At 61.3% G+C, this 54639-nt stretch carries 56 protein-coding genes and 2 pseudogenes (2 of these 58 running past the window's edge); 26 read left to right on the top strand and 32 right to left on the bottom strand.

Annotation, left to right across the window (positions count from 1 at the left end; all coding sequences use genetic code 11):
• On the top strand, nt 1-1274 hold the 3' portion of the coding sequence (locus MHK09_RS03820) for an NAD(P)H-quinone dehydrogenase (protein ID WP_200435830.1). The gene continues 154 nt to the left of window position 1, outside the view; 1274 of the gene's 1428 nt are visible here — the last part of the coding sequence; its start codon lies beyond the left edge, outside the window; it ends in the stop codon at nt 1272-1274.
• A gap of 115 nt (nt 1275-1389) precedes the next feature.
• Here MHK09_RS03820 and MHK09_RS03815 read toward each other — a convergent pair whose 3' ends face one another.
• The 3 genes from MHK09_RS03815 to MHK09_RS03805 are packed head-to-tail and all read right to left on the bottom strand — an operon-like array spanning nt 1390 to nt 3285.
• Nucleotides 1390-2073 (bottom strand): hypothetical protein, encoded by a 684-nt coding sequence (locus tag MHK09_RS03815; RefSeq protein ID WP_005326756.1) that lies wholly within the window; start codon nt 2071-2073, stop codon nt 1390-1392.
• Nucleotides 2074-2075: 2 nt separating this feature from the next.
• The gene (locus tag MHK09_RS03810; RefSeq protein WP_250408809.1) at nt 2076-2930 is read right to left on the bottom strand and encodes an ATP-binding cassette domain-containing protein; all 855 of its coding nucleotides are present in this window, start codon (nt 2928-2930) and stop codon (nt 2076-2078) included.
• Nucleotides 2917-3285 carry a GntR family transcriptional regulator gene (locus MHK09_RS03805; protein WP_005326752.1) on the bottom strand — a complete coding sequence of 123 codons (369 nt, stop codon included), beginning with the start codon at nt 3283-3285 and terminating at the stop codon, nt 2917-2919. Before MHK09_RS03805 ends, MHK09_RS03810 begins: the two co-directional genes overlap by 14 nt.
• A 360-nt stretch (nt 3286-3645) precedes the next feature.
• Here MHK09_RS03805 and MHK09_RS03800 point away from each other — a divergent pair, with 360 nt between their 5' ends.
• Nucleotides 3646-7077 carry a pyruvate carboxylase gene (locus tag MHK09_RS03800; RefSeq protein WP_250408810.1) on the top strand — a complete coding sequence of 1144 codons (3432 nt, stop codon included), beginning with the start codon at nt 3646-3648 and terminating at the stop codon, nt 7075-7077.
• 165 nt (nt 7078-7242) lie between these two features.
• Here the strand turns inward: MHK09_RS03800 and MHK09_RS03795 are convergent, their stop codons facing one another.
• The 7 genes from MHK09_RS03795 to MHK09_RS03765 all read right to left on the bottom strand — a co-directional run bounded on the left by MHK09_RS03795 (nt 7243) and on the right by MHK09_RS03765 (nt 13776).
• Nucleotides 7243-8316: a DUF5808 domain-containing protein gene (locus MHK09_RS03795; protein ID WP_250412697.1), complete on the bottom strand. Its 1074-nt coding sequence runs from the start codon at nt 8314-8316 to the stop codon at nt 7243-7245.
• Between the two features lie 47 nt (nt 8317-8363).
• On the bottom strand, nt 8364-8741 hold the full coding sequence (locus MHK09_RS03790) for a GntR family transcriptional regulator (RefSeq protein WP_179387448.1): 378 nt from the start codon (nt 8739-8741) through the stop codon (nt 8364-8366).
• Nucleotides 8742-8882: 141 nt separating this feature from the next.
• Nucleotides 8883-9905, bottom strand: a complete 1023-nt coding sequence (locus tag MHK09_RS03785) for an ABC transporter permease (RefSeq protein WP_250411319.1) — start codon at nt 9903-9905, stop codon at nt 8883-8885.
• Nucleotides 9902-10483, bottom strand: coding sequence for an ABC transporter ATP-binding protein (locus MHK09_RS03780; protein ID WP_250411323.1), 582 nt, complete (start codon nt 10481-10483; stop codon nt 9902-9904). The genes MHK09_RS03785 and MHK09_RS03780 overlap by 4 nt, the downstream gene beginning before the upstream one ends.
• Before the next feature lie 42 nt (nt 10484-10525).
• The gene (locus MHK09_RS03775) at nt 10526-10969 is read right to left on the bottom strand and encodes a hypothetical protein (protein ID WP_179387451.1); all 444 of its coding nucleotides are present in this window, start codon (nt 10967-10969) and stop codon (nt 10526-10528) included.
• Nucleotides 10970-10992: 23 nt separating this feature from the next.
• The gene (locus MHK09_RS03770; protein ID WP_250412696.1) at nt 10993-12756 is read right to left on the bottom strand and encodes an acetyl/propionyl/methylcrotonyl-CoA carboxylase subunit alpha; all 1764 of its coding nucleotides are present in this window, start codon (nt 12754-12756) and stop codon (nt 10993-10995) included.
• A gap of 156 nt (nt 12757-12912) precedes the next feature.
• Nucleotides 12913-13776, bottom strand: coding sequence for a sulfurtransferase (locus MHK09_RS03765; protein WP_150850515.1), 864 nt, complete (start codon nt 13774-13776; stop codon nt 12913-12915).
• 247 nt (nt 13777-14023) lie between these two features.
• On the opposite strand from MHK09_RS03765, the gene MHK09_RS03760 reads away from it, so the two are divergent.
• Both MHK09_RS03760 and MHK09_RS03755 read left to right on the top strand, forming a co-directional pair.
• Nucleotides 14024-15085, top strand: a complete 1062-nt coding sequence (locus MHK09_RS03760) for a Cj0069 family protein (RefSeq protein ID WP_250411331.1) — start codon at nt 14024-14026, stop codon at nt 15083-15085.
• 87 nt (nt 15086-15172) lie between these two features.
• Complete coding sequence (locus MHK09_RS03755; protein ID WP_250412695.1) at nt 15173-16066, top strand: DUF4282 domain-containing protein; 894 nt, start codon at nt 15173-15175, stop codon at nt 16064-16066.
• 111 nt (nt 16067-16177) lie between these two features.
• On the opposite strand, the gene MHK09_RS03750 is transcribed toward MHK09_RS03755, so the two are convergent.
• From MHK09_RS03750 to MHK09_RS03730, 5 genes are read right to left on the bottom strand one after another with little or no spacing between them, the layout of a single operon-like run.
• A complete protein-coding gene (locus MHK09_RS03750) occupies nt 16178-16918 on the bottom strand; it encodes a hypothetical protein (RefSeq protein WP_250412694.1) in 741 nt (246 codons plus the stop codon).
• A gap of 15 nt (nt 16919-16933) precedes the next feature.
• Nucleotides 16934-17350 carry a DUF3151 domain-containing protein gene (locus MHK09_RS03745; protein WP_250412693.1) on the bottom strand — a complete coding sequence of 139 codons (417 nt, stop codon included), beginning with the start codon at nt 17348-17350 and terminating at the stop codon, nt 16934-16936.
• A gap of 31 nt (nt 17351-17381) precedes the next feature.
• Entirely contained in the window at nt 17382-17969 is a 588-nt protein-coding gene (locus MHK09_RS03740; protein WP_250412692.1) for a Maf family protein, read from the bottom strand.
• Nucleotides 17969-18178, bottom strand: coding sequence for an acyl-CoA carboxylase subunit epsilon (locus tag MHK09_RS03735; protein ID WP_198492599.1), 210 nt, complete (start codon nt 18176-18178; stop codon nt 17969-17971). Before MHK09_RS03735 ends, MHK09_RS03740 begins: the two co-directional genes overlap by 1 nt.
• An 8-nt stretch (nt 18179-18186) precedes the next feature.
• Nucleotides 18187-19647, bottom strand: coding sequence for an acyl-CoA carboxylase subunit beta (locus tag MHK09_RS03730; RefSeq protein WP_250412691.1), 1461 nt, complete (start codon nt 19645-19647; stop codon nt 18187-18189).
• A gap of 349 nt (nt 19648-19996) precedes the next feature.
• Here MHK09_RS03730 and MHK09_RS03725 point away from each other — a divergent pair, with 349 nt between their 5' ends.
• From MHK09_RS03725 to MHK09_RS03715, 3 genes are read left to right on the top strand one after another with little or no spacing between them, the layout of a single operon-like run.
• Complete coding sequence (locus tag MHK09_RS03725) at nt 19997-21265, top strand: hypothetical protein (RefSeq protein WP_250412690.1); 1269 nt, start codon at nt 19997-19999, stop codon at nt 21263-21265.
• Between the two features lie 32 nt (nt 21266-21297).
• Complete coding sequence (locus tag MHK09_RS03720; RefSeq protein ID WP_005322542.1) at nt 21298-21870, top strand: hypothetical protein; 573 nt, start codon at nt 21298-21300, stop codon at nt 21868-21870.
• A 2-nt stretch (nt 21871-21872) separates the two neighbouring features.
• Nucleotides 21873-22451 carry a hypothetical protein gene (locus MHK09_RS03715; protein ID WP_005326721.1) on the top strand — a complete coding sequence of 193 codons (579 nt, stop codon included), beginning with the start codon at nt 21873-21875 and terminating at the stop codon, nt 22449-22451.
• Between the two features lie 112 nt (nt 22452-22563).
• Here the strand turns inward: MHK09_RS03715 and MHK09_RS03710 are convergent, their stop codons facing one another.
• The 5 genes from MHK09_RS03710 to MHK09_RS03690 all read right to left on the bottom strand — a co-directional run bounded on the left by MHK09_RS03710 (nt 22564) and on the right by MHK09_RS03690 (nt 27434).
• The gene (locus tag MHK09_RS03710; RefSeq protein ID WP_005326719.1) at nt 22564-24054 is read right to left on the bottom strand and encodes an alpha-amylase family protein; all 1491 of its coding nucleotides are present in this window, start codon (nt 24052-24054) and stop codon (nt 22564-22566) included.
• Nucleotides 24051-24236, bottom strand: a complete 186-nt coding sequence (locus MHK09_RS03705) for a hypothetical protein (protein ID WP_198492605.1) — start codon at nt 24234-24236, stop codon at nt 24051-24053. The genes MHK09_RS03710 and MHK09_RS03705 overlap by 4 nt, the downstream gene beginning before the upstream one ends.
• A complete protein-coding gene (locus tag MHK09_RS03700) occupies nt 24236-25057 on the bottom strand; it encodes a carbohydrate ABC transporter permease (protein ID WP_005322533.1) in 822 nt (273 codons plus the stop codon). Before MHK09_RS03700 ends, MHK09_RS03705 begins: the two co-directional genes overlap by 1 nt.
• Complete coding sequence (locus MHK09_RS03695; RefSeq protein ID WP_436232068.1) at nt 25057-26061, bottom strand: carbohydrate ABC transporter permease; 1005 nt, start codon at nt 26059-26061, stop codon at nt 25057-25059. The genes MHK09_RS03700 and MHK09_RS03695 overlap by 1 nt, the downstream gene beginning before the upstream one ends.
• A 122-nt stretch (nt 26062-26183) precedes the next feature.
• Nucleotides 26184-27434 carry an ABC transporter substrate-binding protein gene (locus MHK09_RS03690; RefSeq protein ID WP_250412689.1) on the bottom strand — a complete coding sequence of 417 codons (1251 nt, stop codon included), beginning with the start codon at nt 27432-27434 and terminating at the stop codon, nt 26184-26186.
• Between the two features lie 401 nt (nt 27435-27835).
• Between MHK09_RS03690 and MHK09_RS03685 the strand changes: the two genes are divergently transcribed.
• The 4 genes and pseudogenes from MHK09_RS03685 to MHK09_RS11860 form a co-directional block, all read left to right on the top strand.
• Nucleotides 27836-29488 carry an ATP-binding cassette domain-containing protein gene (locus tag MHK09_RS03685; RefSeq protein ID WP_250412688.1) on the top strand — a complete coding sequence of 551 codons (1653 nt, stop codon included), beginning with the start codon at nt 27836-27838 and terminating at the stop codon, nt 29486-29488.
• Nucleotides 29485-30729: an MFS transporter gene (locus tag MHK09_RS03680; RefSeq protein ID WP_250412687.1), complete on the top strand. Its 1245-nt coding sequence runs from the start codon at nt 29485-29487 to the stop codon at nt 30727-30729. The genes MHK09_RS03685 and MHK09_RS03680 overlap by 4 nt, the downstream gene beginning before the upstream one ends.
• A pseudogene (locus MHK09_RS11865) lies at nt 30729-30848 on the top strand (IS481 family transposase); the annotation flags it as partial. The gene MHK09_RS03680 and the pseudogene MHK09_RS11865, both read left to right, overlap by 1 nt.
• Nucleotides 30849-31108: 260 nt before the next feature.
• Nucleotides 31109-31195: pseudogene (locus MHK09_RS11860) on the top strand (hypothetical protein); the annotation flags it as partial.
• Between the two features lie 5 nt (nt 31196-31200).
• Here the strand turns inward: MHK09_RS11860 and MHK09_RS03670 are convergent.
• Nucleotides 31201-32193: an ABC transporter ATP-binding protein gene (locus MHK09_RS03670; RefSeq protein ID WP_250412686.1), complete on the bottom strand. Its 993-nt coding sequence runs from the start codon at nt 32191-32193 to the stop codon at nt 31201-31203.
• A gap of 44 nt (nt 32194-32237) precedes the next feature.
• On the opposite strand from MHK09_RS03670, the gene MHK09_RS03665 reads away from it, so the two are divergent.
• Together MHK09_RS03665 and MHK09_RS03660 are read left to right on the top strand one after the other, a co-directional pair.
• The gene (locus MHK09_RS03665; protein WP_179387464.1) at nt 32238-33092 is read left to right on the top strand and encodes a biotin--[acetyl-CoA-carboxylase] ligase; all 855 of its coding nucleotides are present in this window, start codon (nt 32238-32240) and stop codon (nt 33090-33092) included.
• A gap of 37 nt (nt 33093-33129) precedes the next feature.
• Nucleotides 33130-33570, top strand: a complete 441-nt coding sequence (locus MHK09_RS03660; protein WP_005326709.1) for a hypothetical protein — start codon at nt 33130-33132, stop codon at nt 33568-33570.
• On the opposite strand, the gene budA is transcribed toward MHK09_RS03660, so the two are convergent.
• A complete protein-coding gene (budA, locus tag MHK09_RS03655; protein WP_204610019.1) occupies nt 33548-34279 on the bottom strand; it encodes an acetolactate decarboxylase in 732 nt (243 codons plus the stop codon). The two genes, MHK09_RS03660 and budA, sit on opposite strands and share 23 nt — an antisense overlap.
• A 79-nt stretch (nt 34280-34358) precedes the next feature.
• On the opposite strand from budA, the gene MHK09_RS03650 reads away from it, so the two are divergent.
• The 3 genes from MHK09_RS03650 (at nt 34359) to MHK09_RS03640 (ending at nt 36539) form a co-directional block, all read left to right on the top strand.
• Nucleotides 34359-35474, top strand: a complete 1116-nt coding sequence (locus tag MHK09_RS03650) for a 5-(carboxyamino)imidazole ribonucleotide synthase (protein WP_250412705.1) — start codon at nt 34359-34361, stop codon at nt 35472-35474.
• 24 nt (nt 35475-35498) lie between these two features.
• Nucleotides 35499-35999, top strand: coding sequence for a 5-(carboxyamino)imidazole ribonucleotide mutase (gene purE, locus MHK09_RS03645; protein WP_005322524.1), 501 nt, complete (start codon nt 35499-35501; stop codon nt 35997-35999).
• A 258-nt stretch (nt 36000-36257) separates the two neighbouring features.
• Entirely contained in the window at nt 36258-36539 is a 282-nt protein-coding gene (locus MHK09_RS03640; RefSeq protein WP_156794294.1) for a type IV toxin-antitoxin system AbiEi family antitoxin domain-containing protein, read from the top strand.
• Here MHK09_RS03640 and MHK09_RS03635 read toward each other — a convergent pair.
• Nucleotides 36536-36787 carry a type II toxin-antitoxin system Phd/YefM family antitoxin gene (locus MHK09_RS03635; protein ID WP_040424847.1) on the bottom strand — a complete coding sequence of 84 codons (252 nt, stop codon included), beginning with the start codon at nt 36785-36787 and terminating at the stop codon, nt 36536-36538. The genes MHK09_RS03640 and MHK09_RS03635 overlap by 4 nt on opposite strands.
• A 69-nt stretch (nt 36788-36856) precedes the next feature.
• Between MHK09_RS03635 and MHK09_RS03630 the strand changes: the two genes are divergently transcribed.
• Nucleotides 36857-37123 carry a type II toxin-antitoxin system RelE family toxin gene (locus MHK09_RS03630; RefSeq protein ID WP_005322520.1) on the top strand — a complete coding sequence of 89 codons (267 nt, stop codon included), beginning with the start codon at nt 36857-36859 and terminating at the stop codon, nt 37121-37123.
• Here MHK09_RS03630 and rbsD read toward each other — a convergent pair.
• The 6 genes from rbsD to MHK09_RS03600 are packed head-to-tail and all read right to left on the bottom strand — an operon-like array spanning nt 37120 to nt 42787.
• Nucleotides 37120-37494, bottom strand: a complete 375-nt coding sequence (gene rbsD / locus MHK09_RS03625; protein ID WP_200435806.1) for a D-ribose pyranase — start codon at nt 37492-37494, stop codon at nt 37120-37122. The genes MHK09_RS03630 and rbsD overlap by 4 nt on opposite strands.
• On the bottom strand, nt 37487-38395 hold the full coding sequence (locus MHK09_RS03620; RefSeq protein WP_250412685.1) for a ribokinase: 909 nt from the start codon (nt 38393-38395) through the stop codon (nt 37487-37489). Before MHK09_RS03620 ends, rbsD begins: the two co-directional genes overlap by 8 nt.
• Complete coding sequence (locus tag MHK09_RS03615) at nt 38392-39306, bottom strand: substrate-binding domain-containing protein (RefSeq protein ID WP_005326696.1); 915 nt, start codon at nt 39304-39306, stop codon at nt 38392-38394. The genes MHK09_RS03620 and MHK09_RS03615 overlap by 4 nt, the downstream gene beginning before the upstream one ends.
• A gap of 12 nt (nt 39307-39318) precedes the next feature.
• On the bottom strand, nt 39319-40260 hold the full coding sequence (locus MHK09_RS03610) for an ABC transporter permease (protein ID WP_005322514.1): 942 nt from the start codon (nt 40258-40260) through the stop codon (nt 39319-39321).
• Complete coding sequence (locus MHK09_RS03605; protein ID WP_005322513.1) at nt 40257-41801, bottom strand: sugar ABC transporter ATP-binding protein; 1545 nt, start codon at nt 41799-41801, stop codon at nt 40257-40259. Before MHK09_RS03605 ends, MHK09_RS03610 begins: the two co-directional genes overlap by 4 nt.
• Nucleotides 41798-42787 carry a LacI family DNA-binding transcriptional regulator gene (locus tag MHK09_RS03600; protein ID WP_250412684.1) on the bottom strand — a complete coding sequence of 330 codons (990 nt, stop codon included), beginning with the start codon at nt 42785-42787 and terminating at the stop codon, nt 41798-41800. Before MHK09_RS03600 ends, MHK09_RS03605 begins: the two co-directional genes overlap by 4 nt.
• Before the next feature lie 130 nt (nt 42788-42917).
• Here MHK09_RS03600 and MHK09_RS03595 point away from each other — a divergent pair, with 130 nt between their 5' ends.
• The 6 genes from MHK09_RS03595 (at nt 42918) to galK (ending at nt 48657) form a co-directional block, all read left to right on the top strand.
• Nucleotides 42918-43361 (top strand): YdcF family protein, encoded by a 444-nt coding sequence (locus MHK09_RS03595; RefSeq protein ID WP_005322511.1) that lies wholly within the window; start codon nt 42918-42920, stop codon nt 43359-43361.
• Nucleotides 43362-43557: 196 nt separating this feature from the next.
• On the top strand, nt 43558-44457 hold the full coding sequence (locus tag MHK09_RS03590; protein ID WP_005322510.1) for an aldose epimerase family protein: 900 nt from the start codon (nt 43558-43560) through the stop codon (nt 44455-44457).
• An 11-nt stretch (nt 44458-44468) separates the two neighbouring features.
• A complete protein-coding gene (locus tag MHK09_RS03585; RefSeq protein ID WP_250412683.1) occupies nt 44469-46118 on the top strand; it encodes a sodium:solute symporter family protein in 1650 nt (549 codons plus the stop codon).
• Between the two features lie 10 nt (nt 46119-46128).
• Nucleotides 46129-46371 carry a cell wall anchor protein gene (locus MHK09_RS03580; RefSeq protein ID WP_250408862.1) on the top strand — a complete coding sequence of 81 codons (243 nt, stop codon included), beginning with the start codon at nt 46129-46131 and terminating at the stop codon, nt 46369-46371.
• Nucleotides 46371-47465, top strand: a complete 1095-nt coding sequence (gene galT / locus MHK09_RS03575; protein WP_005326682.1) for a galactose-1-phosphate uridylyltransferase — start codon at nt 46371-46373, stop codon at nt 47463-47465. The genes MHK09_RS03580 and galT overlap by 1 nt, the downstream gene beginning before the upstream one ends.
• A complete protein-coding gene (gene galK, locus MHK09_RS03570) occupies nt 47458-48657 on the top strand; it encodes a galactokinase (protein WP_250412682.1) in 1200 nt (399 codons plus the stop codon). The genes galT and galK overlap by 8 nt, the downstream gene beginning before the upstream one ends.
• Nucleotides 48658-48827: 170 nt before the next feature.
• Here the strand turns inward: galK and MHK09_RS03565 are convergent, their stop codons facing one another.
• Nucleotides 48828-49871, bottom strand: a complete 1044-nt coding sequence (locus MHK09_RS03565; protein ID WP_005322505.1) for an RNase H family protein — start codon at nt 49869-49871, stop codon at nt 48828-48830.
• Nucleotides 49872-50122: 251 nt separating this feature from the next.
• Between MHK09_RS03565 and MHK09_RS03560 the strand changes: the two genes are divergently transcribed.
• The 3 genes from MHK09_RS03560 to MHK09_RS03550 all read left to right on the top strand — a co-directional run bounded on the left by MHK09_RS03560 (nt 50123) and on the right by MHK09_RS03550 (nt 53145).
• Nucleotides 50123-51025 carry a DUF559 domain-containing protein gene (locus MHK09_RS03560; protein WP_250408869.1) on the top strand — a complete coding sequence of 301 codons (903 nt, stop codon included), beginning with the start codon at nt 50123-50125 and terminating at the stop codon, nt 51023-51025.
• Between the two features lie 186 nt (nt 51026-51211).
• Complete coding sequence (locus MHK09_RS03555; RefSeq protein ID WP_150851636.1) at nt 51212-52375, top strand: NRAMP family divalent metal transporter; 1164 nt, start codon at nt 51212-51214, stop codon at nt 52373-52375.
• Nucleotides 52375-53145, top strand: a complete 771-nt coding sequence (locus tag MHK09_RS03550) for a putative hydro-lyase (protein WP_150851634.1) — start codon at nt 52375-52377, stop codon at nt 53143-53145. The genes MHK09_RS03555 and MHK09_RS03550 overlap by 1 nt, the downstream gene beginning before the upstream one ends.
• Here the strand turns inward: MHK09_RS03550 and MHK09_RS03545 are convergent.
• Nucleotides 53142-53762 (bottom strand): GntR family transcriptional regulator, encoded by a 621-nt coding sequence (locus MHK09_RS03545; protein WP_250412681.1) that lies wholly within the window; start codon nt 53760-53762, stop codon nt 53142-53144. The two genes, MHK09_RS03550 and MHK09_RS03545, sit on opposite strands and share 4 nt — an antisense overlap.
• 68 nt (nt 53763-53830) lie before the next feature.
• A protein-coding gene (locus MHK09_RS03540; RefSeq protein WP_005326671.1) for an acetyl/propionyl/methylcrotonyl-CoA carboxylase subunit alpha crosses the window boundary here: on the bottom strand, nt 53831-54639 show its final stretch. The gene runs 973 nt beyond the window's last position; 809 of the gene's 1782 nt are visible here — the last part of the coding sequence; its start codon lies beyond the right edge, outside the window; the stop codon is at nt 53831-53833.

Genomic DNA, 54639 nt, shown 5'->3' with positions numbered 1-54639 from the left:
AGTCCTTTATCGCTGGCGCCAATATTAAGACCGACCTGCGCCGCGCCGAGGATATGAAGCTCAACGAGGGCATTGGCCAAGCCGACCTATCGCTCACCGCGCTGAATAAGCGTGTGCTGGACCTGGCAAGCAAGCAGTCTTCCGATATTCGCGCCACCGTGGAATCCTTGGGCGCCCGCGTTATCGATGGCCGCGGCTACTTCCCAGAGGATCAGGAAGCCGATGCCTTCGGCGGCCATAAGGTCACTGCCGTATTCAACGAGGACGGCCACGAAGAAACCATTAACGCAGACCTCGTCTTGGTAGCTACCGGCGCCACCCCTCGCATTCTGCCGGGCGCGCAGCCAGACGGCGAGCGCATCCTCACCTGGCAGCAGGTATACAACCTCACCGAGCTTCCTGAGCACCTCATCGTCGTCGGCTCCGGCGTGACCGGCGCCGAGTTCGTCTCCGCCTTCGCTGAGCTGGGCGTGAAGGTCACCATGGTTGCTTCCCGTGACCGCATTTTGCCGCATGACGACGCCGACGCGGCCGACGTCCTCGAGACCGTGCTGAGCGAGCGCGGTGTGGAACTGGAAAAGAACTGCCGCGTGGAAACCGTCAACCGCACCGAGGACGGCAACGTCCTAGTCACCACGCAGGACGGCCGCGAAATCACCGGCTCCCACGTCATCATGTCCATCGGCTCCATCCCGAATACCCAGGACCTCAAGCTGGAGAATGTCGGCGTGGAAACCGCCAAGTCCGGCCACATTCAGGTCGACCGCGTCTCCCGCACCAATATTGCCGGTATCTACGCCGCTGGCGACTGCTCTGACCTCTTCCCGCTGGCATCTGTTGCCGCAATGCAGGGCCGCGTAGCCATGTACCACGCACTTGGCGAGGGCGTTTCCCCGCTGCGCTTGAAGACCGTGGCCAACGCCGTCTTCACCCGACCGGAAATCGCCGCCGTCGGTTTTACCCAGGCAGAGATTGAGGCCGGCGAAGTCGCCGCCCGCACCATCACCATGCCGCTTAATACCAACCCGCGCGCCAAGATGCGTTCCCTGCAGCACGGCTTTGTCAAGCTCTTCTGCCGCGCCACCTCTGGCCGCGTTATCGGCGGCGTCATCGTCGCGCCGACCGCCTCCGAGCTCATCCTGCCCATCGCCATGGCGGTGACGAACCAGCTCACCGTGAACCAGCTGGCCGATTCCTTCGCCGTATACCCGTCCCTGTCGGGCACCATCACCGAGGCTGCGCGACGCCTCGTTGCCCACGACGATTTGGAGTAAACCACACCGTTTCCGCCACTAGTACAGCGGCAGCGTATGACAAGAATTCCCCCGGCTCCAGAGACTGCAGTCTTCTTGGAGGCGGGGGAATCGGTGCATTTAACACCGGGGCAGGTTAAGGCTGGATGCGCCGCGCGAGCAGGTGAATTGCTGCGGTGCAGATCAGGGCAGCTAAACCAGCGAAGAAGAACATGCCGGGCCAGGGTGCGCCGATTTCTGCAGCTCCAAATGATTCTACGAGCGTGATGAGAATGCCATCCGCTAGGAATAGGCCAATGATGATGCCGGCGATAAGTAGCAGCCGAACAAACAGGGAGCTTTGGTTTGCGCTACTGACCACCACACCGATGAGCGCGCCAACGTATCCGGTAATGAGGTGGCCACAGGCGAAGCTACCGAAGGTTGCTGCATAGCAGAAAGGAAGGCTGGCTTCGACTGTGCCGGGGGTGATTGCCCACGAAGAATTCGCATACGCACCCGATTGCAGTGCGATGTAGTAAGCGGTCCAAGCGACGGCACCAAAAATGAGCGCGGCTAGCCACAGAGTCGCGTGCATGCTGGTAAGCCATTGCCGGGGGTGCATCCCTAGGCCGCGCAAGGAACGGTATTCGGTTGCGGCGAAGGCACAATAGAGTCCCCACATGAAGACTGCGAATATTCCCCAGCCGGTCGGATTGGCACCGAGGGTAGAAGGATCACTGGGGACGGCATACGGGAGAACCCACAGCAACACGACGATGATGCTTATGACGGTGAGCGCCTTGGTGGCGTTGAGATTAAAGGTCTTGAGTGTCTGCATGGCTAGGACTCCTCTTGTGAGGTGCGGGTGGATTCGTGGGCGCGGGAGACAAGGGAATCAATGAGTTGGCCGTCGTCGAGGTAGGAGACGGTGACCTGGGCGGCGGCTGCGGTATCGGCAGGGAACGGGGCCGGGCACCAGGCGTGCACCTTGGATGTGGAGCCAAGGGAGGAATGGTGGAGGGGGAGGGCGTCGGCAAGCGCGAGTGCTTGCTCCACGTCCTTGGTGCTGCCGCTTATAACGGGGTAGTGCGGCCGTTGGGACTCCAGGGCGGTGGGCTTATTGACCGTGCCGTCGTGCACGGTAATGACGTGGTCAACCAGGCCGACGAGGTCTTCGGCGCGGTGGGAAGAAAGCACCAGCAGCCAGTCCGGGGTGCTGGAGGCGTGGGCGATAATGAGCTCGCGCAGGCGCGTGCGCGTTGGCGCGTCCAAGCCATTGAAAGGCTCGTCGAGGAGGGTGACCGGCGTGCGCGCAGCCAGGGCAGTGGCACAGGCAACCAATTGGCGCTGGCCGGTGCTCAAGGCGCGGTTTCTGCTGCGCTTATCGACGCCCACCTTATCCAACAGCTCCTCCGCATACCCCACGTCGAATCCCGCGCGCACATGCTGTGCGGCGCGCAGGTGCTGGGCCACGGTGGAACCGGCGAGCAAGATATCGGCGCCGGTGCGCGCAATCGCTACCTGTGAGGTATCGATGCTGCCCTTTGCGGGCAGGAACCCTGCTACTGTGCGCAAGAGCGTGGTCTTGCCCGCGCCATTGGGTCCGATTAGCCCATACATGCCGGCGGTGAGCTCTAGGTGTGGTACGTGCAGGCGGCGCTTGCAGCTGACATTGTGCATCTTAAGGTGCGTCATGGTGGTCTCCTTCGGCTTCGATGAGGTCGGCGATATCGCTGGCGCTTAAGCCCAGCGCGGCTCCTTCCTTGAGAAGCGGAACGATGAAATCTTCCCTAAGGGCTTCTTGGCGTTGGTGGCGGACGTTGTCGCGCGCGCCTTCGCGCACAAACATGCCCAAACCGCGCCGCTTTTCCAGCAGGCCCTCCTCGAAGAGGACGGTTAGTGCCTTTGCAGAGGTAGTTGGGTTAACGGAGTGGAAAGCCGAAAGCTCATTGGTGCTGGGGGCGCGTTCGCCCTCGGCGAGCTCACCGGAAATAATCATGTCCCTGATTCCTCCTGCTAGTTGCTGATAAATGGGCCGGGTATCGCTCATGGTGCGGCCTCTCGTACATGCGGCATATGATTCCTTCCGTGGTGTATGGGTTTACCACCTATGTGGGTAACCATATAGCCGGGAAGGCGTTCGGTCAACAACGGTTTACTTGGGCACGCAGGTGTCCCCGCTGCATATTTTGTTGAGGCAAAAATTTGCAGGATTTACAGACCGGCTAACCCTGTTATTACTGGTCGGTCGGCAGAAATTTCCCTTGCAACGGGTTAAGTGCTGGATAGTGTGGCAAAATCCGCTTGAAAATGGGCAGACAAGAAAGGTTTCGATCTCTAAACTGAGATACGGATCACCCAAGAGGAGGTGCTGTATCGCAGTACCTTCCGAGTTGAAAGGAACACCGAAGTGGCTAATCCCGCGCTTCCATCGTTCAAAAAGATTCTGGTAGCCAACCGCGGCGAAATCGCCGTGCGTGCATTCCGTGCTGCCTTTGAGACCGGGGCAAAGACCGTCGCGGTCTATCCTCGCGAAGACCGAAACTCCTTCCACCGCGCCTTCGCGGATGAGGCCGTCCGCATCGGCGCCGAGGGGCAGCCGGTCAAGGCATATTTGGACATTGATGAGATTATCCGCGCCGCCAAGAAGGCCGAAGCGGATGCCATTTACCCCGGCTACGGATTCCTTTCGGAGCGCGCGGATCTTGCTCGTGCGTGTGAGGACAATGGCATTAAGTTCATTGGTCCGACCCCAAGCACGTTGGACCTGACCGGTGATAAGGCTGCGGCAGTTAGTGCGGCGAAGGAAGCTGGGCTGCCGACGTTGCAGGACTCGGAGCCATCGACGGACGTCGATAAGCTGGTGGAATACTCCAAGGACTTTAACTTCCCCGTATTCGTTAAGGCTGTCGCCGGTGGCGGCGGGCGTGGCATGCGCTTCGTGGAATCCGAGGATCAGCTGCGCGAAAAGGCGGCCGAGGCTTCGCGCGAGGCGGAGGCGGCGTTCGGTGACGGCAGCGTGTACCTGGAAACCGCGGTCATCAACCCGCAGCACATCGAGGTGCAGATTCTCGCCGATAGCCAGGGCAACGTGGTGCACCTCTTCGAGCGCGACTGTTCGGTGCAGCGCCGCCACCAGAAGGTGGTAGAGATTGCGCCGGCTCCGTCGCTGGATTCTGAGCTGCGTGACCGCATTTGCCAGGATGCGGTGAAGTTCTGTGAGCACATCAATTACGAGGGCGCGGGCACCGTGGAATTCCTCGTCGATGAGCGCGGCAATCACGTCTTCATCGAGATGAACCCGCGTGTGCAGGTGGAGCACACCGTGACCGAGGAAATCACCGGCGTAGACATCGTCAAGGCCCAGATGAATATCGCGGCCGGCGCATCGCTGGAAGATATTCACCTCGCCCAAGACAAGATTTCCATCACCGGTTCTGCCCTGCAGTGTCGCATCACCACCGAGGACCCGAATAACGGCTTCCGTCCCGATACCGGCACGCTGACCGCGTATCGTTCGCCGGGCGGCGCCGGCGTGCGCCTGGACGGTGCAACGTCCGTGGGTGCTGAGGTTTCGCCCAACTTCGACTCTCTGCTGGTGAAGATGACCTGCCGTGGAGTCACTTTCGAGCAGGCCGTGCAGCGCGCCCAGCGTGCGCTCAACGAGTTCACCGTCTCCGGCGTGGCCACCAATATCGGCTTCCTGCGCGCCCTGCTGCGCGAACCGGACTTCACTCAGACCCGCGTGGACACCGGATTCATCAACGCACACCCGCACCTGCTCAAGGCTCCGCCGGCAGTCGACGAATCTGGTCGCATCCTCGAGTACATCGCAGAGACCACCGTTAATAAGCCCAACGGTAAGCGTCCGACGGCTCTGCGTCCGTTTGATAAGCTCCCTGAGCTGGACCTTTCCGAGCCGCTCCCGCGCGGTTCCCGCGATGACCTGCTCGAGTTTGGCCCGCAAAAGTGGGCGGAGAAGATCCGCCAGCAGAATGCGCTGATGGTTACGGATACCACCTTCCGCGACGCTCACCAGTCCCTGCTTGCTACCCGCGTGCGTAGTACCGCCCTGGTTTCTGCAGCCGAAGCCGTAGCCCGCATGACCCCGAACCTGTTCTCGGTCGAGGCTTGGGGTGGTGCGACTTATGACGTCGCCATGCGCTTCCTCCACGAGGACCCTTGGGTCCGCCTGGATATGCTGCGCGAGGCTATGCCGAACCAGAACATCCAGATGCTCCTGCGCGGACGCAATACCGTGGGCTATACCCCGTACCCAGACTCGGTCTGCCGCGGCTTTGTCCAGGAAGCAGCCAAGTCCGGCGTGGACGTCTTCCGTATTTTCGATGCACTTAACGACGTCTCCCAGATGCGCCCCGCCATCGATGCCGTCCTCGAGACCAATACCACCGTTGCTGAGGTGGCCATGGCGTACTCCGGTGACCTTTCCTCTCCGAGCGAGAACCTGTACACGCTGGATTACTACCTCAAGCTGGCCGAGCAGATTGTAGAGTCCGGAGCCCATATCCTTGCCATCAAGGATATGGCTGGTCTGCTCCGCCCTGAGGCTGCTTCCAAGCTGGTTATGGCGCTGCGCAAGGAATTCGACCTGCCGGTGCACGTGCACACGCACGATACCGCGGGCGGCCAGATGGCAACCTACTATGCGGCCGCCTTGTCCGGTGCCGACATCGTCGACGGCGCCTCCGCGCCGTTGGCCGGTACCACCTCGCAGCCGTCGCTGTCCGCCCTTATTGCAGCATTCTCTCAGTCCAAGCGCGATACCGGCATCGACCTGCAGGCCGTATCGGATCTCGAGCCCTACTGGGAGGCTGTGCGTCAGCTCTACGCCCCGTTTGAAAACGGTATCCCTGGCCCGACCGGTCGCGTGTACAAGCACGAGATTCCAGGCGGCCAGCTGTCCAACCTGCGTGCCCAAGCCGCTGCCCTTGGCTTGGCGGACCGATTCGAGGTCATCGAGGACACCTACGCAGCAGTCAATGAGATGCTGGGTCGCCCGACCAAGGTCACCCCATCCTCCAAGGTCGTGGGCGACCTCGCCCTTCACCTTGTCGGTGCAGGCGTAGACCCGAAGGACTTCGCTGCCAACCCGACCAAGTTCGATATTCCGGACTCGGTCAACCAGTTCCTCCGCGGCCAGCTCGGTACCCCTCCGGGCGGTTGGCCGGAGCTGCGCGATAAGGTGCTCGATGGCCGCGAGGAAACCGGCGCCCAGGTGAGCGAGGTCCCTGCGGAAGAACAGCCGCATCTGGAATCCGATAATTCAGATGAGCGCCGCGCCAGCCTGAACCGCCTCCTGTTCCCGAAGCAGTTCGAGGAATTCAACGAGTTCCGCCGCAAGTACGGCAACACTGAGGCGCTGACGGATACCACCTTCTTCTACGGTCTTACCGAAGGCGAAGAAAAGGTCGTCCACTATTTCCCAGAGGACTCCACCGATCGCGCTGACCTCAAGCAGGTCGTGGTGCGCCTCGACGCCGTGGGTGAGCCGGACGAAAAGGGCATGCGTAACGTGGTTCTCAACGTCAACGGTCAGATCCGCCCGATGAAGGTCCGCGACGAGAACGCCGAATCCACGGTCGCTACCGTCGAAAAGGCCGACCCTTCCAACGAGGGCCATGTCGCCGCACCATTCGCCGGCGTGGTCAACCCCACCGCCAAGCCTGGCGACGAGGTTAAGGCCGGCGATCAAATCGCCGTCATTGAGGCAATGAAGATGGAAGCCTCCATCTCCGCTACCAAGGATGGCGTGGTCGAGCGCGTGGCCATCGGCCAGGCCACCAAGGTGGAAGGCGGCGACCTCATCGCCGTCATCAACTAACTGACGCACGCCAGCGCCCCGCTTCCTAAACCTCTAGGAAGCGGGGCGCTGTGCTATCTGCAGGCGGCTTTCGCGACTTTCGTCCATATAAACCACCAAAACCGTCGACGAAATCGGTGGTTTATATGGACGAGAATCTTGATTCAGCGGGGAGGGCTAAAATTTTCAGCCTAGTAGGAAAGGTAGCGCTATTGAGCCGACTAGAACCAGAAGCGTGATGATGAGGAATGCCTTGGCCTGCCAGCGGGCGAAGTTGAACGACATGCCGGTGCCGAAGCGCTTATCCACTAGTACCGCCGGATCCTCCGGGTTGTAGTACATAACGCCCCATTTATAGAGGTGGTCATTGTCCGGTGATTCTTTGTCTTCATCGGGAAAGCGGATTCCACGCAGTTGCTCGGATAATTGAGATTGCTTGTAGAGAAGAAGCGCAACCAGTCCGATGCTGCCACCGATGGTAAGCACCAACATCGTGATAATGGCGGCGCCATTAAACCGCTGAAATTGCGGTACAGGGCCGGTTACTTGCGTGAAGGCCATGCCGGCACACATGAGCAGGGTGAGAACTCCCATGACGGTATTCGTGAAGGCGAGGTTGGCCTCGTTGCGCAGCCGAGCTTTAATGCTGCGTTCTGAACGTGGGGATACCTCACTATGTGCGATAAAAGAGCAGATGATGGCGAAAAGTAAGAGCGTTCCTAAGGTGATGAAGGAGATAGAAAATACGCTGCCGATATTCTTTTCGCTCCAATTATCCGCCTCCATGGAAGAATTCCAGTGCACTGGAACGGGGTCAGGAATATCGGACCAGTGGGAAGCGACGATGATGGCACCAGCCGCGATACACAACAGCGAGGCGAGCATTGTTATCCACGGAAAAGTCGGCGTGGGGATGCCTGCGAATTCGGGTGTGCCATTGGCGGTGGTGGAAACACGAGCAGCGATGGTGGTTTCGACCTCGTCGAACCAATCGCCGGTCTTTTTCGCCGCGATGATGCGGCGGCGTTGAGAGATGTAGGCCCACAAGCCGCCGAGCGTTACCAAGAGGGACGGTACGGCGGCGAGGAGTGGCAACTTCCAGGCAAAGAGGGACAGAATTGTTGCCGCGATGCCGCAGCCCCAAGTACGTACCTTGTATCCAGCAAGCGCAGAGGTAACTGCACTATCGGAAAGGTAGGCCTTTGGCACGCGCACACCGAGCGGTGTGCCGGGCGAGGCAAGGGAAGGGGCTTTGGCCATAATCCAAGTAATTGCGAGAGTTGTGGCGGCCATTAAAAGGGCGAAAATCATGAGGATACTTCCAAGTGTTTAAGAGTGGAGCTGAGGTGGGTGTGGAGCTCATCTGGGCTAAAGCCTTGGGCACGGGCGAGCGCGACTACTCGGCCTAATTGCTCAGCTAGTTGCCTTTCTTGAGCCTCGGTGTGAGCGCCGGGTCTGACGATGGAGCCGGAACGCCCGGCAGTTTCAACGAGGCCGTCAGAGACCAAGAGGTCGTACGCCTTCTTCACGGTGGCCGGGTTGATGCCTATGTCTTTGGCGACGCGGCGGACAGGGTCTAGCTTGTCGCCATCAGAGAGCTGGCCGCGAGCTATGGCCAGTACTAATTCATCGTGGATTTGTTGGAAGACGGGGACATCTGAATCGGGGTTGAGGTTAATGAACATCTGTCACCTCCAATCTTTATTCTGTATTACTTATAGTAACACAAACTGTGTTATGTGAAGTAATACAGAATAAAGCTCAAAAGAAATCCCCAGGTATGTGCAACTTATTGAAGTGACGTACCTGGGGAAAGCGCAGGGCGACTAGAAAAAGAGGATTACAGCTATGGCCGCAATGCCGTAGCCACCGCGCAGGAAGTAACCGAAGACTTCGGGGGAGAATGAAGCACCGAATCCGCCGGTGTCGATGATGTTCATAGTGGTCACTCGCGCTGGGCGGGAGCGCTTGAAAGAGGCATAGGTAAGTCCTAAACAGCACGCGGCGAGTACGAGTACAGGCAGCTTCCACACGGCGGCGATGAAGGCGGTGCCGAGTACCGCGGTAACAGCGGTCGCGGCCAAAGGCAGCCCCCAGTCGGGCCAAGCACCATTGATGATGCGGCCAAAGGATGCGGCGCGGCCGGTGGCTGCGCCGACGATGGTCCATGCGGCAGCGAATCCCATGAGCGCCAGGCTGCCGAGTTGTGGGACAAGGCCTAGGGTGAGGCCGATGACAGCTACCGCGCCGAGCGGGATGTACCAGCGGCGGTATAGGCGCCGGAAAAAGAGGCGGCTGGGCGACGCCGTGGCGCGCGATCTGGGGCGCAGGCGGGCCGACTGGGAGGCAATGGCATCGGCAGAAACCTCAGAATCCAGCAGTCCAAAGGAGGACGAGCTGACGGCACGGGTGCGGCCCGCGCGAAGAAGCGAGGCGAGGTCGAAGGAACGCCAGCCGAGCGCTATGCGCAGCAAGGGGAGGGCCATCGCCGCATAGAGCGGAAGGCGCAGCGACGCGCACAGGGCTAGGCCGAGGAGGCTCACGCCGGCGAGCTGGGCAATGGACAGCTTATCGACGCCCCGCATACGCCCCCGCGGCCTATCCACATAGACCCACCGGCTGAGCGAAAGGCTGCGCAGCGGATAGAGCGCTTCAAGAAGAACGATGAGGGCGAGGGAGCCGACCCCAGCGCCGATGGTCGCGGTGGCGGGCAGGGCCGCGGCTGTGCGCTGCGCGAGCGAGGGCAAAACCTCGGCGGCATTCTGCCAAGCGTAAACACTGACGCTCGCGATGAGCGCCGCTATAAAGGCGTAATAGAGGGCTGAGGAGGCTGTGGACAGAAGCTTCATGAAATCTCCACCACCTCGTCGCAGGCATCGAAGATGGCCGGGGAGTGGGAGGCCAGCACTACACAGCGGCCCTCGGCGGCGAGGTGGCGCAGCTCCTCGGCCAAGAAGGCGGTCCAGGTGTGGTCAAGGTGGCGCTCGGGTTCGTCGATAAGCAGGGCCTTGGCCGGCTGATAGAGCTGGGCGGCGAGGTAGACGCGTTGGCGCTGGCCAGAAGAAAGGTCGCTGACCGCGGAGTTCCGGATGGCGTCGTCGATAGCCCAGAGCTCATGGACCTCGGCAAAGTCCACGCCGGAGCGGCGCGAAAGCAGGGTGAAGTGTTCGCCGACGGTGAGGTCGGGCAAGAAGACCGGATCCGAAACTGCGATGACGGAGCCGGCGGCCTCTGCGCTGCCGGGTGCGGCACCGTCGATGGAGACGGTGCCTTTCAGCGGGGCAATTTCGCCACTCAAGGTCTGCAGCAGCGTAGATTTACCCGCACCATTGGGGCCCTTCAAGCCGTATACGCGCCCGGCGTCGAAGGTGCGACTCAGCTGCCCCAAAGCGGTGGAATGTCCATAAGTTGCATCTATTTTCAGCATCGTAGCTAGGTTAGCAGGAGGGCGGCCGAGCATAGGGACGAGCTAGAAGCGGCGGAAGAACTTACCGGGGGTGAGCTCTTCAAATCCGGGCAAGGGCTCAGCGGAAGAGATGCCGGGGGCAGTCTGCTCGGCCGCGAGGTCGATGGCGTTGGCAATAAGCAACTCGCGGGCGGCGGGGTCATCGCTGGAGACGATGAGCTCGGGAATGTCTTCGGGGTCGAAGGGGGTGAGCCAGGTGGCGTCGTCAAGCGGGTGCGCCGAGGGATCGCCCAAGAAAGCTGGGCCTTTGTCGGCGGCGGGGTAGTAGCGCAGGAGCGCGGCGCCGCGGGGAGCAACGGTGGGGTCCTCGTTGGCGGTCATGGGCAGGGCGATGACCCCGCCGTCCACGATGGGGGACCAGTCCGCGATAGAAGAAGGGAAGAGGCTCGCCAGATAGTCGCGGTCCTCTTCCTTGGCCAAGCGCACGCCGAGAGAAGAATCAGTCATTCTTCCAAGGCTAGCGGGGCAGGCTACTTGATTTCCAGCAGTACGCTGCCCTTGGTGGTAGAAGCGCCTGCTTCCACTGCCAAGCCGGTAACGGTGCCGGCCTTATGTGCCTTGACGGGGTTTTCCATCTTCATGGCCTCGAGCACGAGGAGGACCTCGCCCTCGGTGACCTCTTGGCCTTCTTCGACGTTGACCTTGATGACCGTGCCCTGCATTGGGGAGGTAACGGCGTCGCCGGATACGGCGGCCTTGGCGCCAGAGCCCTTGCGCTTCTTCTTTTTGCGTGGGGTTCCATTGGTGCCGAAGGAGGCGGGGAGGGCAACCTCGATGCGGCGGCCGTCAATTTCCACGGTGTGCACCTGGGAAGGCTCGGCCTCGGCGGCTTCGGCATCGGTGGACTCATCGTGGGCGGGAAGCTGGTTATCCCATTCCTCTTCGATCCACTTGGTGTAGACACGGAAGTTGCCGTCTTCTGCAGCGAAGGCGGGGTCAGCAACGACAGCCTGGTCAAACGGGATAACGGTGGGCAGGCCCTCCACCGTGTACTCGGACAGGGCGCGGGCGGAGCGACGCAGCGCGGTCTCGCGGTCTGGGCCCCAAACGATGAGCTTGGCCAGCATGGAATCGAATTGGCCGCCAATAACGGAGCCCTGGACGACGCCGGAATCAACGCGCACGCCCGGACCTGCTGGCTCGGAGTACTTCACGATGGTGCCAGGGGCTGGCATGAAGTTCGCCGCGGCATCCTCGCCGTTGATGCGGAACTCGAAGGCGTGGCCACGCGGGGTGGGGTCTTCCTTGAGCGAGAGCTCGTGGCCCTCAGCGATACGGAATTGCTCGCGCACGAGATCGAGGCCCGTAGTTTCCTCGGAAACTGGGTGCTCCACCTGCAGGCGGGTATTGACCTCTAGGAAGGAAATGAGACCATCGGCTCCCACCAGGTATTCCACGGTGCCTGCGCCGTAGTAGCCGGCCTCGCGGCAGATGCGCTTGGCGGACTCGTGGATGGAGGCGCGCTGCTCATCGGTGAGGAAAGGAGCCGGGGCTTCTTCGACCAGCTTTTGGAAGCGGCGCTGCAGGGAGCAATCGCGCGTGCCGACGACGACTACGTTGCCGTGCTTATCCGCCAGTACCTGGGCCTCGACGTGGCGGGCTCGGTCCAGGTAACGCTCTACGAAGCACTCGCCGCGGCCGAAGGCGGAGGTGGCCTCACGGGTGGCGGATTCAAAAAGCTCGGGGATTTCCTCTGCGGAGTAGGCCACCTTCATGCCGCGGCCGCCGCCGCCGAAGGCAGCCTTGATGGCTACGGGCAGGCCGTATTCCATGGCGAAGGACTGCACCTCATCGGCGCCGGCTACCGGATCTTTGGTGCCTGGGGCCATGGGGGCTTCGGCACGCTCGGCGATGTGCCGCGCGGTGACCTTATCGCCCAAGTCACGGATGGACTCGGGGGAGGGGCCGATCCAGGTCAGGCCGGCGTCGATGACGGCCTGGGCAAAGTCGGCGTTTTCAGACAAGAAGCCATAGCCAGGGTGGATGGCATCGGCGCCGGACTTTTCTGCGGCGTCCAGAATCTTGTCAAAGACGAGGTAGGACTCGGCAGAAGTGGTGCCGCCGAGGGCAAAGGCTTCGTCGGCAAGCGAGGCAAAAGGTGCCTGGGCGTCTGGCTCGGCGTAGACGGCGACGGAGGCAATGCCAGCGTCGCGGGCCGCGCGGATCACGCGAACGGCGATCTCACCGCGGTTAGCCACGAGAACCTTAGAGATCTTTTTGGTTTCTACTGCCACGGCAGCAACCTCCTGAACACATTAGGTTGAATACGCAATCTATTCTTGCACACAAAAGCATGAGTTAATTTTCACGCACGCGAGTGGGGATGTTTCTGAACAAAAATAAACCCACATCCATGCCGGATATGGGTTTATGTGGCGAAACCGAAAAAGTTAACGCTCAATCGGCATTTTCACCATATTGCCCCACTCAGACCACGAACCATCGTAGACCTGCGTCTTTGTGAATCCCAAAAGATGCGTCAACACAAACCAGGTGTGCGCGGCCTGCGCGCCCACGTGGGAGTAGAGGATCGTTGCAGATTCAGGCTCCAACATTCCGTAATTAACCTTGAGCTCCTCGGCCGAGCGGAAGCAGGAGTTGGGATAGTTGGAACGGTCCCACTCGAGGTTGATGGCGCCGGGGATGTGGCCGTGGCGCATGGTGGTGCCGTAGGCGGAATCGCCATTGGGATCGTGCTCGGTGGCCTCGCCCGCAAACTCCTCTGGGGAGCGGGTATCCACGAGCGCTCCTTCGGACTCGCGTACCTGGTCTACGAAGGCACGCAGGACGGAATCATCGCGGCTTACCTCGGGGTATTCGGATTCGGGGAAGTCCGGCACCATGAAGGAAGTATCGCGTTCCTCGGCCATCCAGGCATTGCGGCCACCATCGAGCAGGCGAACATCCTTGTGGCCAAAGAGGGTAAATACCCACAGGGCGTAGGCGGCCCACCAATTGGACTTATCGCCATACAGGACAATCGTATCGTCGGCATTAATGCCCTTATCCCGCATCAAGGCAGTGAACTCTTTGCCATCGATGAAATCGCGAGTAAGTGGGCTCAGTAGTTCCGTGCGGAAGTTGATGCGGGTGGCGGTGGGGATATGGCCAATGTCATAGAGGAGCGAGTCTTCATCGACCTCAATGACGCGCAGGCCCTTGATGCCTAGGCGTGCGGACAGCCACGGTGCAGACACGAGGCGCTCGGGGTGTGCGTATTCCTGAAATGGGGGATAGGGATCAACGTCAGCCACTGTCCGCCTGCCTTTCCTATAAGGGTTAGTAATTTGCTCCCACCACTTTAACCCGAATTTTCCCGTGGTGATCACCCGGGGATCATTCCTGTGGTGTGCGATACAGGGCTCGGCCGGGAAATAGGGGCGCCGGCCGACGGGGTTAGGCGGAGGGGGCAGTTGGCCGCGCGGGGGAGGAAAAGCTGGGATAAACTTGGGATATGGTGCGAAAACGTGCTATGAACACCACCTAAGAAGGGAACTGCTAGTGCACAAGGCAATCGTTGTATTTGAGGTAGAGGGCGGCTCCGATAAAGGCGCAGATGGTCACCGTAAGGACACCATGCCGATCGTCAACGCGATCAAGGAACAAGGCTGGGATGCGGAGGTCATCTACTTCCACCCAGACAAGGCAGAGGAAATCTACGCCCAGGTTTCTGAAAACTTTGATGCTTATATCTCTCGCGTGAACCCAGGCAATATCCCCGGTGGCGAAAAGGGCTACTTCCAAATGCTCACCAAGCTGGCAGATGCCGGCCTGGTAGGCATGTCCACTCCGGCGGACATGATGGCCTACGGCGCCAAGGATGCACTGGTCAAGCTCAATGACACCCCGCTGGTGCCGGACGATACTGCCGCGTACTACGAGGTAGAAGAGCTGCACAATACTTTCCCCACCTCGCTGTCTTATGGCGAGCGTGTACTCAAGCAAAACCGCGGTTCCACCGGTGAGGGCATCTGGCGCGTGCGCCTCGCGGACCAGGAGCTTGCCCAGTCCGTAGAACCGGGCACCGCGCTCCCGCTCGATACCGCCCTGAAGTGCACCGAGGCAGTAGACAATCAGACCCACGACTATAAGCTGGGCGCCTTCATGGACTTCTGTGACCAGTACATTGAGGGCGATAACGGCATGCTGGTGGACATGCGTTTTATGCCGCGCATTGTGGAGGGCGAAATCCGCATTCTCCTCGTGGGCGATGAGCCGGTATTCATCGTGCACAAGAAGCCAGCAGAAGGCGGCGACAACTTCTCTGCCACGCTCTTCTCCGGCGCAAAGTACACCTACGATAAGCCGGAGTCTTGGCCGGAGTTGCTCGAGATGTTCGAGAAGGCTCGCCCCGTTATCGCAGAAAAGCTCGGCGATACCAAGGACGTTCCGCTGATTTGGACCGCGGACTTCATGCTTGACGATGCCCCGGATGGCACCGACACCTATGTCCTCGGCGAGATCAACTGTTCCTGCGTTGGCTTCACTTCCGAACTAGACATGGGCATCCAAGAAAAGGTTGCCGCCGAGGCGATTCGTCGCGTTCAGGACGCGAACGCCTAGCGCACGCTGTATTCTGCCAAGTGGCCCCACGGGTGACCGTGGGGCCTTTTCCTACCATCCCCTAAAGCATTTTCTAAGGACCAGATTATGGCTGATAATGATTTCAACTCCGACGGGTTCCCGAAGGATTTTTCTCCGCGCGATTTTTCCGAGACCCCGCAGCACAGCGCCGAGGACGCGGCGAAAAGCGCTGGGGTCACCGGCGCCTCCGAGGTGAACGAGACCAAGGAATTCGGCTCTACCGATGCCAAGGAGACGAAGCCTTTCGGCCACACCGAGAAGCCTGGTAAGTCTGGAAATTCGAGTGACCTTTCCTCCCCGAAGCCGAGCGCGGAGGGCAACTCCTCTGACTTCTGGGCCTCTTCGAAGTCCTCCACCCCAAGCGAGGGCGCTGCTTCCCGTGCGCATAATCCATTTACGGATTCGGCGTCGTCGGACGCTGCTGCGAACGGCAACCAATTCGGTTCCGCCCAGTCCGCTAGCGATCAGCCGGTTTTCGGCGGCTATACCCAGCAGCAGGGCACGAGCCAGGGATTCGGACAGTTCCCGCCAGCAGGTGAAGCTTCTGCCGATTCTGGCCAGACTCTTGGTGATAAGAAGAGCCAGATGAGTGACACCCTCAAGGGCTTGGGCAAGAAGGACGGCCTATTGGGCGGGCTCTTTGAGTTCGAGTTTAAGCACTTCCTGACCCTCACCCACGTGAAGGAAATCTACAAGGTCGCCATGATTCTTGGTGGCATCATGTGGATCCTTCACCTTCTCGGTGCCTTCTTATTCGCCACCGGCATGGGCATTTATGGCATTCAGGAAGATTCCGCGTCCGCCATCTTCGGAAGCATTTTTGCCTTCATCTTCCTGGCGGTACTGAGCACTGTCATCTACTACGCAATCATGGTTGCCATCAGGCTATTCCTGGAAGCCATGGTGGCGAACGTGCGCATTGCGCAAAACACCGGCGACATCCTGGACAAGATGGACTAGCACCGTCATGAGCTGATTGCTCAATTAAGCGAGCAACGACGAGCGCCCCAGCGAAATTCCGCTGGGGCGCATTGTATTGCAGGCCCGGGCGATTAAATGCCGGCCTAAAAGTTAGTCGTAGGTGCCCAGCTGGTAGCTGGGAAGGTCAACCCACATTTTGTTGAATTCCTCGACTTCACCAGACACCGGTTCAAGGGAATCGCCCTGTGCCTGCAGGCGCACGGTGTGGTGGGCGGTAATACCCTCTGCGGTGGTGCGGCTGCGCTCTCCCCACGTGAAATCGACCTCGTTGTCTGAGACCGGGGTGATGCTCTCTACCTTATCGAAGACGGACATGTCCTTGGCCGGAGCGCCATTGACGTAGAAGGCTATGCCATCAGCAATCGAAGCGCCGGTGCCCGCCGGACCGTTCAAGTCACCCATTGAGCCGCGGAAGATGATCCAGCTAATCGTGGCGCACGGGTCATAGGAGTTATCGATATCGGCGATCCAGTAATTGAAATCACTGCCATCATCGGCGGGCATGCGCCCGGGAGCCGTGCCAGAGGCGTAGACCTTGCGCGGGTCGTTGGGCAGCTCCGTGCACTCGCTGTCCTTGGCCTTATCCTGCTGCTGCGTGGTTTCCTCCTCGCCCCCGTCGGTGGACTCGGACGGGGAGGGTGCTGCAGCGGAATCCGCATCCTCCCCGCCGGAGGATTCATCCTCGGCAGGTGCTTGGCTGGAAAAGACCGGCTCTGGGGAGGAAGAAGAATCCTCCTGAGCACCGCAGGCGCTTAGCGCGAGCGGCAGGGTAGTAGCAAGCAATACGGCGGCGGAGAAGCGGCGTAGGCAGCGTGGTGTCACGGCAGGCATGCGGGAACTCCAGGATTAGTCGAGGAGGGTAGCGACGCTGTCTGGGTCGGCGTCGGAAAGCATCTGGCGAATGCGGTCGTACTCGTCGTCCTCGCCGATGGCCTTGGCTGCGTGGCCGAGCGCGGCGATGGCGCGTAGGACACCCTGGTTCGGTTCATGGGAGAAGGGGACAGGGCCCCAACCCTTCCAACCATTGCCACGCAGGCGGTCGAGGCTGCGGTGGTAGCCCGTGCGCGCGTAGGCGTAGGCGGTGATGAAAGCGGCCGGCTCGGAGCCTTCCTGCTTCTTGAGCTCCTGCTCCGCCAGGAGCGCCCATAGCAGCGGGGAATCGGGGTGGGCAACAATGCCGGCGGCGAGATCCGAGGTGGACTCTGCGCCGGGATCGGCCGGCAGCTCAATGGGTTTTGGGGCAAGCATGTCTTTCATTTCCATGCCACCCCACTGTAGCGACGCCGGCGCGCTGCTACCAGAAATCGGAGACGTTCAGCTCAAAGGCATAGAGCGCGCGGCGCACCACCGGCAGCGATAGCCCGATAACGGAGGAAGGATCGCCCTCGATGCGGTCAATGAACCAGCCGCCCATGGCCTCCAAGGTAAAGGCGCCGGCGCAGTGGAGAGGCTCGCCGGAGTAGGCATATGCTGCGATATCGGCCTCGCTGGCCTGGGCAAAGTGCACCGTGGTGGTGGATGTTTCCACATGGCGCTTATTGCCAAAGATGAGGCAGTGGCCGGTAAGCAGCTCGGCTGTGCGGCCGGCTTGCTGGTGCCAGCGCTCGATGGTGGCTTCCTCGGTATGGGGCTTGCCTTGTAGCTCGCCGTCGAGCAGCAGCATGGAATCGCCGCCGATGACGGGCTCGGTGGGGTAGCGCTCGGCCACCTTTTCGGCCTTGGCGGTGGCTAAGGCTGCCACGATATCGGCCGGTGGGTGGCCCGCAAGCGAGGCTTCGAGGGAGCGCTCGTCTATATCGGCCGGCTCTAAAACGGGCTCCACGCCCGCGCCGCGCAGGATAGACGCGCGCGAGGGTGATTGGGAGGCAAGGATAAGCCGCATTAGAAGTACCGCACGGTATGGAAGGCGGAGGGGTTGTAGACGCGCTGCGCGCCAAAGCGCTCGAAGCGCTCGGCTGGGTTGCCCCATTCATTGCGCTCGCCGGTAGCGCCCGAGTGTTTTGCACTCATCTGCGCTAAGACTGTGCGCAGGGCCGCGAGCTCATCCTCGGTGGGATTGCCCTTTACTACCTTGATTTCAGGTGCAGACATGTGCCCTCCTAAACGGTTCCGTGCTTCTTCGGTACCTGGGCTACGGCCTTGCGCTCTAGCAGGCGCAGGCCTTCTACCAGGTAGTGGCGGGTTGCCGTTGGCTCGATGACATTATCGGCCAGCCCGCGCTCTGCTGCGGCATACGGGTGCAAGAAGAGCTCGTCCATCTCCTCTTCCTTGTCCTCCGAGCCATAAATGGCCAGGGAAGCTTGGGAGGCCTGGGTGACGGCAATTTCTGCGGTGGGCCAGGCGTAGACCAGATCCGCGCCGAGGTCCTTGGCGCCCATAAATACGTAGGCCGGGCCAATGGCCTTGCGGGTGATCACAGTGAGCTTTCCGACGCTCGCTTCAGCCTGCGCATAGGCAAACTTCGACGCCCTGCGCAGCAGTCCGGCCTTTTCCTCTTCCGGGGTAGGCACAAAGCCTGGGGAGTCCACGAATTCCACGATGGGGGTATTGAAGGCATCACAGGTACGCACGAAGCGTGCGGCCTTTTCTGCCGCGGCGGAGTCTAGAGCGCCGGCCAGCGCCAGCGGCTGGTTGGCAACGATGCCGACGGCGCGGCCATCGATGTAGGCAAAGCCGGTAAGGATGTTTTGTGCTGCCTCGGCAGAAAGCTCGAAGAAGGAGCCTTCATCGACGACAGCCTTGATGACATCGCTCATGTCATAGGCCTGCGCGGCGGTATCCGGGATGACGCTATTGAGATCGAAGTCCGCGACGCTACCGGCCTCCACGCGCGGCGCTTCAGCGCGGTTATTGGCGGGTAGGTAAGCCACAACGTCGCGCACGAGGGACAGAGCCTGCTTGTCATCGCTGGCCACCAAGTGGGCAGTGCCGGATTCCGCGTGGGCTGCGGCGCCGCCGAAGGTTTCCGGCTCCGCGCCGGCCACGTGGCTGGCGGCCTGGTGGAGGGCGGTGCCCTGGGTGACTACGAGGACATCGGCAAACGTTGGCGCGAACGCCGCAATGCCGCTGGTATTGCCTGCGACAACGGAAATCTGCGGGATGAGGCCCGAAGCCTGGGAGACACGCGCCATGAGGCGGGCGTATCCGGCCATGGTGACGATGCCTTCTTGTACACGCGGGCCGGTGGATTCATAGATGCCGATGATGGGCACGCCGGTCTTGATGGCGAGGTCATATATCTTGGTGAGCTTTTCGGCATAAACCTCACCCATCGTGCCATCGAAGATTTCGCCGTCCTGGCTAAAGACGCACACGCGGCGGCCGTCGATAGTGCCGTAGCCGGTGACCACGCCATCGGTATAAGGGCGGTCATGCTCGCGACCGAAGTCGGTAGAGCGGTGGCGGGCTAGCGCGTCCGTTTCCACGAAGGAGCCCTCATCGAGCAGCTGCGTCACGCGGGTGCGGGCGGCCGGCTCGCCTTCTCCCAGCGGCGCGCGGGACTCGGCGAGCTTGGCGTCCAGGTCCTCGATCTTGCCGGCGGTGGTTTTCAGGTCAGTCATAGGCCCCCACATTACTAGCGCACCCCGGTCAATGCGGAATGGAACGCTGCGGGGACGCGGTGCGGAAAATGATTGGGTGGCAAATGCCACCACAGTGTGGGCGGTGCATAAAACCTGGGAATTCCTTGGGTGGCACTAGGCCAAAGGGCCCTAATCTGGGGGTAGTTCCCACTGTAAACATTTAACGGTGCTGGGCAGGTGAGTGCCCATTATTGCACCTCAAGGTGGATAAAAGCATTAGAAAGATTTTCATTCAGCTATTGATGTGTGCCCCGTAAGCCCTTATGATTGCCTGAGTCTTCATGAATGTTTCCCCTGATTTTAACGATCTATTAAGGACGGTCTTCTGGTGATTAAAAAGGGACTGCGTTTGCTCGCACCGCTCGCCGTAGCGGCTCTCTTCACGCCAGTGGCACACGCGGGAGATGTTCCCCCGATGCCGCAGGCATATCCCATTTCCAACCTCTACAAGAGCTGCAGTGCCGCCGGCGATAATGCAGAGCGCGAATGGCGCTTTGCAGAAACCGGCCGCCGCTACATGAGCGACGGCACCCTGCAGTTTAAAAACACCACCAACCAAGAAGTGCCCTACACCGCCGAGGTAGAAACTGGTACCAATCACGAGATTGAAGCCAATTCCAAGGCCAAGCTGCCTTCCGGTTGGGACACCACCGCTAAGTCCGATATCGGTCTGAAGATGACCAACGGCTGGCGCGATAAAGAAACCTTCGGCCCAGTGAAGCTGAAGCCGGGTGAGTCCTTCCGCGTCGAGTACGGCGTGATTGAAAAGGACTTCATCTCCATGTTCGTAGGCTGCAACGATGACCGCTTGGAAAATATCCCAGGCTCTAACGTCATCCGCGGTAAGGGCCCGGCCGAGCGCTACGCCTTTGCCTACATCATCAAGGCGGACGGCTCCGTGTCCGACCTGGCCATGGAAATTCCCTCCCGTTCCCCGGGTGCAAACTCCAAGCCGATCGAGGGTAACTACACCTCTGTATCCGGCCCGAGCCTAGAGAAGATCGCCGATCCGAAGAAGGATGAGATCATGCAGCCTTCTGCGGATCTGCAGCGCGATCCCTCCTGGCCTAAGGAAGGCGATAAGTGTGAAGCCAGCGATAGCTCCTGGTACCCGCTGGACATCACCGCTGTAAAGCCGACCTACCGCAAGGCTGGTTACTCCACGGACTTCCTCAACTGGTCCAAGGGTGACTACGAGTTTGCACCGGTAACTGACTTCGTCGTTGGCGCCGAGCACGCCCCATACACCAACTGGCAGGGCAACCGCGGCGATATTCCGAAGGGCTGGCTGGAGTCCGTCGGTGCCGTAAAGCGCGCCTACATGCCGGTCGGCACCGAGCTCAAGCACGTCGACCTCAAGCCAGGCGAGCGCGTGCGTGTGGAGTATGGCACCACCATGACCCGCATTAACTACCGCGAGATTCACTGCGGCAAGAGCGGAGACTACGACCTCACCTCTAACTACAAGCAGACCTCCGCCCCGAGCGGCTTCTGGGCAGAGGCCAAGATCACCGATAAGGCCGGCAATACCCGCACCGAGGACGTCACTCCGGACGACTTCCGTGACCTGCCGGTTTCCACCCAAACCATCTACTAAACCCCACCACACCTACACAAGGAGAAAGTTCCATGTTCAAGTCCAAGATTGCTTCTACCACCGCGGCTCTTGCCGTTGCTTCCGGCCTCATCTTCGCTCCGGCCGCTAACGCCCTGCCGCAGCGCGACCTCGGCCCGGCCAACCCGACCACCATCGGTGAGCGTTGCTCCAACCCGGGTGATACCGGCCAGACCGTTGACATCAAGCGCACCTACTTCGATGGCTCCGCCGGTTCCTGGACCGTGTCCAACTACAACGATGAGCCGCTGCCCGTTACCCGTTCTATCAAGGAAACCAAAACCAAGACCTGGAATGTTTCCGCCGGCGTTGACTTCAAGCTGATGGACCTCATCAACTTCACCTTCTCCTCCAGCTACACCGATAGCCAGTCCTACGAGGTAGGCGAGCAGGTTGGTCCGTACAACATCGCTCCGGGCAAGACCGCCGTCCTGCGCGCCGGCTGGGTTGTCTCTGACTTCGAGGGCCAGAAGACCGTGTGCGGCTCCGACCACAAGTGGCAGGCCAACGGCGGCACCTTCACCGCCACCCTGCCGAAGGAGCGCCACATCGAGGTCTCCACCCGCGATAACAACGATTGGGGCTAAACGTGAGCAAGACGTCCATCGCTAGCGCCCTCGCGGCGCTGAGCCTGGTGGCCGCTCCTGTTGCCCACGCCGCTGATTTCGGTGGGGACTTTGAGCTGCCCCAGCGCTGGAACGACGACTACAAGCCAGGCACGCATTGCTCGACGCCAGGTGAAAACGGCACCTACGTCACCGCAAAGCGCCGCTGGTTCAAGCAGACCGACGCTACTAGCGTGGCAAACCGCAACGCCGAGGAAGTACCGGTCAAGCACACTGTTACCCAGGCTCGCACGCAGACCATCGAGGTCTCCGGATCCGTTGAGGGCACCGGCGAGCTGGCCAAGGTGCTGACCAAGACCTATGGCTTCAACTACGTCAGCGAGCAGCACTGGAAGCTAAACCAGGTGGTTGGCCCGTACACCTTGCCTGCGAACTCGCAGGGCAAGCTGGTATGGGGCTTTACCATGCTCGACACTGACGGTCAGGACGTGCGCTGCAACTCCGACCAGCAGTGGGAAGCCCAGGGCAAGCCGTATTCGGCTTCTGTGCCAGAAGCGCGCTACTCCGAGCTGCGCCTCGAAGACGCGCCTGAGTGGAACTAGGCCACCACAACTATTAAGCGCCCTGTCGGCCCATAAGGACCGACAGGGCGCTTTTCTCTGTGGGTTGCGCAGTGCGCCAGTAGGAGAGGAGGCTGCAGCTGCGCGCTCAGGCTTAGGCTGGCAGCCAGGCGTAGCCGTACGGCCCGAGCTCTACTGGGCCCAAGTCGATGGAGCGATCGCTGAAGTTGTGCAAGCACAGCAGATCGCCGCGCTGGTAGCCAAGGACGGCTTCCTCGCCCGTCTCTACTGGTTCGCACGGAGCGGTGCCGAGATCCGGATGGGCATGGCGCTCGGCAATCATGGAGCGAACGGTGTTGAGCAACGAGGTGGCGTCATCAAGCTGGGCGGCCACGGAGGTACCTCCCACAACCGGAAGGCGGGAAGGTGCTTTGGTGCTGAAACCAGAGTGCTCGGAATCGTCCCACTGCATTGGGGTGCGCACCGCATAGCGGTCTGGGAGCGTGGTGTCATCGAGCATGCCAATCTCATCGCCGTAGTAGATAAACGGTGCGCCCGGCAGGGTCATCAGCAGCGAGAACATGAGCTCCACCTTGCGGCGATCACCGTTCATCAGCGGCATCAGCCGGCGGGCAATGCCCACATGGGCGCGCATTTCATCATCGGGGAGGAAAGCCTCATACATTAGCTCGCGCACGTCATCGTCCACCATCTCCAGGGTGAGCTCATCGTGGTTGCGCAGGAAGGTACCCCATTGGCAGCCATCCGGCAGGGCGGGTAGTTCGTCGAGGATGGAGTAGACCGGGGTGGCGTCGGCAAGCGCCAATGCTTGGTACAACCGCGGCATAACCGGGAAGTTGAAGACCATGTGGAAGCGCTCGCCCTTGCCATAGAACTGCATGGTCTCGGCCGGAGGCTGGTTGGCCTCCGCGATGAGCACCGCGTCCGGGTAGTGGGTGTCCATGAAGGAGCGAATCTTCTCCACAAACTCGATGGTCTCCGGCAGGGACTCGCCACCCAGACCATCGCGTTCAAAGAGGTAAGCAATAGCATCAAGGCGCAGGCCGTCCAACCCCTTGTCCATCCAGAAGGACAAGATCTTGAACACTTCCTCCTGCACGGCCGGGTTATCGTAGTTCAAATCCGGCTGGTGGGAGTAGAAGCGGTGGAAGTAGTACTGGCCGCGCTGGTCATCCCATGTCCAATTGGAGGTTTCCACGTCGGTGAAAATGACACGGATTTCGGGGTAGCGCTCTGGGTCATCGCCCCAAACATAGAAATCGCCATAGGGGCCGGTGGGAGCCGTGCGGGAGGCCTGGAACCACGGGTGGTCGGAGCTGGTGTGATTGAGCGCCAGATCCGTCATAATGCGCATGCCGCGGCGGTGCAGCTGCGCAATGAGCTCTTCAAAGTCCTCCATCGTGCCGTAATCCGGATGGATGGAGTAGTAGTCCGCGATATCGTAGCCATCATCGCGCAAGGGGCTGGCATAAAACGGCGAGAGCCACAGGCAGTCCACGCCGAGCCACTGCAGGTAATCCAGCTTATCGATGACCCCGCGCAGCGTGCCTACCTCCTTATCCCCATCGGCCTTGAAGGAGCCGACGAGGGCCTGGTAGAAGACGGCATTGTGGTACCAGCTCATGAAAGGTCCTTTCTTTTCGCCCGCCAGGTCAGGTAGGTAAGGAGGCATAGGGCGCCGGCCAGGAGGCCGGGCCATAAGGCGGGGGAGTCGTGGAAGAGATTGAGTACAGCTTGGATAACCGCGAGGAGGCTAAAGAAACCGAGGAAACCTAAGGCGGTATCCCACAGCATGGCCCGGCGCATTAGGCCTTGACACCACCTGCGGTGAGACCGGCGACGATGCGGTGCTGGAAGATGAGCACCATGATGACCAATGGGATGGTCACCAATGCGCCGGCGGCCATGGTTGCAGCATACGGGTACTCGAAAGCGGACGGGCCGGAAAAGCGTGCAATGGCTACAGTCACCGGCTCGGTATCGGTCGTGGACAGCTGCTTGGCCAGCATGAACTCATTCCACGTGGTGATAAAGGCGATGATCGCGGTGGTAAATAGCGCCGGTGCTGCCAGAGGCAGGAGGATGAGGCGGAAAGCCTGGGAGCGCGAGGCACCATCCACCCGGGCTGCTTCTTCCAGTTCCCAAGGCAGCTGGCGGAAAAAGCTCAGCAGCGTATAAACCGTCAGCGGAAGCGCGAAGGAAATATTGGGGATGATCATCGCGCGGTAGGTACCAATCCATTCCAGGTTGCCAAAGAGCTGGAAGAGCGGGGTGACCAAGGCAATGGCCGGGAACATGGAGGCGGCCAGGATAATGCCGGTCACGATTCCCTTCCCCGGGAAGTCATACCGGGAAAGTGCATAGGCGGTAAAGACGCCGATGAGCACGGCCACAGCGGTGGTGACCAGGGAGATAAGCAGCGAGTTACCGAGCGCGGCTAGGAAGTCATTTCCCTTATCGGTAGCCAAGGCATCGCGGAAATTATCCAGCGTGACGTGGGTGGGCCACGGGGTGGTATCGAAGGTAAATCGCTGATCCCGCAGCGCCGTCACCAGCATCCAGTAGAAGGGCGCTAGGCCCCAGAACATGATGAAGACGATGCCGGCATAGTGTCCGAATTTACGCATTATTTAGCTGCCTTCCTGCCGGAGACATCCGCGCCAAGGAAGCGGATGAGGATAAAGGCGACGACGAAGATGAGAAGGAAAATAAGGGTGGAGAGCGCGGAGGCGGAGTTGAAGTTGCCTTGGCGCATGTCCTCTACCACTAGCTGGGAGATGGTCGCGGTGGGGGAGTTGGAGGAGCTAGAAATCATGATGACCGGTAGGTCATACATGCGCAGCGCATCCAGGGTACGGAAGAGCACGGCCACCATGAGCGCCGGGCGCACCAGCGGGAGGGTGATGCGGAAGAAGGTCTGAATACGGTTGGCGCCGTCCACGCGGGCGGCATCGTAAACGTCCTTGGGAATCATCTGCAGGCCGGCCAGGATGAGCAGCGCCATGAATGGTGCTGTCTTCCATACGTCCGCGATGATGACAGCCAGGCGAGCGTAAAACGGGTCCGTGGTCCAAGCAATGTCCGCACCAAGCAGCGAGTTGATGATGCCCTCCGGGGCGAACATGAACTGCCATAGCTTGGCTGTGACGGCCGTAGGAATAGCCCAGGGGATAAGCACCGCCGCGCGCACCAGCCCGCGGCCGCGGTACTCACCATTCATAATGAGCGCCATCAGCATGCCCAGGATGGTTTCCAGCAGCACGGTAACGATGGTGAAAAAGAGCGTAATCTTTACCGCCGGCCAAAAGTCCGTGGCGATAACGCCCGGCGGGCAGGTAGAAATCTGACCAGTGCCGGAAACACACCGGTTATTAATCCAGTACAGGTAATTTTCCAGCCCGGCAAAGCCGCCTTCCTCAAAAAGCCCCGTTTGCGGGTTGAGGTGCCTATTGCCTTGGAAGGACAGGAAAATGGCGCGGATGATGGGGTAGCCGATGATGACGGCGAGCACGATGAGCGCCGGAGCAATCAGCCCGGCCACGCGCCCATAATTCTTGTGCTGGGGCTTCGGCACGCTTGCCGACGCCCCCTTCGGCGCCCCCTTGGACGCAGTCGGCGAAGCTATAGCCACGCTGGACCGCCTTTCTGTTCAAGAAATGCTAAGTATTGGCTAGATTCTATCCCCATTAGGGGAGTGAAAACCACAAAGGGTGAGGCGGCGGGGTGTCCGCCTACCTCACCCGGATTGGGCGTTTAGCCCTGGGAGGCCGATTCGATGGCCGCCTTCATATCGGCGGTGGCATCATCGACAGACTTGCCATCCGTCAATGCGGCGTAGGCATTGTCTTGGATGGCCTTAGAAATCGCCGAGTAGAACGGGGAAACCGGGCGCGGTGCCGCGTTCTCCAGAGATTCCTTCAGCGCCGGCAGGTACGGGAATTCCTGCTGCAGCTGCGGGTCATCGTAGATGGAAGCCAAGACCGGCGGGAAGGACTGCTCCGCGAAGGACTTCTGGTTGTCCTCGTTGATGATGAACTTCATGAAGTCGAGCGCAGTGCCCTTATTCTTGGAGTTGATATTGATGCCGTTGTTATAGCCACCCAGCGTGGACACGCCTACGCCGTCCTTACCCAGCGGGGCCTGAACCTCGACGTCGATGCCTGCATCCACCGCGTTGGAGTACATATATGGCCAGTTCATGGCGAAGGCGGTCTTGCCCTCAGTAAAGGCCATATTGGTTTCTTCCTCGGTGGCGGCGGTGGAGTCCTTGGAAATGGTCTCCTCCTCGTAGGCATCCACCATGGCCTGCAGGCCGTCCTTGGCCTCCTTGGAGTCCACGGTGACGTTGCCGTCCTTATCCAGGACGGAGCCGCCCCAACCTTCCATAAAGCCGGCGGTGTTGAGTGCCAAACCCTCGTACTGCTTGAGCTGGGTGGTCAGGCAGTCCTTGCCCTTGTCCAGTGCCTTGCACGCGGACTTAAGGTCCGCAAACTTCTCCGGCGCCTTATCCGCGAGCTCGGTATTGCGGAAAAGCAGCTGTCCGTTGGTGTTTTGCGGCAGGGCGTAGAGCACGTCGTTATAGGTGGCGGACTCCACGGTGGCCGGCAAAAGCTCATCCGTATTGGTTTCAAAGTCACCATTGAGCGGCTGGAGCCACTGGTTAGCTGCGAACTCTGCGGTCCACACCACGTCGAGGGCCATGACATCGTAGTCATCGCTGCCCGCCTGTAGGGACTGCACGAGGGTCTCGCGCTGGGCGTCGGCCTCGCCGGCCAGTTCCTTGAGCGTGACCTTCTCGTCTGGGTGTTGCTCATTCCACTTTTCGATGATGGGGGTCACCTTGTCCGTGTCATTTTTGCCCATGGCAAAAGTGATGGGGCCGTGCGCATCCGCGCCGCCCTCGGAGGAACCACCCGTAGCAGAATCGGAGGAGGAAGAAGAGCAGCCGGCCAAGGCCAGAACTGCGGTAGTCGCAACGGTGGTGCGAAGCAGGAATTTCTTCATGGAAATCACCTTTCGGAAAACTTTCGGTTCTTTAAACCTAAAATACGGAAACCGGAAGGTGGATAATTTTGACCTATTTAACTCTAAATGGGGGGTAGTAAGGGGGATGCTGCTGGCTCGGCCGTGTACCTGTTTTACGACGGCCTAGCTGCCTTTGCGGATAAGTCTCCTCCGTGGGGAATCGTGGGTGCTAGTTGTATTGACCTTAGATGTTAATTGGTTTGCCGAGATCCGTCCCGCTGGGTAGACTCTGCCGCATGTACTCAGGCATCGCTTCCATGAAGCTGCGTTCCGCCCGCTGACGGCGGCGGGACCCCTTCTGATCTTTCGTCTGCCGTCCTGGCCATCTGCCGGGCGGCCATCTTGTGCTGCCCGGCTCCATGACGAGCTGAGAGTATGCAATGCCAAACACACCAACCTTGCGGTCATGTGTGTGGAGTGGAACGCCCCAAGGGTCCGCCGCACACATCCGCGCTGAATCAATACACATCACCTTAGGGGACAGGCACCTCCTGAACGGGCTGGACGTCACCGTCTCCGCCGGCTCACGTCTGGCGATCGTCGGCGACAACGGCCGTGGCAAGACCACCTTGCTTCACATTTTGGCCGGGATCCTGACCCCTGACTCGGGAATAGTGACCCAAATGGGTTCCCGCGTCTTGGTTAAGCAGGACATGTCTACCGAGGGCAACCGCACCGTCGGCGACCTCATCGCCGAAGCGACTGCTCCCTCCCGGTCTGCGCTCGAGGCCCTTGACGTGGCGAGCGCTGCACTCGCCGCGGGTGACGACGCGGCCGATGCCTATTCCGCAGCGCTCGAGACCGCCACGCTACTGGATGCCTGGGACGCAGAAAGGCGGGTGGACATCGCACTGGCAGGCCTCGACGCCTGCAGCGACCGCGCTCGCATCCTGTCGACCTTGTCAGTCGGACAACGTTACCGGGTCCGGCTCGCCGTCGCACTTGGATCGACCCCCGACCTGCTCCTGTTGGATGAGCCCACCAACCACCTGGATGCTGAAGGACTGTCTTTTCTAACCGAGCAACTGCGTGACCACCCTGGTGGCCTGGCTCTGGTCAGTCACGACCGCGCGCTGCTGCATGATGTGGCGACGACCTTCCTGGATCTCGACCCGACCCGAGATGGTGTCCCGCGAACCTACTCGGGCGGCTACAAAGGCTGGATTGAAGGCCGCCGACGAGAACGCCTCAAGTGGGAACAGGATCACGCCGCCCAGGTTGCCCGACACGAGGAACTGACACGCGCTGCAGCCGAGGCGCGCTCCCACCTGTCCCAGGGTGGATGGAGACCTGAAAAGGGCACAGGCAAGCACCAACGCGCCACACGCGCTGCTGGAGTGGTCCAAGCCTTCAACCGACGTATCGAAGACCTGAAAAGTCATGAAATCGGCGTCCCGGCGCCGCCACTGCGTCTTGCGTGGCCCGCCTCGGCAACCCGTGCCGGACAGAGCATCATGAACGCCACCCAGGTTACTGTGAAGGACCGATTGGACGCTCCGGTTTCGGTCGACGTGAACGGCGGTGACCGGTTGGTGGTCACCGGACCGAACGGCGCGGGAAAATCCACCCTGTTGGCACTTCTCGCAGGGCGGCTGGCCCCCACCACGGGACATGTGCGAGTTAATCCGAGAGCGCGCATCGCTCTGCTGTCCCAAGAGGTCCCCGACTGGGACCGCTCCAGCCCCGCACACGAGGTCTATGAGGCGTACCTGGCGAAGCTAGGCCGTCGAGCTCAGGCGCCGTCCCTCGGCTCGCTCGGGCTGCTCGAAGCCTCCGCAACCGGCACGCCGGTGGGGCGCTTGTCGCAAGGACAGCAACGCCGTCTCCACCTGGCCATGTGTCTGGCCCAGGATCCAGACCTGCTGCTCCTGGACGAGCCCACCAATCATCTGTCCTCGATCCTCGTTGATGACATCACCACCGAGCTGCTGCAGACCTCCTGCGCGGTGATCGTTGCCACGCATGACCGGCAGATGCTCCACGACCTGGCCGACTGGCCCCACCTGAACCTTGACCTGAAAGACATGCCATGAACCCGCTTCACCCCTTGACCATCCCCACGTACCGTCAGCTGTTCGCAGCGATGGTGCTGACCATCTTCGCCCAGGGTGCCTGGGCCCTCTACCTTGCCATGCAGACCCTCGACCTGGGCGCCACGCCAGCCGCCCTGTCGGGTGTCGTAGTCTGGAGCGGCATTGGCCTGCTTGCAGGATCCCTCCCAGCTGGCGTAATCGCAGACCGGTTCCCCAATAAGTCCGTCATCGTGAGCGTGCTCACCCTGAACCTCGCAATCGCGACCGCGACGTCCACGGCAGCAATCCTCGACATTGTTACCTTCTGGATGCTCGCGGTTTCCGCGTTCATTATTGGCACTTCAACCGCCTTCTTCTTCCCCGCCTACACGGCGCTGGTGCCAGTCCTGGTGGACGGGGACGACTTAATGGCCGTCAACGGCCTCGAAGGCGCCGCCCGCCCGTTGGTCGGACAGGCAATTGCGCCCGCCGCCGTCGGAGCGGTCATCGGTGCCAGCATGCCCGCCGCTGGCGGATACCTCATCGCAGCAGCACTCGGACTTGCCCTGCTTGCGGCTCTGCAGCTTCCCGCCCCCACCCGCGCCGAGCCCGAGGCCGACGGTGCGGAAGACTCACTGATCACCGACCTGCTCGACGGCTTCCGCTACGTTTCCCGCACACGTTGGGTCCGCTCCAGTGTCCTGTTCGCGGCCGTAATGGGACTGGTAGTGACTGGACCACTCGAAGTCCTCCTACCTGCCCTCATGCGCTCATCGCATGACAACGGACCTGCACTCTACGGCACCGTCCTGGCTGCCCTCGGAGCGGGCGGGGTGGTGGGTTCTCTGCTAGCTGGGTCGTGGCGCACACCGGAACGCTTCCTGCCGGCCATGGTCGGTGCCTGGGTGATCGGATGCCTGCCCCTGTCCATCCCGGCGCTCACCAGCAATTCGTGGGCCATCGGCGCAGGCCTCGCGTTCTACGGGGCGCTGATCGGGATCGGAATGGTCATCTGGGGAGCAGTACTCCAAGAACACGTCCCCATGGAGATGCTCGGCCGGGTCGCCAGCCTCGACTTCTTTATATCCATCGCCTTCATGCCTCTGTCCATCGCTCTCACCGGACTCCTCAGCCGCCACATCGACATCAGAACTCTGTTTATCGCCGCCGGCCTAGTGCCACTGGCCACGGGAGCACTCCTCGCAGCCCTGGGACAACTCAAGATGCCGCAGAAGACGCTTGTCGAGGCAGGAGAGGATTAATGCATGCCAACGCCATCCTCACACCTCGCCACCGCTCGGAGGTCGCCCAACTCCTCGTCGACGACGGATGGCCGATTAGCGAGGTCGCTGCCCGCTTCCAGGTCTCATGGCCGACCGTATCCTCTCGTCCTGCCATTTCAACCGGCTGACTCGCGTCGACCGCGCTACGAGCATGACCACCCCGGAGCAAGCCCTACGACCCGTGGATAGGCACGGTCTACGTCCACGCCGTCATCGACGACTACTTCTGCCTCGTCTACGCCGAGATTCACAATGGCGAAACCGCAATCACCGCCACCGCGGTCCTGGTGGGGTTGGCGAGTGATTCAACGCCCACCGGTATACTTCCGAAGCCGAACGCCGCGGTGAGCTCGACGCCTGGCTGCATTACTACAACCGGCATCGTCCCCACACTGCGTGTGGAGACCAGCCGCCGTTTTCACGTTTGACTTACGGCTCCGGTTAGTTCAGCTAGTCCTGGGCGATGCGACGGCCCGTTTCTGGATCGAAGCGGAGCGCTTCGCGCGGGTTGAATGTCAGTACCACCTCTTCGCCACGCTGTGGTGGGGTGCCCTCGGCGCGAGCGACAAAGCGGTTTTCGCCCACGGTGACGTAGACATAGGACTCGGCGCCCAGCTCTTCCACAATATCCACCACACCTTGGAAACCCACTGGGCCCTTGTTGATAAACATCTTTTCTGGGCGCACACCTACACGGCCGCCGTTGTAGTCAAAGATATTCATCGCCGGCGAACCGATGAAGCCGGCGACGAATTCGTTTGCGGGGGCATCATAAAGCTCGCGTGGCGGGGCAACTTGCTGCAGCTCGCCGTCTTTGAGCACTGCCACGCGGTCACCCATGGTCATAGCCTCAACTTGGTCATGGGTAACGTAAACCGTCGTCGTCCCCAGGCGCTGCTGCAGGCTGGCCAGCTCGGCGCGGGTCTGCACGCGCAGCTTGGCATCCAAGTTGGAGAGTGGCTCATCCATGAGGAAGGCCTTCGGTTCGCGCACGATGGCACGGCCCATGGCCACGCGCTGGCGTTGGCCGCCGGACAGATCCTTGGGCTTGCGCTTGAGATACTCGGTCAGTCCGAGTGTTTCCGCGGCTTCGTGCACCTTGGCCTTGATTTCGGCCTTGGGCAACTTCGCCAGCTTCAAAGCAAAGCCCATATTTTCTTCCACTGTTAGGTGCGGGTAAAGCGCATAATTCTGGAAGACCATGGCGATATCGCGATCGCCTGGTTCCAGGTTTGTCACGTCCTTGCCATCGATGGTGATGCGGCCGCTCGACGTCGGCTCCAATCCCGCCAGTGCGCGCAGCGTCGTGGATTTACCGCAGCCCGATGGACCAACGAGGACTAGGAATTCGCCGTCCGCGATATCGAGGTCCAAGTCTTTTACCGTGGGCGCGCTCGCGCCGGGGTAGGTGATGTTGACCTTTTCAAAAGTGACCTTTGCCATGCGCAACACACTAGCACCATTGGAGGCCGGTATCCTTGAAGCTTATGACTGCACTTGATTTGGAACGCATTCGCACTGCGCTGGCAGACGATTTCACCACCATCGATTTCGTGGAAAAGACCGGCTCCACCAATACCGATTTGATGCAGGCCACCAACGTTGCGGATGGCACCGTGCTGCTTGCCGACGAACAACTTTCCGGCAAGGGCCGCCTCGGCCGCACTTGGACCGCGCCGGCCGGCTCCCAGGTCATCTTCTCCGTGCTCTTGCTGCCGGAATCCCTCGAGCACCTGGGCACCCTGCCGCTGGCCGCGGGCCTCGCGGTGACCGATTCGATCGAGGGCACCGTGCTGAAGTGGCCGAACGACGTGCATATCGACGGCAATAAGCTGTGCGGCATCCTCGCCGAGGCCGGTCCCGTGGGCCAAGCCTTCAAGGCCGCGCCAAAGACCGAGCTCACCAAGGTGGAGGTAGGCAAGGCCGAAGTCAACAAGGCGGAGGTTAATAAGGCCGAAGTAAATAAGGCAGTAGGTGGCGCCGCACCATCTGCGCGCGTCGTCGTGGGCATGGGCATCAATGTCACCCTGACTCGTGAGGACCTACCGATTGAAAAGGCCACCTCGCTCGCACTCGAAGGCCGCGATACGGACCGCACCGAGCTGGCCATTACCGTGCTGAAGAACCTGCGCCGCCGCATCGTGCAGTGGGAGAACCAAGATCCGCAGCTCTTGCGTGACTACCGTGCGGTCTGCTCCTCGCTCGGCCAGGAAGTTCGCCTAGAAACCCCGTCCGGCGATGTCACCGGCCACGTCGATGAAATTGGCGAGGACGGCCGCATCATGGTCGCCGGCGAGTACTATTCCGCAGGTGATGTCACGCACCTGCGCCCACAGCAGTAAACCACCACAGTAGACACGCGAGGTAGCATCCATAGCTATGGGACTAATGAAGATGGGCCAAGGTGAGGTCAAGCGCGCGGATGTCTCCGCGCCGTTTCGCGCGCTGATTTTCCCCTTCCTCGAGCTCATCCTCATCACCGGCCTGCTGTGGATTGCCATCGGTTGGTGCGATGTCCAAGCAGTAGACCCGATGCTGCGCAACGGCCTCGTCGCGGTATGGGCCCTGCTGGGAATCTGGCGCTTTGTCATTCCTCTTTATAAGGCCCGCCGGAAGCGCTTCATCGTGACTAATAGGCGCGTCATCGCGCGCGAGGGCCGTAATATTGATTCGATTCCGCTGCAGGATATTCGCGGCGCCCGCAAGCGCCGGGGCGGGGTATCCCTAGCAATTCACGGCTGGGACCGGGCCATGTATTTTCCCAACGTGGCCAAGCCCAAGCGCGTGGCCGAGATTATTAATGATCGCCCTTGGTTTTAACCTCGGTGGTGTGCAGCTGGCTATCCAGATCCTCGGGGGAGAGGTTGGCGCGGCTGAATTCTTGCGTCAGCGGCAGGCGCAGCTCTAGGTCGGAGGCGGGGCAGAGTTCAACCGTTGCCTTATCCACTACGTAGTCCAACACGTGGCCACCGGAGGTGCGGGCGGCGTCGATAAAGTGCACGTGGCAGCCGGGTACCGAGATTCCCTTTTCATAGACGGGGGTGCGGAAGCCGCCGATGACGCCCTCGACGTCCTTAAAGTGCAGCTCCTTATCGCCGCCCACGGCTTCTGACATTGGCGGGTAGGGCTTTTCTTGCTTGACCACCGTGCGGGTGGTCACCTCCTTGAACGTGCCCACGATGCGCACCGCGTACATGTAGTTAGCGGAAGGCTCGAGCTTATCGATGAACGCGGAGAGCTGATCGCGGCGCAGGCCCGCGGGGGCGTCGGCAGTAATGCGCGGGACAAAGTTCGTGGCCACCGCGTAAGGGGTGCGCTGGTCTAGGTCTGCAATCTGCGCGGAGCCATCGCCGCGCAGCTGGTAGCAGGTGCCATCCAAAATGATCATCTCTCCGTCGAGGCCATCAAAGGTGCCGAGGCCAAAATTGCCCTTACCAAGCAGTTCCGAAATGGTCATTTCGCCGTCATAAATGCCGTCCAGCAAAGCGGTCATGAGGGAATTTTGGAAGATGGTATGACGAGTGAACATAGTATCCAGGCTAGTATTGAGGAACGTGAGTGACTTAAAGCCTATTGTAACTGTTTGTGGCGACGGCCAGCTGGCTCGCATGATGCAGCCGGCCTCCGCGGAACTCGATATTCACCTGCGGATTCTGGCCAGCAAGCCGGACTCCTCCGCCGCGCAGGTCACCCCAGACGTGGTGCTGGGGGATTACACCTCCTTGGAGGAGCTGCGCGGCGTGGCAGAGGGCGCGGATGCCATTACCTTCGAGCATGAGCATGTGCCCAACGAGCACTCTGCCGCGCTTATCGACGCCGGATTTAACGTCCAGCCCCAGCCCACCGCCCTTATCTATGCGCAGGATAAGCTCAAGATGCGCGAAAAGCTCGCCGCGCTGGGCGCTCCCGTGCCGCGCTTTGCCGCCATCGACTCGGTGGCCGATGCCCGCGCCTTTTTCGACGCCGTCGATGGCCGCGTGTGCCTCAAGGCCCGCCGCGGTGGTTATGACGGCAAGGGCGTATGGTTCCCCACCGCCGATAATTGCTTTGAGCTGGTCTCCGAGCTGCTCGAGGCCGGAACCCCGCTGATGGCAGAGGAAAAGGTGGAACTTACCCGCGAGCTTTCCATCTTGGTCGCCCGCCGTCCTTCCGGCGAGGCCAAGGTGTGGCCGATTACCCAATCCCGCCAGGAAAACGGCATCTGCGCCGAGGCCATTGCCCCCGCCCCTGGCCTTACACCGGAACTTTCCCAGCGCGCGTCCGAGCTGGGCCTGGCCATCGCCGAGTCCCTCGGCGTGACCGGCATGCTGGCCGTCGAACTCTTTGCCTTCGACGGCCCCGAGGGCGAGGATATCTCCGTCAACGAACTGGCCATGCGACCGCATAACACCGGCCACTGGACCCAGGATGGCTGCGTCACCTCCCAGTTTGAGCAGCACCTACGCGCGGTGCTCGACCTCCCGTTGGGTGCAGTCGACACGCTTGCACCCGTGACCGTGATGGCCAATGTCCTGGGCGCCGACGAAGATCCCGCTAAGCCCATGCCGGAGCGCGTCAGGGAAGTCATGGAGCGCTATCCGCAGGCCAAGATTCACCTCTATGGCAAGGATCACCGCCCTGGCCGCAAGATTGGCCACGTCAACGTCACTGGTGAAGATACCGACGAGACCCTGACCATTGCCCGCCAGGCCGCACACTTTCTCGTGCACGCCGAATGGGCTTAAATTCCTGCCTGTAGAAAGGACATTATGCAACCGCATGTAGGCATCATCATGGGCTCCGATTCCGATTGGCCCACCGTTGAACCCGCCGCCCAGGTCCTCGCGGACTTCGGCATCCCCTTCGAGGTCGGCGTGGTCAGCGCCCACCGCACCCCGGAAAAGATGCTGGCCTATGCCAAGGAAGCCCATACCCGCGGGTTGAAGGCGATTATCGCTTGCGCCGGCGGTGCCGCGCACCTTCCCGGCATGGTCGCCGCGGCCACGCCGCTGCCGGTCATCGGTATCCCCCGCGCACTAAAGGATCTCGATGGCCTCGACTCCCTCCTGTCCATCGTGCAGATGCCCAGCGGCGTGCCGGTAGCCACCGTCTCCATCGGCGGTGCGAAGAACGCCGGCCTGCTCGCCGCCCGCATCCTCGGCGCTGGCGACCCCGCCATCCAAGACAAGATGGTGGACTACCAAAAGCAGATGGCCGAGGAAGTCGAGCAGAAGGATAAGAACCTGCGCGACAAGCTGCTAGGAGAGTAGCTCTCCGGTCTAAGGCCAAACAAAACAAGCACGTTTTAGCCAAAACTACGTAGTTTTTCGGCAGAACGTGTTTGTTTTTGTCTCCTATTCTCTAGCGAAGTTCTCGTCGCTCTTCGCCAACATGCAAAACAAGCACGATCGGGCAAAATTTGCGGAGGAAAAGGATAAAACGTGCTTGCTTTGCATCGTTGTAGCCTGCGGCGTGAGGAAGCGTGCTTTAAGCTTTCGGGCAGGGGAATAATGCTCAAAGGGGGAAGCATGGAAGAAGTACTGGTTTCAGGCCTAAGCAGGGGAGAGCTTAATACTCATGTAGCGAATGGAAAGATAATCCGAATCGGCCGCGGGATTTATACGTGGCGGGAACCGACTCCCATGGAGGTAGCTCGCATCCTGCACAAGCGGTGGCCTGGAATCATGCTTGCAGGAAGCTCTGCGGTGCAGCTGTACTCCAAGAAGGCGATGACCTTTCCTCTGAAATTTGCCTACAAGCATGTCGTGAGTGGTTCGCAGTGGTTTGAAGCCGAGCCAATTTACGGCTAGCGCCCTTCAATTTCTTCCGTGACCTGCTCAAAAGAGAAGCGTTCGCCGGTATCGGCGGCGCGGGCTTGGCGGAGGGCTTCAGCATCTGCGGCGGCTTCGAGGCGGTCAAGGAAAGCTAGTTCCTGAGGCGAAATGATAACTGCGGCTTCCTTACCGTTGCGGGTGACAACGGTGCGGGTGCCTGCGTAGTGGGCTTGGTCAATGACCTGGCCTAAGCGGGTGCGGAGTTCGGAAAGTGGCAAAGACAATGAAAGCTCCTAATACATCAAAGTACTACTAGTACTAAGTTAGCAAAGAGTACAACTTTTTAAGAGGTCATGGACTACAACATCGCGTTTACGCGGCAGGCTAAGCGAGAGTTACAAAAAATCCATCAGGGAAACCGAAAGCAATATCAACGGATTAAGCGCGCGATCGGTGGACTGGCTAAAGACCCATATCCACCGGGATCTATCGCTTTGTCCGGCAGGAGTGGCCGAAGAATAAGGGTGGGAAATTACCGCGTGCTGTACTCCGTTGAGGAGCAAGAAGTGCTGGTGGAAGTGTTTACCGTAGGGGCACGCGGAAACGTCTATAAGCGCTAGAAGGGCACGCCGGAGCGCAGGATGACATTGGCAAACGGCGTGGTGGAACCGGTGCGCACGACAAAGGAGGCGCGGGCGACCTCGCGCTTGAGGTCGTCGTGAGAGACCTCGGTAAGCGGTACTGCGGGAAGCAGGGAGCGCACCTCGGGCGGGGTGGTATCGGCGATGGTGGCGGCTTCGACCACGACCTCATCGAGGAGGGCCGCCAGGGTATCGGCAAAGGTGGGGATGCCGAAGGTCAGCGTGAGGTCGATGACGGGCACAGCGTGGGGGATGGGCAGGCCGCAATCGGCGATAACGAAGGTATCGGTGTGGCCCAAGCGTGCGATGGCGCTGGTGAGCGCGGGATTGAGCAGGCCGGATTTACGCATCGGTGACCTCCGGCAGGGCGGATTCGGTGGTGGGGTAGGACGGTTGCGCGCCGTTGCCGGTGGCGGCGAAGGCGCCGACGCGGGCGGCGAAAGTGGCGGCTTCGACAAGCGAGGCACCGGCAAGCAGCTGGGCGCAGAAGGCACCTGCGAAGGCATCGCCGGCGCCGGTGGTATCCACGGCGGTCACGCGCGGGGTGGGGATGTCCGTGCCGCCTTCCGGGGTGGCCACGTAGGCGCCGTGGGCGCCGAGGGTCAGCACGACGGACCGGAAGCCGGCCTCTACTAGGCGGTGGGCGAGCTCGCGCGGGGCGCCCTGTGCAGGTAGGCCGAATTGGTCCAGGATGAGCCCTGCTTCATGTTCATTGGCCAGCAGGGGATCGGCCTGCAGGAGCGAATCGCGGTCGACCTCGACCACGGGCGCGAGGTTAACCACCACTCGGCCTTGGGCCGCCTCGACCGCGGCCTGGAAACCGGAGGCGGGGATTTCACCTTGGAGGAGGACCACGTCGGCGTCGGCGATGGTGGATGCACGGGAAGAGACAAAGGGGGCGTCGACAAGCGCGTTGGCGCCGGGGGAGATGACGATGGTGTTCTCGCCATCGGCCGAGACAGTAATGACGGCGAGGCCGGTGTTGGTATCGGCCTGCTCCACGGCGCTCAGATCGATGCCGGAGGTGCGCATGTAGTGCATGGCGGGCTCGGCATAGGGATCGGAGCCGACCGCGCCCACGAAGGCCACGGTAGCGCCCAGCTGTGCGGCCGCGACAGCCTGGTTAGCGCCCTTGCCCCCGGCCAAGATGTCGCCGCCAGAGCCCAGGAGGGTCTCGCCGGGCTGCGGGTGGCGCTCGGCGTGCACGATGAGATCGGCATTGATGGAACCGACGACGGTTAGCTTGCTCATTGGAAATCCTCCACATTGTCGCGGGTGACGGTGATGACCTCGACGGGAACGCTTTTCTCCGCCGCGCCACCGTGCAGGAGCGCTGCGGCTTGTTCGATGGCGCGGGCACCGAGCTCTGCGGGCTGCTGGGCGATGGTAGCTTCCAGCTTGCCATCTTTGACCGCTTTGAGGCCATCGAAGGTGCCATCAAATGCCACCACCTTGACCTCAGATCCAGCGCGCGAGCCCAAAGCTTCGACCGCGCCGAGCGCCATTTCATCGTTCTCTGCAAAGATGGCCTTGATATCCGGGTTGGCCTGCAGCAAGTTGGTGGCGACGTTGAGTCCTTCCGTGCGGTCGAAATTCGCCGATTGCTTGCCGACGACCCGAATGTCCCCGTACTTCGCAATCTGCTCTTCAAAGCCCTTGCCGCGCTCGCGCGAGGCGGAGGTACCAGCGGTGCCCTGCAGGATGAGGATATCGCCCTTTTCCCCGATGGCTTCAGCGAGCTTATCCGCCGCTTGCGCGCCACCGGCGACGTTATCGGACGCCACCATGGAATCCAGCTCTACGCCGTTGACATCGCGATCCACGCCGATGACGGGCACGCCGTCATTTTTGATGCCGCGAACCGCTGGGGCAACGGCATCGGAATCGGTGGGGTTGACCACGACGACCTTGGCGCCCATGGAGGTGGCATTGCCCAACTGATTGACCTGTTGGGCGGGGTCATCGGAAGCGTCTTGGATGTCTAGCGGAACGCCGAGTTCCTTGGCCTTATCTTGTGCGCCGTGGCGCAGCTCGACGAAGAAGGGGTTGGTCTGCGTCGATAGCGCTAGCGTGATGCGGTTGCGGTCTTCTTCCGAGCGATTGCAGGAGGCAAGGCCCAGCGCGAGGGCGGGGACAAGGAGGGTGGCGATGAGCTTTTTCATGGCGGGTGCTCCTTAGTTGGCCGTCTTATTGCGGATGACGTCGAAGCCGACGGCCAGCGCGATGACCAGGCCGATGACGATCTGCTGCCAAAAAGAGGAGACGTTGAGCAGGTTCAAGCCATTGCGGATGACCGCTAGCAAGATCGCGCCGACCAGTGTGCCGGTGGCCTTGCCCTGACCACCGGAGAGCGAGGCGCCGCCGATGACGACGGCCGCGATGGCATCGAGCTCATAGCCGGTGCCGGCCTGCGGCTGTGCGGATTCGAGGCGGCCGGCCATGACCATGCCGGCCCAGGCGGCGAAGAAACCGGAGAGCGCGAAGACGGCGATCTGGATGCGCTTGACCGGCAGGCCCGAGAGGCGGGCGGCCTCCAGGTTGCCGCCGATGGCGTACATGGAACGGCCGAGCACCGTGCGCTCCAAGATGAACCAGCAGATGAGCCCGGCGATGACCATCATGATGATGGGCACGGGGAAACCGGCGATATCGCCACCAAAGGTATTGACGGACGGGGCGGTTTCAATCGGCGAGCCCTGGGAGATGACCAGGGTGAGGCCGCGGGCGATGGACATCATGGCCAGCGTCGCGATGAAGGAGGGGATCTTGCCCCACGCGGTGGCCATGCCGCAGATGGCACCGGCCAGCGCGCCCACGATGAGGCCGAGGAGCAGGGTGAGCCAGCCAGGCAGCCCCGCGGTGGAGAACATATAGGCAGAGACCATGGCGCCGAGCGCGGCGACCGAGCCCACCGAGAGGTCGATGCCGGCGGTGACGATGACAAAGGTCATGCCGAAGGCCAAGATGGCTACCGTGGCGGCCTGGATGCCGATATTGAGCAGGTTCGCCACGGTAAGGAAGTACGGCGTAGCGATAAACAGCGCGATGCACAGGGCAATGAGGCCGACGAGCGCGCCATTATTCATCGCCCAGTTAACTACTCGATTCTTGGTCATGCTTCATCCTTGGGGTTAGTGCCGGCAGGCGCGGCAGCAGAGGCAGAGGTAGAAGAGGTCACATTGGATACGGCAAAGGCCATGACCTCGTCTTGGGTGGAGTCCTTGGGTAGCTGGCCGGCGAGTTGGCCGCCGGACATGACGAGGATGCGGTCGGACATGCCGAGCACCTCGGGCAGATCGGAAGAGGCCATAAGCACGGCGCCCCCGGCAGCGGTGACCTCATTGATGATGTTGTAAATCTCCACCTTGGCGCCAACGTCGACGCCGCGGGTGGGCTCATCGAGGAGGAGGACCTTGGAGCCGGCCAGTACCCAGCGGCCAAAGACCGCCTTTTGTTGGTTGCCGCCGGATAGGTTCCGGATGGGCTGGGAGAGATCGGCCATGCGGATGCGCAGCTTCTCCGCTACGTCACCGGCGCGGCGGCGTTGGCCGCTGCGGTCTGCCAGCCCTGCCTTAGCGGTGGGGTAGAGGGTGGCGAATCCGAGGTTATCGCCCACCGAGGCGTCCAGAACTAGTGCTTGGGATTTGCGGTCTTCGGGGATATGGCCCACGCCGGCACGGATGGCGGCGCGAATATCGCCGCTGCGCAGCTGGGTGCCGCCAACGCGAATGGTGCCGGAATCGTATGGGTCAGCGCCCGCGATGGCGCGAATGATTTCGGTGCGGCCGGCGCCCACGAGCCCGGCGAGGCCAACGACTTCGCCGGCATGGACGGTGAAGGTGACGTCGTGAAAGGCGCCGTCGGCAGTCAGCTCGGAGACCTCCAACAGGGCCTCGCCGCGCTCGGGAGGAACCTCGCGCGGGTACTGGTTTTCAATCTCGCGGCCGACCATGAGGCGCACCAGTTCGTCTTCGTCCGTATCGGCCGGGACCTCGGCGATGAAAGAGCCATCGCGCAGCACGCTGATGGTCTCTGCAATGCGCGCCAGCTCTTCCAGGTGGTGGCTGATAAAGACCATGGCCACGCCCTTGGCCTTGAGTTCCTCGAGCACGGCAAAGAGTGCATCAACCTCCTTGCCGGTGAGCGCGGCCGTGGGCTCATCCAAGATGAGGATGCGCGCGTTCATGGACAGCGCCTTGGCGATTTCTACGAGCTGCTGTTTGGCCACACCCAGCTCACCCACCGGCATGTCTAGGTCCACGTCCAAGCCAATAAGGTGCAGTGCCGCTTGGGCTTGTGCCTTGAGGTGCTTGCGATTGACCAATCCAAAGCGGCGTGGGGTGCGCCCAAGCATGATGTTCTCGGCCACGGACATGGTGGGCACAAGGTTGAGCTCTTGGTGGATGGTGGCGATTCCCAGCGCCTCAGAGGCCTTGGTATCTGGGATCTTCACCTCTGTGCCATCTACCAGGATGCGGCCGGAATCTGGTTCGTGCACTCCGGCAATCATCTTGATGAGGGTGGACTTGCCGGCGCCATTTTCACCCAACAAGGCCTGCACCTGGCCGCGGCGGACGGTGAGGTCTACCCCCTTAATGACCTCCACCGGGCCGAAGGATTTGGTGACATTGTCCAGGCGCAACACGCAGTCACTCATGGCGTGGCTCCATCGAGTTGGTGGGCGGTGGACATGCGCGGGATGTAGCGGGTTTCTAGCACCTCGCCTTCCGGTTGGTGCTTTTCATTGATGGCCGCGATGAGCTTGGCCGTGGCGGTCTCGCCCATTCTGGCAACATCCTGGTCCACCACTGAGATAGGGGAGGGTTGGAAGCGCAGGTAGATGAAGTCATCGAAGCCGACGAGCGCGATTTCTTCTCCGATGCGCTTGCCCGCATTATGGCAGGCCTCCAGCGCGCCGGCCGTCATCATGGAATCGCCGGCAATGAGCGCGGTGACGCCTTCTTGTAGGAGTGCGAGGGCTCCTTTATAGCCCTCGCGGTGGCGGTAGCTGCCGTGGTGGATATGGGTAGGCATGCCGCGGGTGGCGGCCTTGAAGGCTTGGAGGCGCTGGCGGCCGGTGGAGGTTTCCTGCGGCCCGGAAAGGTAACCGATATGCGTGTGCCCCTTCTCTTTGAGCTGTTCCACGGCTTGTTTCATGCCCGTGTGGGGGTCTGATAGCACTGCTGGAATCTGGCCCAGGGCGCGGTCAATGAGCACGAGCGGGCGGTAAGCGCGTGCCTGCTCCAGCGCTTCTTCGGCGCCTTCGAGAGGTACCGCGATAATGCCGTCTACCTGGCGTTCCATCAGGGCATCGAGGGACTTGACTAGACGCTGCGGTTCCTCGCCGCAACTGGTAATCATCGTGGCGAGTCCCTGCTTATCGGCGGCCTCTTCAATGGCTGCGGCCATTGCGGCGAAGTAGGCATTATCTAGGCTGGGGATGACCAAGCCGATGGCGTTAGATCGGGAGCTGCGCAATGCTCGGGCCTGGGCATTGGGCCTATAGTTGAGCTTGATGGCCGTGTCCTTGACGCGTTGGCGCGTGGACTCCGAGATGGCTGGGTTCCCCGAGAGCGAACGGGACGCGGTGGAAATGGATACTCCAGCAGCAGCGGCCACGTCCTTGAGGGTGGTTCCGGCCATGCTGTCCTCCTTGGTTTGGGCGTGTGAGCCGGCTTCCGGCCCTCCTGAGTGCAATCGATTGCACATTTGAGTTAAAGGTACGGCTATTTCCATCTTCCTGTCAAGAGCCGGCAAGTCTATGCTGGTATCCATGTCTGACCCGCTCCTTGTTTTGGGCTCCCGCGTAACCCACGGCTATCCCGGCGCCATGCTGCGCTCGCGCCTAGACAAGGCGTTGGCGCTCTATAGCGGTCAGCAGATTATTGTCTCCGGCCGCGGTGAGGCGGGTCCCATGGCTACATACCTCATTGAACGCGGCGTGCCGGCCGAGCGGGTAGTGGTGGAGCCGGAAGCCACGAGTACTAATGAAAATCTAGAAAATGCCCACCGCTTGGCCCCGGATGCCGTATTGCACGTGGTGACCAACGATTTTCATATCCTGCGCACGGCGCTGTGGGCCTGGCACCTCGGCATTGCCGTGCAACTGCATCCCGCGCGCACCCCGTGGCGGTTGATGCCGCGCAATTACCTGCGCGAAGTCCTCGCCACTCCTCACTCAGCGGCGCGAATAGTGTGGCGACGGATGCGGGGATAGCGCTCCTGCCTCGGTGTAGCGGCCCGCTGCCCACAGGCGCCTCCAACCCCGAAAGAGGTTAACAAGCGGTTAACTCCACTGCGGTGAGCAGCTGAAATAGAAGGTATTCGCGGGTAGTTATGCAAACGATTGACCGGCGCTTTGCCGTACTCCTAGGCTAAATCCAACGAAAGTTATAGCCAGAAAGGTCTTTGTTATGACCAGTGGAGGAGCGGCTGGCCCTGACGCTGACTACCCCAGCGTCGCACTTGCCCATGGCGATTATGCGGCAGAGATTGGTCTATTCGGCGGTACACTCAAAGCGCTGACCTATCGCGGCGCGCCCTTAGTAGAAAGCTACGAAGGCAAGCCGCCGCTGATGGCCGGAGTGGTGCTGGCGCCGTGGCCCAATCGCACCGAAGATGGCTGGTTTGAATGGCAGGGGACCGCCCACCAGCTAGAGATCACGGAGCCGGAGCGCAATAACGCCATCCATGGATTCGCGGTGGATTGGTGGCGCGTCACGGAACGCTCGGACAACCGGGTGGCTCTTGCCTTTGATATTGAGCCGCGCCAGGGCTGGCCGTGGGCGATTCAACTAGAGGCCACCTACGCCCTCGATGAGCGGGGATTGCACCACCAGCTCACCGCCCGCACCGCGGAACCCGGCGAGGTTCCCTTCGCCTATGGGCTGCACCTCTACCTCTCCCCACAGGGAGCTGGGGCGGAGGAGGCGGTGCTCAGTGTGGACGTCGGCAAGCGCTACTTGCTAGGCGCCCGCAACCTGCCTACGGGAAAGACGGAGCAGGTGCGCATTGTTAATCAGCCCATCGCCGAGGTGGACTGGGACGATTGCTTCCACGGCGAAGGCCCACTGACGGCCGTGTATTCGGCCGGCGGAAAGGGTGTGCGCCTGGAGATGGGCGAAGGCCTGAACTGGGTGCAGATGTTTACCCCGGCCGATTTCCCGCGGGCAGGTGGCCCCGGCAAGGCATTAGCCGTGGAGCCCATGAGCGCGCCGCCGAATGCGCTGCGCAGCGGGGAAGACCTCGCGCGCCTGAGCGCTCAGAACCCGCAGAGATTCACGCTGCGCCTTGCAGCAGAGAACAATAACTAGAAAGGTCAGCCATGGAGACTGCTGAATCCGTATTGAGGCTCGATGCCTCCTGGGTGGACTACTTCTTGGTAGCCATCTACTTCCTCTTCGTGCTAGGCATCGGCTGGGCCGCCAAGGCCCGAGTGTCTAGCTCCATCGACTTCTTCCTCTCCGGCCGGGGACTGCCAGCCTGGGTGACCGGACTGGCCTTCGTCTCGGCCAACCTGGGTGCCGTGGAAATCATTGGTATGTCCGCCAATGGCGTGGAGTACGGCTTCCAAACCATGCACTACTTCTGGATCGGCGCCATCCCGGCCATGGTCTTTTTGGGCATTGTGATGATGCCGTTCTACTACGGCTCCAAGGTGCGCTCGGTGCCGGAGTTCATGCGCAAGCGCTTTGGCAACGCCGCGCACCTGGTCAATGCGATTTCTTTCGCCGTGGCCCAGCTGCTTATTGCCGGCGTGAACCTGTACTTGCTGGCCACCATCGTAGAGGCCCTGCTGGGCTGGCAGATGTGGGTATCGCTCCTCGTGGCCGGCATCATCGTGCTGTCCTATATCACCCTGGGCGGACTTTCGGCCGCCATCTATAACGAGGTGCTGCAGTTCTTCGTCATCATCGCCGCACTCGCCCCGCTGACCATCATTGGTTTGAACCGCGTTGGTGGTTGGAGCGGGCTGAAGGACGCGGTGGCCCAGGAATCGCACTTCCACACTTGGCCGGGCACGGATATCTCCGGTTTTGAGAATCCCGTGTGGTCCGTCATCGGCATCGTGCTGGGCCTCGGCTTCGTGCTTTCTTTTGGTTACTGGACCACCAACTTCGTGGAAGTTCAGCGCGCCATGGCCTCCGATTCCATTTCCGCCGCCCGTAAGACGCCGATTATCGGCGCCTTCCCCAAGATGTTCGTGCCCTTCCTCGTGGTCATTCCAGGCATGGTTGCCTCCGTTTCCGTGGCCGACTTGATGGAGGAGCGCGCGGAGCCCAACGACGCCATCTTGCTGCTCATGCGCGACCTTTTGCCTAATGGCCTGCTGGGCGTGGCGATCGCCGGCCTGCTCGCTTCCTTCATGGCCGGCATGGCCGCGAATATCTCGGCCTTTAATACCGTCATCTCCTATGACATCTGGCAGACCTATGTGGTCAAGGACCGCGAGGATGACTACTACCTGAAGTTCGGCCGCATCGCCACGATTATCGCCACCGCTATTGCCATCTTTACCGCGCTGCTCGCGCAAAACTTTGGCAATATCATGGACTACCTGCAAACCCTGTTTGGCTTCTTCAATGCGCCGCTGTTTGCCACCTTCATTCTGGGCATGTTCTGGAAGCGCATGACCCCGCACGCCGGTTGGTCCGGTCTTGTGGCCGGTACCGCTTCCGCCATCGCTTTCTGGTACGTCGCATCCTTCACGGACATGATCAACCTGCCGGGCCAAGGCACGGCCTTTGTGGCGGCCGGTGTGGCCTTCGTGGTGGATATCCTGGTATCCATCGTGGTCACCCTGTTTACACAGCCCAAGCCGGATAGCGAGCTGGTAGGCTTCGTCTCTTCCGTGACCCCCAAGGACCACTTTGAGGACTACACCGAAAAGTCCTTGCCGTGGTACCAGCAGACCGTCCCGCTGGGCATCATTTGCCTGGTGATGGCCGTAGCCCTCAACGTTATCTTCGCCTAAGGAGCCCAACATGTCTGAGAAAAAGCGCGCGGGCGCATTTGACCTGCGCAACGTCATCGCCGCACTCCTCGGCCTCTACGGCCTGATTTTGCTTGGCTGCTATTTCTTCCTTGACCCAGGCATCAACCCGGATACCGGGCAGGCGAAGAACGCTACCGATAACCTATGGGCAAGCCTTGCTTTGCTGGCCGTGGCCGCTGCCTTTGTGCTGTGGGCACGCCTGAAGCCCATCACCATCCCAGGAGAAAACTAATGGTTGAGATTACCTCTGCCACGCTTGCCGACGGCCGCGAGATCCTCTACTTCGACGACCAGCCCCACCCCGACCGCGTGCTTGTCGACGCCCGCGACATCCCCACCGTTGCCCCCGCTTCCGAAATGCGCCGGGATCCCCTAACGGGGGATTGGGTGGCCTTTGCCGCCCACCGCATGAACCGCACCTTCTTGCCACCGGCCAACGAGAACCCGCTGGCGCCTACGCGCGAAGGCCAGCTGCCCACGGAGATCCCCAGCCCCAGCTATGACGTGGTGGTCTTTGAAAACCGCTTCCCGTCCTTTGCCACCACCGCGGACATCGAGCATCCGGAGGACGATAACCTGCTCGGCATGGTGCCGCGCCTTCCTGCCCGCGCCCGCTGCGAGGTGGTCTGCTTTACCGAGGACCCAGCCCTATCCTTCAAGGACCTGCCGGAATCGCGCATCCGCACCGTCATCGAGGCCTGGGCTCACCGCACCGCCGCACTATCCCAGATCGACGGCGTGGAGCAGGTATTCCCCTTTGAAAACCGCGGCGAAGAAATAGGCGTGACCCTCCAGCACCCGCACGGCCAGATCTACTCCTATCCATTCCTCTCGCCCCGCCTGCGGTCCATTGTGGATTCCGCCCGCGCCTATGACGGCGACCTCTTCCAGGATCTCCTCGATCGTGAGCGCGCCGCCGGTACCCGCATCATTGCTGAGACCGAGCACTTCACCGTCTTTGTTCCCGCCGCCGCCAAATGGCCGCTGGAAGCCATGGTCATGCCCAATGAGGAGGTTCCCGATTTCGCCGCGCTTTCCGGCGCCCAACGTGCCGACCTCGCGCCCCTCCTCAAGAAGCTGTACTCCGCCGTGGACCGCTTCTTCGATGGCGTGGACAAGACCCCGTATATCGCCGGCTGGACCCAGGCGCCGGTGGATCCGGACCTGCGCCCCGGCATCCGCATGCACCTGCAGCTCTTTTCGCTCATGCGATCGCCCGGCCGCATGAAGTACCTTGCCGGTTCCGAGTCCTCGCAGGCCGTGTGGATCAATGACACCACCCCGGAGCGCATCGCCGCCCGCTTCAAGGAGATCTGGGATGCTTAACTGGATTGACACCCGCAGCGATGCGGAGCTTGCCGCCGCAGCCCGCGACCTCTTCGCCGCTACCTTCCCGGACGCGCCCGAGCCCGGCGGCGTGTGGGCCGCCCCCGGCCGCGTCAACCTCATCGGCGAGCACATCGATTACGCCGGCGGCGCCTCCATCCCCTTTGCGCTGGAACAAAACACCGCCGTCGCCGTCGCACCCCGCACCGATGGCCTTCTCCGGATGGCCTCCGAATTCGACGGCAGCGTCGCCCAAGCCAGCCTCCCACTCTCCGAAGTCCGTCCCGGCCACCCTTCCGACTGGTCCGGCTACGTCGCCGGCACCGTCTGGGCCGCCACTGCCGCGGACGTTCTGACCTGCGCCGGCCTCGATATTGCCATCGTCTCCGATGTCCCCGTCGGCTCTGGTCTGTCCAGCTCCGCCGCCCTCGAGTGCTCCGTTGCCGTGGCCGCCTACGAGCTTTGCCACGGCAAAGCTCCCGATGACGCCGCCCGCGCGCAGCTGGCCCAGGCTTGCATCCGCGCCGAAAACGAGGTGGTTGGCGCCTCTACCGGCGGCCTGGACCAAAACGCCAGCCTCTTCGGTCAGCGTGGAAAGGCCCTCTTCCTGGATTTTGCCACCGGCGCCGTCGAGCGCGTGCCGTTCAATATCGAGGCCCAGGACATGGTGCTGCTTATCGCGGACACCAATGCCCCGCACACGCTTTCCGACGGCCAATATGCCTCCCGCCGCGGCATCATCGACGCCGTCCAGTCTGCCGCCGGCCACACCATTCGCGAAATCCCGGATGCCGTCGCCTTTGCCGCCACCGTCAACCCCGCCGACGCGGAACTCTACCGCTGCCGCGTGCGCCACGTGGTGGACGAAACCGCTCGCACCCTCGACGCCGCCACCGCGCTCACCTCTTCCGACCTGGCAAAGTTCCGCCGCCTCATGCGCGAAAGCCACCTTTCCCTGCGCGACCTGTACGAAGTCACCACTCCGGAACTCGACTCCGCCTTCACCGCGGCCGGTGAACTCGGTGCCCGCATGACTGGTGGCGGCTTCGGCGGCGCCGTCATCGCGCTCATCCCGCGCTCCGCCGTCGAGTCCACCGCCGAAGCCATCCACGACGCCGCGGCATCCCGCGGCTTCCCAGGACCCACCTTCTTGGTGGCCCGCCCGGGAGACGGCGCCCGCCGCCTGGCTTAAGCTCCGCAGGCCGGCTCGGCTCGGTCGCGACCCCCAGCGCGCCTCTCGTCGTTAGGTCCATACTGATCAGGCTGATCTGAAGGCTGGGCCGCCTCAGATCGGCCCTAACTCCCTCAATTCGGCCTGATCAGATCAGCCCTAAGCCTGTCCCAAAGCCCTAAGCGTTCGGATCACAACGCCGAGAGAGCTTTCTGAATCCCCTCGCGCAGCGTCTCGCGAGACTGCTTCATCGGATGCGCAATCGCGCGCAACCCCATGTACGCAATCTGGTCGGCCGCCCGATTCAGCGGATCGCCCGCATGCCCGAGCACACGGCGAATGTCGACCTCGCATTGGCCTTGGATATCGCCCCAAGCTTGCTGGAATCGGGACCGCGCACCCGAAGACACCCCTCGCCACGTGCGCCCCGGCCGTGATGCTTTAGAGCCGCGCTTATGCACAATCTGCTCGACCGCCTCCAAAGCGGCTACGGAATCTGACTCAATAACCGCCTTGCGAGCACCCACCTTGAGCAGGTATTTCAGCGCAAGCGTCAGTGCTTCGAGCTCAAGCTCATCCGTGCTCGCCTTGGTTTCTCGAGTCCGTAACCGGTAGTCGCCGTTTCCCGCAACGAAGCACATCGACCCCTTGAATACGGTATCCGAGGAAGCATCGGTGGCTATGCGCACCACGTCGCCCTCGGCCCACGAGGAGGCGCGCGAGAAGTTCGGCCACCAGTGTGCTTTCGGCGTCTCTACCTGTGTCGCTTGCTTCTTTTTCGGCGCCTCACCCATCTTGCGCGCCTTGCGTGCGGTGATGCCGGCTTGTTTTCTGCGCACGGAGCTCGCGCTCTTCGAAGCCCTATTTTCTTCCGCAAAGCTTCCCGTCACCGTGAAACCGTCGGCCGTGAGTGCCGCTCGCAATGCATTTTGCCTGCGACCAGTGACAATCCACACTCGTCCGTCGAGTCCCTTGAGCACGCGTTTGACCTCGCGCACGGCGATATCGACGATATCGCCCTTCTTCGTTTGGCCGCGGCGCACAAAACGCGTCTGCTTGGTATTGACCGCGATGACCCAGCCTTCGATGGTGCCGTTGGGGGCGGAATCCCAACGCTCGTCCCAGAGCGCGACCGCAACGTGGATTGGTGCCGAGACCATATCCGAGGTGATCTTGCGGGTGCCGTAGGTGCGCGATTGCGTACCGGTTAGTTCTGAGAGCTCGATGGGTTCCATTATCTCTAGTAAAGCACGGTTAACCGCGCTGCTGAATTATCCCCCACACCGCCGCTGTGAACTGCTTCTCCTTAGGTCGAATGTGATCGAGCCGATCTGAGCACAACCCGCCCTCAATTCAGCCTCAACGCCCTCAATTCGGCCCGATCACCTTGGACCTAATATTCCGACCCCCACTCAAGGCCCTCGGAAATTCACCTTCCTGAGCCTCATGACGCGTGCCCCGCCCCGCCAGCCGCGAAGATGAAACCATGATTACAGATCACTTCATCAACCTTCGTTACGCCGGAGCCGAAAGTCCGCACCATTTAGCTCTCCAGAGCGGTGAGCTCACCCAGATAGCGCCCTGGATCGCCGTACCCACAGCCACCTGGAGGCAATGGGTACGCCATAAACAACAATTCGCCAAAGTAGCCGCTGCCGGGTGGAGCACCCACCGCGCCGTCCTCATCAGCAAATCGGCCGCGCGGCTGTGGGGAATATGGGTAATTTCCAGGGAAGGGGAGGAGGTGGAGTTAGCGGTGCCTTCGGGAAGCGTTCCCCCACGCAGACTCACCCCGAAAGGCTACCGTTACCGCCGGGTAAAGTCCCTTCAAGAATCCACGGTGTCGATTGCGGGTGTGCGCGCCACGAATCCCGCCCGCACCTGCCTCGAAATCGCCCGGCTACACGGCTTCCCAGATGGCCTGGTAGCTACTGATTCTGCCCTCGGCCGACACGACGTCACTACATACGACCTGCGCGAAGAACTGGCAAAAATGCAGCGCACGAGGGGACAAGCAGCCATGCGTAAGGTTATCGAGCACGCGTACGGCGGATCGGAATCGCCCTATGAGTCCTATCTGCGAGCCCTCATTATTGAGCGTTTCCCGCAGGTGAAAATTGAGCCCCAGAAATCGCTGCTCGGGAAATATCGGGCGGATCTTTGTCTCGATGGCTGGCTGGTTGTCGAGGTCGATGGCGATGCCAAATATGACGGTACCTATGGCGAGGCGCCCGCTTACGTGGTCAAGCAGCAGATAAAGAGGCAGCGAGCGCTAGAAAACCGCGGATACGTGGTGCTGCGCTTTGGCCCCAGCGATATGAAAGCGCCGGACGACGCATTGCGGATAATCGCCAGCCACCTGGAAAAACGAACGAGAAAAGTAGCCTAGATCACCCCCGCGCCACCCCACAACGCATAAAAGTTGTTGAACAAAAGGCATAGCAACCTTTAAGATGATGCGCATCACAAATTAATGCGACCTGCATCACGAAAGGTGAATCTAGTGAGTGCTGAGACATCACACGCCACTCCGGCGCAGGCGGGGGACAAGACCCCGCCCAAGGGCCTCGGCGCCATGGCCGGTGCCATGTTCCTCATGGCCACCTCCGCCATCGGTCCGGGATTTTTGACCCAGACCTCGGTCTTTACCGTGCAGATGGGAGCATCCTTCGCATTTGCGATTATGCTGTCCATCCTCGTGGACATCGCTATCCAGCTCAATGTGTGGCGAGTTCTCTGCGTGACCGGCATGCGCGCCAATACCTTGGGCAATACCGTGCTCCCTGGCCTGGGCTGGGTGCTTGCCGTATTCGTGTTCATCGGCGGCGCAGTCTTCAATATTGGCAATATCGCCGGTTCTGGCCTGGGCATTAATGCGATGCTGGGCATCGATTCGCGCATCGGCGGCGTCATTGCCGCGGCCATCGCGATCTTTATCTTCCTCTCCAAGAAGGCGGGCATGGCGCTTGACCGTCTCGTTGCGGTCCTCGGCGCGGTCATGATCCTGCTGATGCTCTACGTTGCGGTGGTCAGCCAGCCACCGGTGGGGGAGGCGCTCAAGAATACCGTCGCGCCGGGCGAGATCGACTTCTTCGTCATCACCACCATCATTGGTGGCACCGTGGGTGGTTATATCACCTTTGCCGGCGCGCACCGCCTCATCGATTCCGGCCACACCGGCGTGGAAAACGTCAAAAACATTACCTATACCTCGGTAAGCGGCATCGTGGTCACCGGCATCATGCGTATGCTCCTTTTCTTGGCCGTTCTCGGTGTGGTCGCCACCGGCGTGGCGCTTTCGGACGACAACACCGCGGCCGATGCCTTCTACAATGCCGCCGGCGAGTTTGGCCTGCGTGCCTTCGGCGTGGTCCTCTTCGCGGCCGGTTTGTCCTCGGTTATCGGCGCCGCCTATACCTCGGTATCCTTCGTGACCTCCCAGGACACCTCAACGCGCACCCGCAATATCTTCACCATTATCTTCATTGCGGTGTGCACGGTAGTCTTCGTGGCCATCAACTCCGCGCCACAGAAGTTGCTCATCTTCGCCGGCGCCATCAATGGCCTGATCCTGCCCATCGGTTTCGCCCTCGTGATGTGGGTCGCCTGGCGCCGCCGCGACCTCCTGCAGGGCTATAAGTATCCTAAGTGGTTGCTCATCATTGGCGCCCTGGCGTGGGTACTCACCATCTTCATCGGCTTCAAGGCTTTCTCGGGTATCACCGAGCTGTGGGCATAATGCAGACCCCAGAGCAGGTGCGCGAGTATGCGCGCAGCCATGACATGGCCACCACCGCCGGGCATGCCCGCGGTTTCATGCAGGCTAACTTGCTGGCCGTGCCGCAGGAATACGCCTTTGACTTCTTGCTCTTTGCCCAGCGTAATCCCAAGCCATGCCCGATTGTGGGCGTGCTGGAAGCCGGTCAGTACACCTCCGAGCTGCTGCCGGGTGGGGACATCCGCACCGATATTCCGGCCTACCGTGTCTTTGAAAACGGCGAGCATACAGCCACGCTTGCCGACGCCACCTCGTACTACACCCCAGACATGGTTAGCTTCCTCATCGGTTGCTCTTTTACCTTTGAGACTGCGCTGCAGGATAACGGCATTGAGGTCGCGCACATTGCCCAGCAGCGCAACGTGCCGATGTTTAAAACCACGATTCCCACCACCCCGGCCGGTGTCTTTTCCGGGCCCATGGTGGTCTCCATGCGCCCGATTCCGGCCGCGCAGGCCTCCGATGCCGTGCGGATTACCTCCCGTTACCCATCAGTTCACGGCGCCCCGGTCCACGTGGGTGACCCGGCGGCCATTGGCATTGAGGACTTGAACCGTCCGGACTTTGGCGATCCGGGCGAAGTGCCGGAGGGTTGCCTGCCGGTCTTTTGGGCCTGTGGTGTGACCCCGCAGGCCATCGTGATGGAATCTAAGCCGCGCTTAGCTATTACGCACGCACCGGGCCAGATGCTCGTGACCAACGCCCGCGATCAAGATTTTCTCATTCCTTAATCGTCCAGCACGGCGAGGATCTTCTCGCAGGTATTCATGAGGCTGTCATGCGAAAGCGTGGCGGCCTCGAGGCGTTTTCCATCTGCGATAAGCGTGGCCAAGGTGATATTGCCTTGAATGTGGTCCGCATGCAGCTGAGGGTAGCGCGGGATTGCTAGCAAGAAGGTGAGCCGCATGCGGGCGAGCAGGTTATCCATCTGCTCATTAAGGGTGGGCGAGCCCAGCGAGGCCACCAAATTCCGGTGAAATTGCTGGTTAATGGAGGAGACTTCGTTATGCTCGCCGCGCGCGGCGTAATCAAAGGCGGAGGAAGTGAGGGTAACGAGCGAGGGGGCATCAGCAAACTCGCCCCAGCGCACCGCCGCGGGCTCGATGGCTGCGCGGGCGGCAAAGAGGTCGCGGATATAGTCTGCATCGGGCGTCGCAAGGAAAACACCCCGGTTAGGGATGCGTTCCACAATGCGTTCCGCGGCCAGCCTAGTGAAGGACTCGCGGAGGGTATTGCGCGAGCAGTGAAAGCGCTCGGCCGCCTTGACCTCGCTGAGCTGCTCGCCCGGCTGAAACTCGCCGGCGGAGATGGCCTCGCGCAACTCGGAGGCGACAGACTGGGAAAGCATGACCACAACTGTACTAAAAAGTTATGCACCTCACATTGAAGATGGGGTGCATAACGATGGCGCGAGCGCTAATCGATGGTCGCGATGACCTTGGAGGAATCCAGACGGTCACCTTCTGCGGCCAGGAGCTTGATGGTACCGCCGCGCGGAGCCTTGATGGCCGATTCCATCTTCATGGCCTCGACGGTGGCGATGGCATCGCCCTCGGCCACGGTATCGCCGTCCGCAACGTTCCAGGCCACGAGGTTGGCCTCGAACGGGGAGGTGACCGCATTGTCATCGGTGGACTGCGCGCCGGCCGAAGACGGCGCGGTGGAGGCAGAACCACCAGCTGAGGCGGCGCCCGGCGCAGCGAGGAAGTCCACGGGGACGCCGACGTTGACCAGCTTGCCGTCGATTTCTACGGCCACATTGCGGCGCTGGGTGTAGATGGCCTCGACCTTTTCCACCTGGTTGGTGGCAGACGGGCGGTAGTTGTGATCCACCCAGTCCGTAAACACGCCGATCTCGGAGGCGCCGGCGGCAGCGGCATCGTCTGCTGGGGCGGCGGTGCCGATGAGCGCAGGCTCATCCATCATGTCGCGGTGGAACGGCAGCACGGTGCGCACGCCGGTGACGGTGAACTCGCGCAGGGCAAAGCGGGCGCGGGCCAGGGCGATTTCGCGGGTCGGGCCCCACACCACCAGCTTGGCAATCAGGGAGTCATAGTACGGCGGGATGATAGAGCCAGAGCGCACCGCGGAATCTACGCGGATACCCGGGCCGGTCGGCGGCTCGAAGGAGACGATGGTGCCGGGGCACGGGGCGAAGCCATTGAGGATGTCCTCGGCATTGATACGGAATTCAAAAGCATGGCCGTGGGACTGCGGATCCTCAT

This window comes from Corynebacterium tuberculostearicum, from assembly GCF_022347235.1.
GTDB lineage: Bacteria > Actinomycetota > Actinomycetes > Mycobacteriales > Mycobacteriaceae > Corynebacterium > Corynebacterium tuberculostearicum_F.
This window is presented reverse-complemented; position numbering and strand designations above follow the sequence as displayed.

What these genes read in the sequence shown, in the direction of transcription:
- galK (WP_250412682.1), top strand. Translation starts at nt 47,458, where the DNA reads ATGCTTAACTGGATTGACACCCGCAGCGATGCGGAGCTTGCCGCCGCA.
- MHK09_RS03665 (WP_179387464.1), top strand. Translation starts at nt 32,238, where the DNA reads ATGACTGCACTTGATTTGGAACGCATTCGCACTGCGCTGGCAGACGAT.
- MHK09_RS03785 (WP_250411319.1), bottom strand. Translation starts at nt 9,905, where the DNA reads ATGAAGCTTCTGTCCACAGCCTCCTCAGCCCTCTATTACGCCTTTATA.
- galT (WP_005326682.1), top strand. Translation starts at nt 46,371, where the DNA reads ATGGTTGAGATTACCTCTGCCACGCTTGCCGACGGCCGCGAGATCCTC.
- MHK09_RS03700 (WP_005322533.1), bottom strand. Translation starts at nt 25,057, where the DNA reads ATGCGTAAATTCGGACACTATGCCGGCATCGTCTTCATCATGTTCTGG.
- MHK09_RS03805 (WP_005326752.1), bottom strand. Translation starts at nt 3,285, where the DNA reads ATGAGCGATACCCGGCCCATTTATCAGCAACTAGCAGGAGGAATCAGG.
- MHK09_RS03755 (WP_250412695.1), top strand. Translation starts at nt 15,173, where the DNA reads ATGGCTGATAATGATTTCAACTCCGACGGGTTCCCGAAGGATTTTTCT.
- MHK09_RS03810 (WP_250408809.1), bottom strand. Translation starts at nt 2,930, where the DNA reads ATGACGCACCTTAAGATGCACAATGTCAGCTGCAAGCGCCGCCTGCAC.
- MHK09_RS03580 (WP_250408862.1), top strand. Translation starts at nt 46,129, where the DNA reads ATGTCTGAGAAAAAGCGCGCGGGCGCATTTGACCTGCGCAACGTCATC.
- MHK09_RS03795 (WP_250412697.1), bottom strand. Translation starts at nt 8,316, where the DNA reads ATGGCCAAAGCCCCTTCCCTTGCCTCGCCCGGCACACCGCTCGGTGTG.
- MHK09_RS03600 (WP_250412684.1), bottom strand. Translation starts at nt 42,787, where the DNA reads ATGGCCGGAACCACCCTCAAGGACGTGGCCGCTGCTGCTGGAGTATCC.
- MHK09_RS03620 (WP_250412685.1), bottom strand. Translation starts at nt 38,395, where the DNA reads ATGAGCAAGCTAACCGTCGTCGGTTCCATCAATGCCGATCTCATCGTG.
- MHK09_RS03660 (WP_005326709.1), top strand. Translation starts at nt 33,130, where the DNA reads ATGGGACTAATGAAGATGGGCCAAGGTGAGGTCAAGCGCGCGGATGTC.
- MHK09_RS03690 (WP_250412689.1), bottom strand. Translation starts at nt 27,434, where the DNA reads ATGAAGAAATTCCTGCTTCGCACCACCGTTGCGACTACCGCAGTTCTG.
- purE (WP_005322524.1), top strand. Translation starts at nt 35,499, where the DNA reads ATGCAACCGCATGTAGGCATCATCATGGGCTCCGATTCCGATTGGCCC.
- MHK09_RS03775 (WP_179387451.1), bottom strand. Translation starts at nt 10,969, where the DNA reads ATGACTGATTCTTCTCTCGGCGTGCGCTTGGCCAAGGAAGAGGACCGC.
- MHK09_RS03650 (WP_250412705.1), top strand. Translation starts at nt 34,359, where the DNA reads ATGATGCAGCCGGCCTCCGCGGAACTCGATATTCACCTGCGGATTCTG.
- MHK09_RS03680 (WP_250412687.1), top strand. Translation starts at nt 29,485, where the DNA reads ATGAACCCGCTTCACCCCTTGACCATCCCCACGTACCGTCAGCTGTTC.
- MHK09_RS03750 (WP_250412694.1), bottom strand. Translation starts at nt 16,918, where the DNA reads ATGCCTGCCGTGACACCACGCTGCCTACGCCGCTTCTCCGCCGCCGTA.
- MHK09_RS03545 (WP_250412681.1), bottom strand. Translation starts at nt 53,762, where the DNA reads ATGCTTTCCCAGTCTGTCGCCTCCGAGTTGCGCGAGGCCATCTCCGCC.
- MHK09_RS03815 (WP_005326756.1), bottom strand. Translation starts at nt 2,073, where the DNA reads ATGCAGACACTCAAGACCTTTAATCTCAACGCCACCAAGGCGCTCACC.
- MHK09_RS03595 (WP_005322511.1), top strand. Translation starts at nt 42,918, where the DNA reads ATGTCTGACCCGCTCCTTGTTTTGGGCTCCCGCGTAACCCACGGCTAT.
- MHK09_RS03630 (WP_005322520.1), top strand. Translation starts at nt 36,857, where the DNA reads ATGGACTACAACATCGCGTTTACGCGGCAGGCTAAGCGAGAGTTACAA.
- MHK09_RS03550 (WP_150851634.1), top strand. Translation starts at nt 52,375, where the DNA reads ATGCAGACCCCAGAGCAGGTGCGCGAGTATGCGCGCAGCCATGACATG.
- MHK09_RS03585 (WP_250412683.1), top strand. Translation starts at nt 44,469, where the DNA reads ATGGAGACTGCTGAATCCGTATTGAGGCTCGATGCCTCCTGGGTGGAC.
- rbsD (WP_200435806.1), bottom strand. Translation starts at nt 37,494, where the DNA reads ATGCGTAAATCCGGCCTGCTCAATCCCGCGCTCACCAGCGCCATCGCA.
- MHK09_RS03780 (WP_250411323.1), bottom strand. Translation starts at nt 10,483, where the DNA reads ATGCTGAAAATAGATGCAACTTATGGACATTCCACCGCTTTGGGGCAG.
- MHK09_RS03590 (WP_005322510.1), top strand. Translation starts at nt 43,558, where the DNA reads ATGACCAGTGGAGGAGCGGCTGGCCCTGACGCTGACTACCCCAGCGTC.
- MHK09_RS03565 (WP_005322505.1), bottom strand. Translation starts at nt 49,871, where the DNA reads ATGGAACCCATCGAGCTCTCAGAACTAACCGGTACGCAATCGCGCACC.
- budA (WP_204610019.1), bottom strand. Translation starts at nt 34,279, where the DNA reads ATGTTCACTCGTCATACCATCTTCCAAAATTCCCTCATGACCGCTTTG.
- MHK09_RS03720 (WP_005322542.1), top strand. Translation starts at nt 21,298, where the DNA reads ATGTTCAAGTCCAAGATTGCTTCTACCACCGCGGCTCTTGCCGTTGCT.
- MHK09_RS03730 (WP_250412691.1), bottom strand. Translation starts at nt 19,647, where the DNA reads ATGACTGACCTGAAAACCACCGCCGGCAAGATCGAGGACCTGGACGCC.
- MHK09_RS03740 (WP_250412692.1), bottom strand. Translation starts at nt 17,969, where the DNA reads ATGCGGCTTATCCTTGCCTCCCAATCACCCTCGCGCGCGTCTATCCTG.
- MHK09_RS03705 (WP_198492605.1), bottom strand. Translation starts at nt 24,236, where the DNA reads ATGCGCCGGGCCATGCTGTGGGATACCGCCTTAGGTTTCCTCGGTTTC.
- MHK09_RS03670 (WP_250412686.1), bottom strand. Translation starts at nt 32,193, where the DNA reads ATGGCAAAGGTCACTTTTGAAAAGGTCAACATCACCTACCCCGGCGCG.
- MHK09_RS03790 (WP_179387448.1), bottom strand. Translation starts at nt 8,741, where the DNA reads ATGTTCATTAACCTCAACCCCGATTCAGATGTCCCCGTCTTCCAACAA.
- MHK09_RS03640 (WP_156794294.1), top strand. Translation starts at nt 36,258, where the DNA reads ATGGAAGAAGTACTGGTTTCAGGCCTAAGCAGGGGAGAGCTTAATACT.
- MHK09_RS03685 (WP_250412688.1), top strand. Translation starts at nt 27,836, where the DNA reads ATGCCAAACACACCAACCTTGCGGTCATGTGTGTGGAGTGGAACGCCC.
- MHK09_RS03710 (WP_005326719.1), bottom strand. Translation starts at nt 24,054, where the DNA reads ATGAGCTGGTACCACAATGCCGTCTTCTACCAGGCCCTCGTCGGCTCC.
- MHK09_RS03560 (WP_250408869.1), top strand. Translation starts at nt 50,123, where the DNA reads ATGATTACAGATCACTTCATCAACCTTCGTTACGCCGGAGCCGAAAGT.
- MHK09_RS03605 (WP_005322513.1), bottom strand. Translation starts at nt 41,801, where the DNA reads ATGAGTGACTGCGTGTTGCGCCTGGACAATGTCACCAAATCCTTCGGC.
- MHK09_RS03615 (WP_005326696.1), bottom strand. Translation starts at nt 39,306, where the DNA reads ATGAAAAAGCTCATCGCCACCCTCCTTGTCCCCGCCCTCGCGCTGGGC.
- MHK09_RS03555 (WP_150851636.1), top strand. Translation starts at nt 51,212, where the DNA reads ATGGCCGGTGCCATGTTCCTCATGGCCACCTCCGCCATCGGTCCGGGA.
- MHK09_RS03610 (WP_005322514.1), bottom strand. Translation starts at nt 40,260, where the DNA reads ATGACCAAGAATCGAGTAGTTAACTGGGCGATGAATAATGGCGCGCTC.
- MHK09_RS03735 (WP_198492599.1), bottom strand. Translation starts at nt 18,178, where the DNA reads ATGTCTGCACCTGAAATCAAGGTAGTAAAGGGCAATCCCACCGAGGAT.
- MHK09_RS03745 (WP_250412693.1), bottom strand. Translation starts at nt 17,350, where the DNA reads ATGGAAATGAAAGACATGCTTGCCCCAAAACCCATTGAGCTGCCGGCC.